This window comes from Kitasatospora aureofaciens, from assembly GCF_019192735.1.
Classification (GTDB): domain Bacteria; phylum Actinomycetota; class Actinomycetes; order Streptomycetales; family Streptomycetaceae; genus Kitasatospora; species Kitasatospora aureofaciens_A.
In genome coordinates, this window is record NZ_JAHTKP010000053.1 from 1 (window position 1) to 53,850 (window position 53,850).

The 53,850-nt window shown below is 72.1% G+C and carries 43 protein-coding genes; 17 read left to right on the forward strand and 26 right to left on the reverse strand.

From position 1 onward, the window contains the following. Positions 1–418, forward strand: a 418-nt coding sequence (locus tag KV557_RS32545) for a DDE-type integrase/transposase/recombinase (protein WP_218205155.1), incomplete at its 5' end; no start/stop codon positions are given. A gap of 227 nt (positions 419–645) precedes the next feature. Here KV557_RS32545 and KV557_RS44595 read toward each other — a convergent pair. From KV557_RS44595 to KV557_RS32580, 7 genes are all read right to left on the reverse strand, one after another. Then, a complete protein-coding gene (locus KV557_RS44595; protein ID WP_218205193.1) occupies positions 646–2,781 on the reverse strand; it encodes a serine/threonine-protein kinase in 2,136 nt (711 codons plus the stop codon). A gap of 228 nt (positions 2,782–3,009) precedes the next feature. After that, positions 3,010–4,236, reverse strand: coding sequence for a cytochrome P450 (locus KV557_RS32555; protein WP_218205156.1), 1,227 nt, complete (start codon positions 4,234–4,236; stop codon positions 3,010–3,012). 129 nt (positions 4,237–4,365) lie between these two features. After that, the gene (locus tag KV557_RS32560) at positions 4,366–5,610 is read right to left on the reverse strand and encodes a cytochrome P450 family protein (protein WP_218205157.1); all 1,245 of its coding nucleotides are present in this window, start codon (positions 5,608–5,610) and stop codon (positions 4,366–4,368) included. After that, positions 5,607–8,759 (reverse strand): amino acid adenylation domain-containing protein, encoded by a 3,153-nt coding sequence (locus KV557_RS44215; RefSeq protein WP_218205158.1) that lies wholly within the window; start codon positions 8,757–8,759, stop codon positions 5,607–5,609. The genes KV557_RS32560 and KV557_RS44215 overlap by 4 nt, the downstream gene beginning before the upstream one ends. A 116-nt stretch (positions 8,760–8,875) precedes the next feature. Continuing rightward, complete coding sequence (locus KV557_RS32570) at positions 8,876–9,355, reverse strand: pyridoxamine 5'-phosphate oxidase family protein (protein WP_218205159.1); 480 nt, start codon at positions 9,353–9,355, stop codon at positions 8,876–8,878. A 226-nt stretch (positions 9,356–9,581) separates the two neighbouring features. Further along, entirely contained in the window at positions 9,582–10,058 is a 477-nt protein-coding gene (locus KV557_RS32575) for a flavodoxin family protein (RefSeq protein ID WP_218205160.1), read from the reverse strand. A 148-nt stretch (positions 10,059–10,206) separates the two neighbouring features. After that, a complete protein-coding gene (locus KV557_RS32580; protein ID WP_218205161.1) occupies positions 10,207–10,776 on the reverse strand; it encodes a TetR/AcrR family transcriptional regulator in 570 nt (189 codons plus the stop codon). 82 nt (positions 10,777–10,858) lie between these two features. Between KV557_RS32580 and KV557_RS32585 the strand changes: the two genes are divergently transcribed. Further along, a complete protein-coding gene (locus KV557_RS32585; protein ID WP_218205162.1) occupies positions 10,859–11,347 on the forward strand; it encodes an FBP domain-containing protein in 489 nt (162 codons plus the stop codon). A gap of 14 nt (positions 11,348–11,361) precedes the next feature. Here KV557_RS32585 and KV557_RS32590 read toward each other — a convergent pair whose 3' ends face one another. The 5 genes from KV557_RS32590 to KV557_RS32610 all read right to left on the reverse strand — a co-directional run bounded on the left by KV557_RS32590 (position 11,362) and on the right by KV557_RS32610 (position 16,717). After that, on the reverse strand, positions 11,362–11,619 hold the full coding sequence (locus tag KV557_RS32590) for a hypothetical protein (protein ID WP_218205163.1): 258 nt from the start codon (positions 11,617–11,619) through the stop codon (positions 11,362–11,364). A 130-nt stretch (positions 11,620–11,749) separates the two neighbouring features. Beyond that, entirely contained in the window at positions 11,750–12,610 is an 861-nt protein-coding gene (locus KV557_RS32595) for a menaquinone biosynthetic enzyme MqnA/MqnD family protein (RefSeq protein ID WP_218205164.1), read from the reverse strand. Between the two features lie 99 nt (positions 12,611–12,709). Continuing rightward, complete coding sequence (locus KV557_RS32600; RefSeq protein ID WP_218205165.1) at positions 12,710–13,873, reverse strand: acyl-CoA dehydrogenase family protein; 1,164 nt, start codon at positions 13,871–13,873, stop codon at positions 12,710–12,712. Next, positions 13,866–15,482 carry an HAL/PAL/TAL family ammonia-lyase gene (locus KV557_RS32605; RefSeq protein ID WP_256178297.1) on the reverse strand — a complete coding sequence of 539 codons (1,617 nt, stop codon included), beginning with the start codon at positions 15,480–15,482 and terminating at the stop codon, positions 13,866–13,868. The genes KV557_RS32600 and KV557_RS32605 overlap by 8 nt, the downstream gene beginning before the upstream one ends. Before the next feature lie 155 nt (positions 15,483–15,637). After that, entirely contained in the window at positions 15,638–16,717 is a 1,080-nt protein-coding gene (locus tag KV557_RS32610) for a methyltransferase (protein WP_218205167.1), read from the reverse strand. Positions 16,718–17,082: 365 nt separating this feature from the next. On the opposite strand from KV557_RS32610, the gene KV557_RS32615 reads away from it, so the two are divergent. From KV557_RS32615 to KV557_RS32625, 3 genes are all read left to right on the forward strand, one after another. Continuing rightward, entirely contained in the window at positions 17,083–18,279 is a 1,197-nt protein-coding gene (locus KV557_RS32615) for a CapA family protein (RefSeq protein WP_218205168.1), read from the forward strand. 283 nt (positions 18,280–18,562) lie between these two features. Further along, complete coding sequence (locus KV557_RS32620) at positions 18,563–19,978, forward strand: family 2B encapsulin nanocompartment shell protein (protein WP_218205169.1); 1,416 nt, start codon at positions 18,563–18,565, stop codon at positions 19,976–19,978. Next, positions 19,965–21,491, forward strand: a complete 1,527-nt coding sequence (locus tag KV557_RS32625) for a SufS family cysteine desulfurase (RefSeq protein WP_256178298.1) — start codon at positions 19,965–19,967, stop codon at positions 21,489–21,491. Before KV557_RS32620 ends, KV557_RS32625 begins: the two co-directional genes overlap by 14 nt. A gap of 73 nt (positions 21,492–21,564) precedes the next feature. On the opposite strand, the gene KV557_RS32630 is transcribed toward KV557_RS32625, so the two are convergent. Then, positions 21,565–21,951, reverse strand: a complete 387-nt coding sequence (locus KV557_RS32630; RefSeq protein WP_218205170.1) for a winged helix-turn-helix transcriptional regulator — start codon at positions 21,949–21,951, stop codon at positions 21,565–21,567. Between the two features lie 102 nt (positions 21,952–22,053). Between KV557_RS32630 and KV557_RS32635 the strand changes: the two genes are divergently transcribed. The 4 genes from KV557_RS32635 to KV557_RS32650 all read left to right on the forward strand — a co-directional run bounded on the left by KV557_RS32635 (position 22,054) and on the right by KV557_RS32650 (position 25,808). Beyond that, a complete protein-coding gene (locus tag KV557_RS32635) occupies positions 22,054–22,677 on the forward strand; it encodes an NAD(P)-dependent oxidoreductase (protein ID WP_218205171.1) in 624 nt (207 codons plus the stop codon). Positions 22,678–22,794: 117 nt separating this feature from the next. After that, a complete protein-coding gene (locus KV557_RS44600) occupies positions 22,795–24,417 on the forward strand; it encodes a universal stress protein (RefSeq protein ID WP_218205172.1) in 1,623 nt (540 codons plus the stop codon). 253 nt (positions 24,418–24,670) lie between these two features. Continuing rightward, positions 24,671–25,213, forward strand: a complete 543-nt coding sequence (locus KV557_RS32645) for a DUF6882 domain-containing protein (protein WP_218205173.1) — start codon at positions 24,671–24,673, stop codon at positions 25,211–25,213. A 112-nt stretch (positions 25,214–25,325) separates the two neighbouring features. Next, complete coding sequence (locus KV557_RS32650) at positions 25,326–25,808, forward strand: hypothetical protein (protein WP_256178299.1); 483 nt, start codon at positions 25,326–25,328, stop codon at positions 25,806–25,808. Positions 25,809–26,248: 440 nt separating this feature from the next. Here KV557_RS32650 and KV557_RS32655 read toward each other — a convergent pair whose 3' ends face one another. Continuing rightward, the gene (locus KV557_RS32655) at positions 26,249–27,154 is read right to left on the reverse strand and encodes a LysR family transcriptional regulator (RefSeq protein ID WP_218205174.1); all 906 of its coding nucleotides are present in this window, start codon (positions 27,152–27,154) and stop codon (positions 26,249–26,251) included. A 191-nt stretch (positions 27,155–27,345) separates the two neighbouring features. Between KV557_RS32655 and KV557_RS32660 the strand changes: the two genes are divergently transcribed. The 3 genes from KV557_RS32660 (at position 27,346) to KV557_RS32670 (ending at position 31,031) form a co-directional block, all read left to right on the forward strand. Continuing rightward, on the forward strand, positions 27,346–28,257 hold the full coding sequence (locus tag KV557_RS32660; RefSeq protein ID WP_218205175.1) for an SDR family oxidoreductase: 912 nt from the start codon (positions 27,346–27,348) through the stop codon (positions 28,255–28,257). Positions 28,258–28,523: 266 nt separating this feature from the next. Further along, positions 28,524–30,014 carry an asparagine synthetase B family protein gene (locus KV557_RS32665; protein WP_218205176.1) on the forward strand — a complete coding sequence of 497 codons (1,491 nt, stop codon included), beginning with the start codon at positions 28,524–28,526 and terminating at the stop codon, positions 30,012–30,014. Positions 30,015–30,098: 84 nt separating this feature from the next. Continuing rightward, the gene (locus tag KV557_RS32670; RefSeq protein WP_218205177.1) at positions 30,099–31,031 is read left to right on the forward strand and encodes a TauD/TfdA family dioxygenase; all 933 of its coding nucleotides are present in this window, start codon (positions 30,099–30,101) and stop codon (positions 31,029–31,031) included. Between the two features lie 223 nt (positions 31,032–31,254). On the opposite strand, the gene KV557_RS32675 is transcribed toward KV557_RS32670, so the two are convergent. The 8 genes from KV557_RS32675 to KV557_RS32710 all read right to left on the reverse strand — a co-directional run bounded on the left by KV557_RS32675 (position 31,255) and on the right by KV557_RS32710 (position 41,782). Beyond that, positions 31,255–32,379: a glycosyltransferase gene (locus tag KV557_RS32675; RefSeq protein ID WP_218205178.1), complete on the reverse strand. Its 1,125-nt coding sequence runs from the start codon at positions 32,377–32,379 to the stop codon at positions 31,255–31,257. Next, positions 32,376–33,125, reverse strand: coding sequence for a 5'/3'-nucleotidase SurE (gene surE, locus KV557_RS32680; protein WP_218205179.1), 750 nt, complete (start codon positions 33,123–33,125; stop codon positions 32,376–32,378). The genes KV557_RS32675 and surE overlap by 4 nt, the downstream gene beginning before the upstream one ends. A 1-nt stretch (position 33,126) precedes the next feature. Continuing rightward, positions 33,127–34,179, reverse strand: coding sequence for a GTP 3',8-cyclase MoaA (gene moaA / locus KV557_RS32685; protein ID WP_218205180.1), 1,053 nt, complete (start codon positions 34,177–34,179; stop codon positions 33,127–33,129). Beyond that, entirely contained in the window at positions 34,176–35,363 is a 1,188-nt protein-coding gene (locus KV557_RS32690) for a deoxynucleoside kinase (RefSeq protein ID WP_218205181.1), read from the reverse strand. Before KV557_RS32690 ends, moaA begins: the two co-directional genes overlap by 4 nt. Continuing rightward, complete coding sequence (locus KV557_RS32695) at positions 35,363–37,894, reverse strand: MBL fold metallo-hydrolase (protein WP_218205182.1); 2,532 nt, start codon at positions 37,892–37,894, stop codon at positions 35,363–35,365. The genes KV557_RS32690 and KV557_RS32695 overlap by 1 nt, the downstream gene beginning before the upstream one ends. A 64-nt stretch (positions 37,895–37,958) precedes the next feature. After that, complete coding sequence (locus tag KV557_RS32700; RefSeq protein WP_218205183.1) at positions 37,959–38,534, reverse strand: non-canonical purine NTP pyrophosphatase; 576 nt, start codon at positions 38,532–38,534, stop codon at positions 37,959–37,961. A gap of 69 nt (positions 38,535–38,603) precedes the next feature. After that, positions 38,604–39,392, reverse strand: a complete 789-nt coding sequence (locus tag KV557_RS32705) for an SDR family NAD(P)-dependent oxidoreductase (RefSeq protein WP_218205184.1) — start codon at positions 39,390–39,392, stop codon at positions 38,604–38,606. A 287-nt stretch (positions 39,393–39,679) separates the two neighbouring features. Beyond that, complete coding sequence (locus KV557_RS32710) at positions 39,680–41,782, reverse strand: DUF2264 domain-containing protein (RefSeq protein ID WP_218205185.1); 2,103 nt, start codon at positions 41,780–41,782, stop codon at positions 39,680–39,682. Between the two features lie 234 nt (positions 41,783–42,016). Between KV557_RS32710 and KV557_RS32715 the strand changes: the two genes are divergently transcribed. Both KV557_RS32715 and KV557_RS32720 read left to right on the forward strand, forming a co-directional pair. Beyond that, positions 42,017–43,621: a serine/threonine-protein kinase gene (locus KV557_RS32715; protein ID WP_218205186.1), complete on the forward strand. Its 1,605-nt coding sequence runs from the start codon at positions 42,017–42,019 to the stop codon at positions 43,619–43,621. Positions 43,622–43,792: 171 nt separating this feature from the next. Next, the gene (locus tag KV557_RS32720) at positions 43,793–44,596 is read left to right on the forward strand and encodes a hypothetical protein (RefSeq protein WP_218205187.1); all 804 of its coding nucleotides are present in this window, start codon (positions 43,793–43,795) and stop codon (positions 44,594–44,596) included. A gap of 85 nt (positions 44,597–44,681) precedes the next feature. On the opposite strand, the gene KV557_RS32725 is transcribed toward KV557_RS32720, so the two are convergent. From KV557_RS32725 to KV557_RS32730, 3 genes are all read right to left on the reverse strand, one after another. Beyond that, positions 44,682–47,672 carry a helix-turn-helix transcriptional regulator gene (locus KV557_RS32725; protein WP_218205188.1) on the reverse strand — a complete coding sequence of 997 codons (2,991 nt, stop codon included), beginning with the start codon at positions 47,670–47,672 and terminating at the stop codon, positions 44,682–44,684. Between the two features lie 123 nt (positions 47,673–47,795). After that, positions 47,796–47,918 carry a hypothetical protein gene (locus KV557_RS43360; protein WP_256178300.1) on the reverse strand — a complete coding sequence of 41 codons (123 nt, stop codon included), beginning with the start codon at positions 47,916–47,918 and terminating at the stop codon, positions 47,796–47,798. Between the two features lie 237 nt (positions 47,919–48,155). Next, complete coding sequence (locus tag KV557_RS32730) at positions 48,156–48,389, reverse strand: hypothetical protein (protein ID WP_218205189.1); 234 nt, start codon at positions 48,387–48,389, stop codon at positions 48,156–48,158. 416 nt (positions 48,390–48,805) lie between these two features. Here KV557_RS32730 and KV557_RS32735 point away from each other — a divergent pair, with 416 nt between their 5' ends. Both KV557_RS32735 and KV557_RS32740 read left to right on the forward strand, forming a co-directional pair. Beyond that, positions 48,806–49,201: a copper chaperone PCu(A)C gene (locus KV557_RS32735; RefSeq protein ID WP_218205190.1), complete on the forward strand. Its 396-nt coding sequence runs from the start codon at positions 48,806–48,808 to the stop codon at positions 49,199–49,201. A gap of 441 nt (positions 49,202–49,642) precedes the next feature. Further along, positions 49,643–51,877: a TniQ family protein gene (locus tag KV557_RS32740; RefSeq protein WP_218205191.1), complete on the forward strand. Its 2,235-nt coding sequence runs from the start codon at positions 49,643–49,645 to the stop codon at positions 51,875–51,877. A 4-nt stretch (positions 51,878–51,881) separates the two neighbouring features. Here the strand turns inward: KV557_RS32740 and KV557_RS32745 are convergent, their stop codons facing one another. After that, entirely contained in the window at positions 51,882–53,492 is a 1,611-nt protein-coding gene (locus KV557_RS32745) for a hypothetical protein (protein ID WP_218205192.1), read from the reverse strand. A 165-nt stretch (positions 53,493–53,657) separates the two neighbouring features. Here KV557_RS32745 and KV557_RS32750 point away from each other — a divergent pair. Next, the coding region (locus KV557_RS32750; protein WP_256178305.1) for a transposase at positions 53,658–53,850 on the forward strand (193 nt) is incomplete at its 3' end.

Here is a 53,850-nt window from a genome sequence, read left to right on the forward strand (position 1 = left end):
CGAGGTGATCGGGTACGCGATGGCTGACCACCACCGCGCCGAGTTGGTCACCGACGCCCTGAAGATGGCCGCCGGCCGTGGCGACCTGAAGCCCGGCTGCATCATGCACAGCGACCGCGGAAGCGAGTACACGAGTAGCGAATTCCGCAGGACGATAAGGAAGTTGAGCCTGCGGCAAAGCATGGGGCGAACCGGCATATGTTACGATAACGCCGCAGCCGAGAGCTTTTTCGGACTGCTGAAAGCGGAGATCGGCACCACCGTCTGGGAGAGCCACGAGGCGGCCCGCGCGGATGTCTTCCGCTTCATCGAAGTCGAGTACAACCGCACCAGGCTCCGCAAGCACCCCGAGTTCGGGTACCTCACCCCGCTCGAAACCCGAGCCAGGCTGCAGAACGACTTCACCCCCGCAGCGTAAGCATCCGCTGTCCAAGATCAGGGGGGAACTTCAGACGGCCCTGCAGAATCTGCCCGGCGACCTGTGGTCCTACGAACTGGAGCAGTCCAGTAAGGTCGCCAGGGGGGTCGTGCTGTGGAGCAAGAAGACCGCCAATGCCGACCAGGCGCGGGTGGACGCGACGAAGAAGTTCCTCGCCACGAATTCCTGAAGGATGTGACGAAGGGCCAGTTCGGTGACGACGAGCGCTACTTCAAGCCGGCGATCAGCCCCTTCATCACATCGCTGATGGTGGTGGCCACGGCGTCGTCCTGGAAGCCCGTGTCATGGGGCGCGTAGGAGTCCACGACCCGGTTGGTGTCCAGGGCAAACAGCCTGTAGTCCTTCTCGTTGAGAATGGTGTCGTCCTTCGTCGTCTGGAAGGCCTGCTCGCCGAGAGTGACGGGCGGCTTGGACACAGTGCCGGTGACACCTCCGTTCGCCTTGGCCGCATAGGCCTGCTTGGCCTGCTCCGGACTCTTGTAGGTCGTGACAGAGAAGAAGACATAAGTGCCGGCCCTGCCGCCGCCGGCGAACCACAGGCTGCAGGTCTGGTAGGTCGCTTCGTCCGCAGAGCCCGCAAGGAGATACTCCTCTTTCCCCTCCGGGGCGCGCTTCTCCTTTCCGAAGAGCTGCTCCAGCTTGCCTGTGTCGACGTTTTTGCACTCGGCGGGCACCGGGCCGGAGGGGCTCCCGGTGGCGATCGGGGTGGCCGCCGGGAAGGCCGTCGGCTTGAGAGCGCTGCCAAACGACTCCTGCCGGGTCAGCTCGGCGGTCGCGGTTCTCCCGCTCCGGTCGTCCCAGCTCATCTGCAGTGTGCCGTCGTTGTTGAGCGTGATGGTCACCGTGTCGGTGTCGAGGTACTTCTTGCAACCCGGGCCCTGCGAGTCCGGACCGCCGACCAATTTGCCGGTCAGGACCAGCTTCTGGTCCGTCACCTCCTGGCGCTTGTACGCCGACAGGCATGACCCGCTTCCGCCGGGAACCGCCGCGCCGCGGAGGTCGATCTCCGTTTCGATCGAGTCGCTGTCCCCGTTGCTGCTGTTCTCGTCGTGGATGCTCAGTGCGGCAGCGCCGCTCAGCCCGGAGTTGTCCTGGAGTTGGCCACCCCACGCGCCGATGAAGCTCTTGGGAATGGGAGGGGTGCTGGGAGTGCTCCCCGCGGCAGCAGTGTGCCCGGGGTCGGAATGCAGCATCACGGCCGCCGTGACCGCCAGTGCGGCCACCACCACGACCGCGACCCCGGCAAGCAGCGGCGCCTTGCCGCGGTTACCGGCGTTCGCCTCCCGGCGGCCGTCCGGCGCCGAGGCCCGTAGCGCCATCGTCGCATCCGGCACCGGCGCCACGGGGGCCTGTAGGGGCGGTTGCGACGGCATGGTGGGAGTGGGGGTGGTCGCGGACGGCTGCGGCGGCGTCGTGGCGTCTGGTACGACCGGCTCCGGCGCCGCATCCAGGTTGAGCAGCTCCACCGTCCGCCGGCTGATCTGCGCCATCAGCGGCGCGGCGAGCCAGCCGGCGCCGACCAGTTCCGCGGCCCCGCGCGGTGCGAGCCGTGCCGCGACCTCCTGCGGGGTCGGCCGGGCGGCCGGGTCCTTGGCCAGGCAGGCCTCGGCCGCCGCCCGCAACTCGCCCTGCAGGTGGCCCAGTTCCGGCTCGCCGTGCGCCACCTTGTACAGCAGGGCGGCCGCGCTCTCCGCGCTGAACGGCCCCTGGCCGGTGGCCGCGAACGCCAGCACCGTGCCGAGCTGGAACACGTCCGATGCCGGACCCAGTGGCCGGTCCTGCACCTGCTCCGGCGACATGTACCCCGGCGAGCCCACCACGACCCCCGTGCTGGTGAGCGACGAGGTCGCCAGGCTGTCCATCGCCCGTGCGATCCCGAAGTCGATCAGCACCGGACCGTCCGGCGACAGCATCACGTTCGACGGCTTGAGGTCACGGTGGATCAGCCCCAGCCCGTGGATGGCGTTCAACGCCTCCGCGAGCCCGGCCACCAGTGCCCGTATCCCGTGCTCGGACAGCGGCCCGAACTCCGCCACCGCCTCGGCCAGCGAGGGCCCCGCGACGTATCCGGTGGCCACCCACGGCTCGGGCGACTCGGTGTCCGAGTCGAGCACCGGCGCGGTCCACGCGCCCCCGACCCGCCGCGCCGCGGCCACCTCGCGCCGGAAGCGGGCCCGGAACTCGGCGTCCGCCGCCAGCTCCGGCCGCACGACCTTCACCGCGACGGTCCGACCCCCGGCCGTCCGGCCGAGGTAGACGCAGCCCATCCCACCGGCGCCGAGCCGCCCGAGCAGCCGGTAGGACCCGACGACCGACGGATCCTCGGCCAGCAACGGCTGCATCGCCACACCACTCCCCCGCTTGGCCCGGCACACTCCGCCGTGGCACCCCGAATGCCGCCCAGAGCTTAGCGGCATCCTGCGGGAGCGGTTCCGACGCCGCCGGCGATCACCCGAGGTCACCGCCGGGCCGGCCCCTCCACTACAGGCGTAGTTCAAGGCCGATGTGCGGGGACGTGAACATGGAGGCATGGGAAGTCGGACCGGCCGACTTCCCATGCCCCCATGGATTTACCAGGTCACCGGGATGGCGGCCGGGGTGATCGCCATGCGGTTGGGGTGCCAGGGGATCTCGGCGATCGGGGCCGCGAGGCGGAGGGTGGGGATGTGGGCGAGCAGGACGCGGAAGGCGGTGTCGGAGTGCCGGCGGACCAGATGGGCGCCGGGGCAGTGGTGGCGGCCGTGGCCGAAGCGAAGGTGGGGGTTGGGGGAACGGGTGGGGTCGAAGTCCTCGGCGTCGGCGAAGGCGACGGGGTCGAAGTTGGCCGCGTCCAGGGAGAGCAGGATGAGGTCGCCCGCCTTGACGGACGCGGGGCCCAGCTCCGTGTCCTGGGTGACGAAACGCGGGATCGCGTTGCCGAGGACGACGCTGCACCGCAGCAGCTCCTCGACGTACTGCGGCATCGTCTCCGGACGGGCGCGGAGTGCGGCGAAGTCCTCGGGGCGCTGGAGCAGGTTCAGCGCGGCGACCCCCAGGAAGCTCGCGAAGTCCTCGTAGCCGCTGACGAACAGGACGGCGACGATGTTGGACAGCTGCTCGTCGGTCAGCCCCTGGCCGGAGGCGTTGAGGTCGGCGAGGCGGTCGGCGAGGCCGCGCGGCCGGCCGGGTGTGCGCGCGGCCATGAACGCGGCCATGTAGGCGCGGATCTCCTCCCAGTTGGTGGCCAGCTCCTCGTCGGAGTAGGTCACCATGGTGAGGTCCTTGTCGGCGCGCTCGGCGAGCCACTCACGGTCCCCGAAGGGCAGGCCGAGCAGTCGGCACATGCACTGCGCAGCGACCCACTCGGCGAAGTGCCGGTGCAGGTCGCCGGGGGTGCCTTCGGCGAGCATCGCGTCCAGGCCGGCGCGGGTGACCTCGGCGACCCAGTCGGCGGGCAGTTCGGGCTGGTTGCGGCCGAGCGCGGCGAGCACCTCGTCCCGCAGCCCGGCCTGCTGGAGGTGGTTCATGGCGTCCAGCAGTTCGGGCGCGAGGATCGGGGCGTCCTGGGTGGGACTGTCCGACTCACCGAGCACGGAGCGCGCGAAGGCGCGGTCCCGCAGGATGTCGCGCGCCAGCTCGTAGCCGGTGACCAGCCATGCCTCGCCGCCGGAGTTGGTCCTGACCCGGGCGACCGGGCAACGGCCCTGCAGGTCAGCCAGCTCGGGGGCGAGGCGGTCGCCCTTGGTGCTGAACGGGTAGTGCGGGAGGGGCAGTTCGTGCGGGGTGTGGTCGGTGGCGGGTGCCTGGGGTGCGCTCATGCGCCCACCTCGCTTCGCTCGGCAGGGGCATTCGCCCATGCGCAGATTTCGATGACTCGCTCGCTTCGCTCGCTCATGTGGTAGTCAAGGGCCTTTCAGGATCGGACGGACAAGGGTCTGCGTGCGTGGTCACCACCGCACCGGCAGGCGGGCCGGTGCGCGCAGCGGAGTGGACTCGTCCCAGGGCAGCATCTCGGCCGGCTCGGCGAGTTCGATGTCGGGCAGCCGTTCCAGCAGCACCTCGATCACGGTGGCGAGTTGCAGCCGGCTCAGATGGGCGCCGGTGCACGCGTGCGGGCCGTGGCCGAAGGCGACGTGCGGGTTGGGCGTGCGGGTCAGGTCGAGCCGGTCGGGGTCGGTGAACGCCTCGAGGTCGTGGTTGGCGGAGGCGGGCACCGGGACGACGGCGTCGCCGGCCCGGATGTGTTGGCCGTGGAGGGTGAGGTCCTCGCGGGCGACGAGGATGTTGATCGCGTTCATGAGGGGGACGTACCGCAGCAGTTCGTCCACCGCGCTGCCGATCCGCCCGGGCTCGTCGCGGAGCATCCGCAGCTGGTCGGGGTGGGTGAGGAGGGCGAGCAGGGCGTTGCCGGTGTGCTGCATGTTGGTCTTGTAACCGGCCATGAGCATGGTGACGACGAAGCTGACGACGTCGTCCCTGGTCAGCCCGCCGCCCGGGCGGCGGCTCTCGGCGAGGAGCAGCCGGATGCAGTCGTCGCCTTCGCCTTCGCCATCGCCTTCCTGCTCCTTGCGGGTGATCAGCGTCGACGCGTAGTCCTGCAGCGCGTACAGGGCCTCCAGCACCTGTTCCATCGTCAGCCCGGCGGCGCCGAGCAGCGTGAGGGTGTGCGGGAGATAGAGGTCCCGGTCCTCGTACGGCAGGCCGACGGTCTCGCACAGCACCCGCAACGGCAGCGGCTCGACGTAGGCGGCGACCAGGTCGGCCGTCCGGCCGGGGGACGCGGCCACCATCGCGTCGATCAACTCCTCCGCCATGGCCCGGATCCGGGGCCGCATGAACTCCAGCCGCCCCCGGCCGAACAACGGCAGGACGGCGCGGCGCACGCGCTCGTGGTGCTCCCCGGTCATCTCCAGGAACGTCGGCAGGCACGGCGGCGGCGCGTCGGCGTCTTCGGTGGGCGGCCACGCGGAGAGCAGGGGCCGTACGAGCCGGGGGTCGGCGAAGGCGGCGCGCACGTCCTGGTAGCGGCTGAGCAGCCAGGCGGTCTCGCCGTTGGGCAACTGCGCTTTGACGACGGGCTGTTCGGCGCGCAGCCGGGCGTAGGCGCAGGGGGGTCCGGCGGTGCCGGGTGCCGCTTCGGGCACGGGGATGACGGTGTCGGCGATCGCGGCGTGGGTGTCGAGATTGGTCATGCAATGCGCTCCTGGTGAGAGGCGACGGCTCCGGCCGTGGGCCGCGGGATGTAGCCGGAGGCGAAGAAGTACTCCAGGTACCGGTCCAGCAGGGCGGAGTCGACCGGCGGGCAGTGCAGCCCGCTGTCGGCCATGGCGGCCTCGGCGTTGCGCCGGCCGAGCACCGGGAAGGTGTCCTTGAAGTACATCTCCTTGACGGACATGTCGGCCGTACGGCTGCGGTCCACACACAGCGAGACGAAGGGGGCGGTGGCGCTGGTCGGGTTCGCGGCGACGTGCCGCACCAGCTCGCCGACCCACTGCGGGTACGGCAGCGTCCGCACCGCGCAGCCCGCAGCGCGCATGCGGCCGACAACGTCCGACAGCATCGCCGGGCGGGGGTTGGTGAGGTGGTAGGCCCGGCCGTCGGCCTTCTGCCGGGTGGCGATGTGGACCACGGCCGCGGCGAGGTGGTCGACCGGCACGAAGTCCATCGGCAGGGCGATGTCGGGGGCCAGCCCGGTCTCGGCGATCGTCTTGAAGAGCGAGCAGATGGCCGTCTCGGTGTTGCCCACCCCGCGCACCTGGTCGCCGGTCACCTCGTACGGGCGGTACACGGCCACCGGCAGGCCCTGCGCCGCCGCCCGGCGCAGCACCCCCTCGGCGACCCACTTGCTCTCGGCGTAACCCATGGTGAGCCCGTCGGCGTGGGCCGGCGGCACGTCCTCGTCCACGTCGCGTATCCCGGCCGCCCCGAAGCCGGCGACGACGGCGACGGTGGAGACGAAGTGCACCGGAACGCGGCGGGGCGCCGCGATGCGGATGACCTCCCGGGTGCCGTCCACGTTGGGCGCCCGCAACTGCTCGTAGGGGTAGAGGAAGTTGACCTGGGCGCCGTTGTGCACGATCAGGTCCAGCCGGCCGGCCAGCGCGGCACGGTGTCCGTCCGGCATGCCGAGGCCGGGCTCGGAGAGGTCCGCGGGGAAGCACTCCACCCGCCGCCAGTCGGCCTCGCCCACGCGCAGCCCGTAGCGGGCGAGGGCGGTGCGTACCCGCTGTTCGGCGTGGGGGCGGCTCGCCGCCCGTACGGGGCAGTGGATGCGGGCGGCGGTGTCGCGCAGCAGCTGGTCCAGGAGGAAGGCGCCGACGAAGCCGGAGGCTCCGGTGAGCAGGATGTCCCGCGGGTCCTGCGGGCGCGGCGCCGGGCCTTCGGCGGGCGGGAGGTCGAAGCCGAGTTCGGTCTCGCGGGTGAAGTCGACGGCGGTCCCGGTGGCAGTGCTGGTGGCGGCGGTCGTGCCGGAGCCGTCGCGAGCGGCGCGTACGGCGTCGGTGAAGCCCTGGAGGGTGGGTGCGGCGAGCAGGGCCCTGATGAGGGTGGAACCCAGCGCCGCGTCCAGGCCGAGCGCGGCCAGGGTACGGGTGACCGCCTCGGAGGCGAGCAGCGAGTCGCCGCCGAGGTGGAAGAAGTCGTCCTCGGGCGCGGGGCGCACGCGCAGCACCTGCCGCCACACCTCGGCGAGGAGGCCGAGCAGGCTCTCGGGCTGCTGCTCGTTCGCCTCGTGCTGGACTGTGGCTTCCCGGGCGACGCCGGCGATGGCCTTCAGCCGCACGCGGTCGACCTTGCCACCGCTGGTCACCGGGAAGCGGTCCAGGGCGACGAGGGTGGGAACGGCCTGCGCGGGCAGCCACTGGGTGCAGTACGCACGCAGGTCGGGCAACGGCAGAGGGCGCCCGGGCGCGGCGGGAGTGACGTAAGCGGTCAGCGCCTCCGGACCGGCCTCGACCACGGCCTCGCCGACCTCCGGGTGGGCGCGCAACCGGGCCTCCACCTCGTCGAGTTCGACGCGCGCACCGCGCAGCTTCACCTGACGGTCCAGCCGCCCGCGGTACTCCAGCAGTCCGTCGTCGGTCCAGCGGGCCTGGTCGCCGGTCCGGTAGAGCAGGCCGCCGGGCTCGACCTCGGGCAGCCGGACGAACCGCTCGGCGGTCAGCCGCGGATCTCCGAGGTAGCCGAGCGCCAACCCGTCCCCGCCGACGAACAGTTCGCCCTCCTCACCGGGCGGCGCGGGCGTGCCGTCGGGGAGCAGGACGTGGCAGGTGGTGGCCCCGAACGGGCGGCCGATGGGGACGGACGCGGCGTCCTCGGGCAGCGGGCGCACGATGTGGGCGGTGGAGACGACCGAATTCTCGGTCGGACCGTAGAAGTTGACCACCGTGGTGGCGGGGCAGGCCGCGAGGACGGCGCTCGCGAGCCGCGGGTCCATCGCCTCGCCACCGGCCGAGACGAACCGCAGCCCGGCCATGGCCTGCGGACGGGTCCGGGCGAGGAGGTGAAAGACGCCCGTGGTCAGGTAGGCGACCGTGACGGCCCGGGTGTGGAACAGCTGCTCCAGGGCGGCCGGTGAGAGCAGTTGCTCCCGGTCGGCGATGACCAGGCAGGCGCCCGTGAGGAGGGCTCCCCAGATCTCGATGGTCGAGGCGTCCGAGGAGAGGCCGTAACCGTGCAGTATCCGGTCGTCGGGCCCGGGCGGGGGCAGCTCGCGGTCGGACAGGACGAGACGGGCCACGCCCCGGTGCGGGATCGCCACCGGCTTCGGGCGCCCGGTCGTGCCGGAGGTGAAGGCCACGTAGGCGCAGTCGGACGCGGATAAGCGGGCGGCGGGGACGGTTGCGGGGGCGGATGCGGTGGACGGCGCCGCATCCGTGGGCGCGTCCTCGTCGACCCCGATACTCATGTGCAGCCCGCGCACCCGGCGTGCGGCGTTCGGCAGGGTGACGGCGGCGCGGAGCCCGGCGTCCTCGGCCATGGCCCGCAGCCGGGCCGGGGGGAGGTCGTCATCGAGCGGTACGTACGCGCAGCCGGCCTTGAGTATGCCCAGCAGCGCGACCAGCGCCTCCAGCGACCGGCTGCCGCAGACGCCGACCGGCTCGCCCGGAACGACGCCGGAGGCGAGCAGGCGCTCCGCCAAGGCCGTTGAACGGCAGTCGAGTTGGCCATAGGTGAGGCTGCGTTCGCCGTGCCGCGCGGCGAGTGCGTGCGGCCGGGCGGCCGCCTGCCGGGCGAACAGGTCCGGGAGGCGGAGGTCCCGTGGATAGGACGGGAGACGGCCGCCTGTCGGCGGGCCGGCGGGCCGGGGGTGCAGGCGCGGCGAAACGTGGGTGTCGGTCATCGGATCCTTCCGAGTTGGGTTGACGTCGCCGAATGACGTCGCCAGACGTCGTCTTCGGATAACGCCCTTGGCTCATCGCGGCGGATGGCCGGGACGAGCCGACGGTGGGCAGGCGCTCAGGCGGCGCCGTCGGCCCCGGGCTCGGCGAAGTCGGCGGCGAAGGCTGCGAAGTCGGCGGTGCGCCAGCGCTGCGGCGACAGCCGGAAGAGGACGTCGTCCTTGAGCTGAGCGGCGGTGGCGGCGAGATAGGCGCGGGCCTCGTCCGGGTCCAGGTAGCGATGGGCCAGGTTTTCGCGGACGGCGGGCGGCACCGGGTCCTCGACCGCGACGACTGGCCCCTCGACGCTCACATAGCGGTAGGGCCGCCGCTCGTCCTGCACGCAGAGGCTGAACCGGCCTGCGGCGCGCAGCAGTTGGCCCTTGACCGTCTCCCGGCCGGTCTGGACCACGATCTCTCCCCCGGCCTCGTAGCCGTACCAGACCGGCACGACCAGGGGCGCCCGGTCGCCGCCCCTCGGATCGACGACACCCAGGACGCCGACGCGCCGGTCGGCGAGGAACTGCTCGCGGTCGTGTCGCGACATGGTGGGTAACACGCGTAAGGACTCCTTGCCTTCGACGGGCAGTGCAGTGCTGCCGCGATTGCATCGGTCGACCGAGTTCGCGGACGATGCATCACTTTCCGCCGGGACACGTCAAAAACCACTCGTTCGAGTGACGTTGACGTCAACGCAACTGGAGTCCGATAGCCCATCGGGAGGTCATTCGCCTGCCTACATTCGGACAATCTCCGGCAGGGAGTGAAGGCCGCACCAGGGACGGTCAGGACGCCGCGCCGGTGCGGGCTCGCAGCCCTTCGGCGAACGTGCGCGCCGCGTCCAGATCGGGGGCGCCGGGCCGTCCCTTGTTGATGCCGCCGACGAGCCTGAACGGAAGCCAGGTGTCGAACCCGCGGCACGAAAAGGTGTCGCCCGCCTCGAAGCCCTTCCCTCCGAGGAGCCGCACGAGGGGGCGGGTGAATGGCCGGAACCGCAGCTCGGGCAGCCCGCTCGTGGCGAACACGAACGCCTTGCGCCGCTGCTCCCCGGCCGGGAGCGACCGGACGAACTGGAGCAGCCGGGGGTGGAAGTTCCCCGTGAAGATCCCCGAGCCGAATCCCACGAGGTCGCAGCCGGAGAGCTCCGCCGTATCGACCTGTTCGGGCTCGACAACCGGGGCCTCCAGGACCTGGCCCATGACGTCGGCGATCCTCCTGGTGTTGCCGTGGGACACCGAGGTGCACACGATGACGGCCTTCACGAGAATGCTCCAATCGCTTCAAACCCGCAGCGGTGCGGAAACGGCCGCACCCGACAGGTAGACAGGACGCCGCCGAAGGATGTGACATCCCGATGCGAAGGATTCCCTGAGTGTGCGTGCGCGATCAGGACGCGGCCGCCCAACCCCCTCAGGCGGCAGGCCAGTTGCGCAACAGAGCGTCGAGGGCGTCGAGGATCCGCGACCAGGTGTCCTCCGTGTCGCGCGCGGTGTGCTGGAAGCTCCCGGCTCGCTCCAGCGTGACGTAGCCGTGGAAGGTGCTGCCCAGCAGCCGCACGGCGTCGGTCTCGTCAGGTTCCGCGAGGTCGTACCCGCGCAGGATCGCCCGCGTCATCCGGGAGTGCCGGCCCGCGGCACTCGCCCGGATCGTCTCCGCGTCGAGCTCGAGCTGTCCGGCGGCGTAGCGGCCGGGGTGCTCGCGGGCGTAGTCGCGGTAGGCGTTGGCGAAGGCCGTGAGGGCGTCCTTGCCCGCGCGCCCGGCGAGGGCGGCGGCGACCCGGTCGGCGAGTTCCGCCAGGGCGAGCAGCGCGATGCGGGTCTTCAGGTCCCGGGAGTTCTTGACGTGCGAGTACAGGCTCGCGTCCTTGACGCCGAAGCGCCGCGCGAGCGCCGAGACCGTCACCTTGTCGAAGCCGACCTCGTCGGCCAGCTCCGCGCCCGCCAGCGTGAGGCGTTCCGCGGTCAGTCCTACGCGCGCCATGCTGCTCCCATCGTCCAGCTCTCTCTTACCTGGGGCAATAATACATTTGCCTAATGCCCCTAGGTAACTTACGTTGCTTCCTATGAAGCCGCTGACCGAGCAAGAGATCCGCAACGCGTTCGTGAACTGCACCAAGGGCGAGGCCTCGCGCCTCAACGTCCCCCGCGACCTGGCCGAGCAGCCGTGGGACGACCTCGACTTCCTCGGCTGGCGCGACCACCAGGCTCCCGACCGCGCCTACCTCGTCACCGAGCTCGACGGCCGCCGGGTGGCCGTCGCCCTGCGCTCCTCCGCCGCCGCCTCCTCCTGGCAGGCCCGGCGCAGCATGTGCTCGCTCTGCGTGACCACCCACACGGGCGGCGTCTCGCTGCTGGTAGCCCCGCTCGCCGGGAAGGCCGGCAAGCAGGGCAACTCCGTGGGCGCGTACATGTGCAGCGACCTGTCCTGCTCGCTGTACGTGCGCGGCAAGAAGGACATCGGCACCAAGCTGCACGAGTCACTGACCGTGGAGGAGAAGGTCCAGCGCACGGTGGCGAACCTGGCCGCCTTCATCGCCAAGGTCACGGCGTGACCGCAGGCGGCCCGTCACCGTGGGACCTCGCCCCCACCCTGTGCCGGCTCCTCGAACCGCCCGCCGGCTGCCACCGCACCGGCGGGCGGCGTCCGCAGCTCGATGTGCCCGTGGCGAAGGTGGTTGCGGTGCCCGTCGGTGAACTCCAGCCGGAGGCTGCGGTCGGGCCGCACGTCCACGACGACGGCGCTCTCGACCGCACCGTAGGAGGAGTCGCGGTAGACCCACACGTGGTCGCCGATGCGGAACTCCGCCGTCTCCGAGATGATCACCGGACTCACCTTCCCCCTCCCCTCGCTCGGATGCCTTCCCGCTGACGTAATACGGCCCGGCAGCCCCGGGAGACTCAATCCCGGTGTCGAAATCCCGGTGTCGAACTACGCGCCGAGCACCTCCACCCGCCTACGCGCCGAGCACCTCCACCCGTGTGTCCGCGGGGAATCCGGCGATCGGGCCCGCCTGCCGGGCGAACTCGGTGATGGCGGCGAACTGGTCCTCCGCCAGCCGGAAGTCAAGCGTCTTGAAGTAGCGCTCCAGCGATGCCGCGTCGAACGGCTCCCAGCAAGCGGCCTGCTCGGCGATCCCGGGAAGGTGCCCCAGGGAGAGGTCGCGGGCGGCGAGCAGGGAGCGGTGCACCTGGCGGACCAGCTCGGGCCGGTGGGCCAGGTAGTCGCGGCGGACGGCCCAGACCGCGAAGACGAAGGGCAGCCCGGTCCAGTCCTTCCACATCTGCCCGAGGTCGTGGACGTGCAGGCCCAGCTGCTCGGCCTGGTGCAGCGACGCCGTCAGCGCCACGTCCCCGATGACCACGGCGGCGTCCGCCTCCCGCATCATCGCTTCCAGGTCGGGCGGCCGGACCTCGTACCGCGGCCTGACCCGGTACTGCTCGGCGAGCAGCAGCCTGGCCAGGCACACCGACGTCCGGGAGGTGGAGCCGAGCGCCACCCGTGCGCCGTCCAGCTGGTCCAGCGGCAGCCGGGAGACGATCGAGCAGGACATCACCGGGCCGTCGCAGCCCACCGCCAGCCCGGGCAGCACCACCAGTTCGTCGGCGTTGCGCAGGAACTCGACCAGGCTGATCGCCGAGATGTCCAGGTCGCCCAGGACCAGCCCGTCGTTCAGTTCGTCGGGAGTCCTTCTGGTCAGTTCGAGATCGAGCAGGGCACCGGTCCGGGCCAGCCCCCAGTACACGGGCAGTGAGTTGAGGAACCGGATGTGTCCGACCCGGGGACGGCCGACGGCGGAATTTGGTGTTGTGTCCACATCCGGAGAGTAGCCCTGCACTACACGGACAGCAGCGAGGGGGCCACTCGTTCGAGTGGGCCCCCTCGCCGGCCTCCTGCCAGTGGTACTGATGTCCGGTCAGATGAACGGGGTGTCGGGCGACCCGCCCAGCAGGAGCTCTCCCGACCAGTCGAGGATCAGGTCCTGCCCGACCACGTGCTGGCAGATCGTGGTCAGATCGCGCAGCCGCCGGTCGAGCGGGGTGCGGTGGCTGTAGATCGAGTCCCCGCCGACCAGGTCGTACAGGTCGTTCGCGATGTCGCGCGCGGCCCGGAAGGCGTTGTACCTGGCCAGGGCCGCCAGCGCGCGCTCCTTGGGCTGCACCGGCTCGTTCGCCACCAGCCTGGCCCAGATGTCCTCGACCGAGGAGTAGACGAGGGTACGGGCGGCGGCGAGGTTCAGCTCGCAGCGGGCCATCACGCGCCGCGCGCGCGGCGAGTCCCGCCAGCCGGTACCGCTCGCCCGGTCCACCCGCTGCTCGGCGATCTCGTGGACGAAGTCCAGCACCCCCCGCGCGGCGCCCAGCGGGACACCGGCCATCTTCCGCAGGATCGCGTCCGGGTGGCGGTTGATCGGACGGTCGGCCCACGGCTCGTCGAAGACGAACGTGTGCTCCTCGGGGACGAAGACGCCCTCGGCCCGGTAGTCGCAACTCCCGCTGCCGGACAGCCCGGTGGTGTACCAGTTGTCGATGATCTCCACCTGGTCGCGCGGCAGGAGCACCACCCGCCAGACGGGGCGGCCGCGCTCGTCCTTGACCTGCTCGCCGTCGCGGAACACCAGACAGCCGCCCGCGATCACGTCGGCGTGAGTGCACCCGCTGCCGAAGCGCCAGGTGCCCTCCAGACGGTAGCCCCCCTCGACGACGTGCGCCCGGGCGCCCGGACGGACCTGGCCGGCGGTGATCAGGTCCAGCTCCGGATACAGCCCGCGGGCGGCGTCGGGCTGCAGGTAGCCGGCGTAGATGCCCGAGTCCATCCCGATCATGACGCACCAGCCGACCGACGTATCGGCCCGGGACGCCTCCTCGATGATCGCGATCTGTTCCATCGAGGTGAGATCGCTGCCGCCCCACTCGGCGGGCATCGCGGCCCGGAACACTCCGGCGGTGCGCAGCGACTCGACCAGGTCCTCGGGCAGCCGGCGCAGCTGCTCGATCTCCTCCGAGCGCTTGGCGATCAGCGGGGAGAGCCTGCGGACCTCGCCCAGGATCTCCTCGTAGCCGAGGATGCGGTCAGGCATCGGCCAGCTCCTTGCGCTCTTCCTCGGACCGGGCGGCGTCGACGAGTTCACCGGAGCGGATCAGCCGCAGGACCGCCTGGATGTCCGCGTCCATGCGGCGGTCGGTGTCGACGAAGGGGGCGACCGTGCGGACGAGGTCGTGGACGGCGCGGCTGCGCGTGGCGAGCTGCCCGGCGCCGCGGATCTCGACGGCCTGGCAGGCGGCGAGGAGATGGATGGCCACGACTTCCTGGACGAGGTCGACGATCGTGCGCGCGTCCCGCGCGGCGATCGGGGACATGCTCACCTTGTCCTGGTTGTGGGCCTCGGTGGAGCGGGAGAAGACGCTGACCGGGTTGGTGTTCTTGAGGGCCTCCGCAGTGATGGCGGAGCAGGCCAGCTGCATGCCCTTGAAGCCGTGGTGCAGGCCGGCGGCCCACTCGTCGGCCTGCACGGGGGCGATCAGGTTGGGCGTCAGGCCGTTGTTGAACTTCTCGTCGACGAGGAGTTCGAGCTGACGGTCGAGGAGGTCGGCGACGTTGGCAACGGCGACCTTGAGGGCGTCCATCGCCTGGACCACGTGGCCGCCGTAGAAGTTGCCGCCGCTGTGGACGGTGCCGCCGGCGACGTCGAACAGCGGGTTGTCGTTGGAGGAGTTGATCTCGATCTCGATCCAGCGGCGGGCCCAGTCGATGGTGTCCCGCAGGACGCCGATGACGTGGGGGGCGCAGCGGATGGAGTAGCGGTCCTGGATGGTGCGGGTCAGGCGCTGGTAGCCGCGGTCCTCCAGGGCGTCGCTGAGACCGAGGACCTGGCTGTGTTCGAGGGCGAGGCCGGAGTCAGCCAGGATCTCGGCGACCCGGCGGGCACTGGTGATCTGCCCGGGGTGCGGCTTCTCCTCGTGGATGAAGGCGTTGAAGTGGCTGCGGTTGCCGTTCAGGCCCTCGCTGGCCAGGGCGGTGCAGGTCTCGGCGAGGACGGCGAGTTCCTCGGCGCGGGCGATGGCGAGGGCGGCGTAGGCGGAGGAGAAGGAGGTGCCGTTGATGAGGGCGAGGCCGTCCTTGGCCTCGGGCACGATCGGGTCGAGGCCGAGTTCGGCGAGGACGTCGGCGGCGGGGCGGACGCTGCCCTGGTAGAGCAGTTCGCCCTCGCCGATGAGGGGCGCGGCGACGTAGCACATGGGGACGAGGTCGCCGCTGGCGCCGACGGACCCGCGCTCCGGAATGACCGGGAGGGCGTCGTGCCGCAGGAGGTCGAGGAGGCGGTCGACGATGGCGGGGTTGACGGCGGAGTTGCCGCGGGCCAGGCAGTTGGCCCGGATCAGCAGGGTGGCGCGGGCGACCTCGGCCGTGGCGGCAGGGCCGGTGCCGTTGAGGTGGTAGCGGATCATGTTGCGCTGGAGCTCGGCCGCCTTGGCCGGGGAGATCTGGTTGTTGGCGCTGTCCCCGAACCCGGTGGTGACGCCGTAGATGGGCTGCTGGGTGGCGATCAGGTCGAGCTTGAGGCTGCGGGACTCCCTCAGGCGCTCGGCGGCGGCCTCGGACAGCCCGACCTGCCCCTCGCCCCGCGATATCTGTACGACCTGGGCGATCGTCAGGCTGCGTCCGTCGAGCACGGCACGTTCCGTCATCGGTGATGTCTCTTTCGTGATCATGAGGGTTTTGTGATCATGAGGATCTGTGAAGGGCGCGGAGATGGCGCGCGCGGAGAAGGGCGCGCAGACAAGAGCGCGCGGAGACCGGGCTGTTTGCGGCCTGTCTGCGGCCTACTTGACAGCCCTGCGGCCTACTTGACGGCGACGAGCATGCCCTCGGGTCCGGCCAGGTGCTCGGCCCGGATGTCCCGGAACCCGGCCTCGGTGAGCCAGTCCCGGCCGGCGGCGGCAGTGAAGTCGAAGCCGCCGGGAGTCTCGATGAGCATGTTGAGGCTCTGCAGCAGACCGAAGGTGTTCACCCTGCGGTCGTCGTCGATCAGCGCCTCCAGGACGACGACCGCACCGCCGTCGGGAAGCGCGTCGTAGGCCTTGCGCAGCAGCGTCAGCTTGGTGTCCGTGTCCCAGTCGTGGAGGATGTGCGCGAACACCAGCACGTCGGCCGTCGGGAGCGGGTCGACGAAGAAGTCCAGCGGCCGGAAGGCCAGCCGGTCCGACAGCCCGAGGTCCGCGACGTACTCCTCGAATCCGGCCCGCACGGCCGGAAGGTCGTGGCCGGTCCCGCGCAGGTGCGGATGGCGCAGCGCCACCTGGCCCAGCAGCGCGCCCTCGGAGCAGCCGAGGTCGGCCACCGTCCGGTACTGCTGCCAGGGGAACTTCTCCGCCAGTGCGCGGACCGCCTCCAGGGAGAGCGCGGACATCGCCCGCTGGAACGCCCGCAGCCGGGTCGGGTCGGCGTAGATGGCCGAGAACGGGTCGCCGCCGTTCCGGGCCTCGTTCTGCGGCTGACCGGTGCGCAGCGCCTCGGTCAGGTTGCCCCAGAACTGGTAGAGGCGGGTGCTGCGCATCTCCATGACGCCACCGAGATAGCCCGGCTTCGCCCGGTCGAGGACCTGGTCGGCCACCGGGGTGTTGGCATAACGGCCATCGCCGTCCCGGTCGAGCAGTCCGAGCGACACCAGTGCGTCGAGGAAGTCCGCGGCGGCGCGTGCGTGGAGGCCGAGCCTGGTGCGCAACTGTTCCTCGTTCAGCGGGCCCTTCGCCAGTTCGGTGAAGACGCCCAACTCGACCGCGCTCAGCATGGTCTTCGAGGCGCGGAAGGCAGAGCTCAGTTCCACCAGGTCCGCCACGGAGGAGATCCGTCGGCGCTGTTCCAGCCAGGTCGTGGGGAGATACGGGTGATCATGGCCGAGATCGACCGAGTCGGTGCTCATGCCTCTCACTTCGTTGATGATCGCTGTTTCATCAGCGAAGCTTCCCCGGCGGGCCCGAGCTGGTCCATGGACCTGTCAGGTAGCTGCCAGCTTTCGCGGCTGGACTTGCCGGTGGGCCCGGTGGCCGCCATCCTCCTCTACGGCGTAGTAGGCCATGGCGTCCTTCGCGCTCCTCGTTCGGCCCGGCGCGGGCGTTCCTGTTCATGGTGGGGCCGCGCGGCGGCAGGCAGGGCCGAATGCCCGCTGGCGCGTGTACGCGGTTGCCCCATCGGGTGACCTCGGGGTGTGGGTTCCCGGGTCGACCGGGTGGGCGCTCGCATAGTCGGAGGTCCTGTCGTGTCCGCCGATCGTGAGACGAGCCGATCATGTGCCGCCTGCCTCGCCGAGAGACCTTCGCCGCAGCCGTCGCGCTGCTCCTGACCGTCGCAGGCTGCGGTGCCCCGGCCGTGCAGCAGGCCGCACCATCGCCGTCACCATCGCCGTCGTCGCCGGTGAATGCGGGCTCCCCCACCGGGCCGCGGGCGTTCACGCTGGTCGCCACGGGGGACGTCCTGCCGCACACCGAGATCATCCAGCAGGCCAAGGAGGACGCCGGAGGGAGCGGGTACGACTTCGGCAAGATGCTCGCCGGCGTCAAGTCCGTCGTCAGCGCGGCGGATCTGGCCATCTGCCACATGGAGACGGTGTACGGCGCCGACGGCGGGCCCTTCACCGGCTACCCGTCGTTCAAGTCACCGCCGCAGGTCGCGCGGGCCCTCAAGGACGTCGGCTACGCAGCCTGCGACACGGCTTCCAACCACACACTGGACGACGGTCCCAACGGAATCCGGCGGACGCTCGACGCCATGGACGCCGTGGGGCTGAAGCACACGGGGTCCGCGCGCAGCGAGGACGAGGCCGCCAGGCCCGCGCTGCTCACGGCGGGCGGGGCGACCGTGGCCCAGCTCGCCTACACATACGGCACCAACGGCATCGCGCTGCCGAAGGGGCAGCCGTGGGCGGTCAATCTCATCGACCGGGACCGGATCCTCGCGGACGCGCGGGCCGCGCGGGCCGCCGGTGCGGACATCGTCGTGGTCAGCGTCCACTGGGGCACCGAGTGGCAGGACGAGCCGAACGCGCAGCAGCTCACGCTCGCCCGTGAGCTGGCCGCCGAGCAGGGTGAGGGCGGTCCGGCGGTCGACCTGATCCTCGGCACGCACGCCCACATCCCGCAGGCGTACGAGAAGATCAACGGCACGTGGACGGTCTACGGCATGGGCGACCAGCTCGCCGGACACATGTTCAACTACACCGGCGCGGAGGACCCGCGCGGCAACTGGAGCTCGATCGCCCGGTTCACCTTCTCCCCGCCGGCCCGGCCGGGGCAGCGGTGGACCGTCAGCAAGGCCGAGTTCGTCCCGCAGCTGACGGACCTCGGCCCGCCGTACCGGGTCCTCGACCTCGCCGAGGCGGTCCGCCGGAACCCCGATCGCGCCGACTTCGCGCGGGCGTTGGACCACATCCGCTCGGTCGTCCTCAGCCGCGGCGGCGCCTCCGCCGGCCTGACCATGGCCCCCTGAACGGCGCTCCACCCCCTCACGGCCTCCCCAAACACGGCCACGTCCAAGTTCGACTTTCGAACATCTCACGCCGACTTATGGATAGATTCCTCCATTCGAGTGAGTTTGCCGAGGGCCCACCCTCGATGGTCTGCACCGGAACCAATCACCCCTTTCAAACATGCTCACGCCCCCTCCGCACTGCCGCAACAATCGTCGCGGCGGGTCGGCAACAGCCGATCTCCCGTATCCCGCAGTGGACTTGACGTCCACTCAGTTCTCCCGACCAGAACAGGGACCAGCCATGACGACCGAGACCGTTCAGCAGAGTCAGCAGAGCCGGCAGAGTCTCAGCACCTCCGCCGCCAGGAACCTGGCCACCACCACCAAGACCGCGCCGCAGATGCTCGGGATCACCCCCCGCTACCTGCTGCGCGCCCTGCCCTGGGTCGACCTGGAGGCCGGTGTCTACCGCGTCAACCGCCGCCGGGGCTTCATCCTCGGCGACGGGCTGATCAGCACCTACGTCGACGGCGACGGCGCCTCCCGGGTGATCGCCGAGGACCTGCGCGAGCTGCCCTTCCTCAGCCAGGTGGACAGCCCGCTGCTCACCGCCCTCGCCAACGCCTTCGTCGAGCGCGAGGTGGCGCCCGGCGAGCTGATCGTCGACGCCGACGCCCCCGCCGAGCAGCTGCACATCATCGCGTTCGGCCGCGCCGAGAAGCGCGCCACCGAGGAGTACGGCTCGGACGCCCTGCTCGCCGTCCTCGGCGACGGCGACTTCTTCGACGCCACCGCCTGGGTCGCCGGCACCCCGATGCCCTACCGGGTCCAGGCCGTCAGCGCGTGTACCGTCCTCTCCCTCGACCGCCGCATGCTCGCCGAACTCGCCGACCGCGAACCGTCGTTGCGCTCCCATCTGGACGCCTTCAGCAACGACGGCCAGCCCGCCGACCGCGAGCACCCGATCGACCTCACCTCGGGCCACTCCGGCGAACCGTACCTGCCGGAGACCTTCGTGGACTACGAGGAGGCCCCCCGCGAGTACGAGCTCAGCGTCGCGCAGACCGTCCTCAAGGTGCACACCCGGGTCTCGGACGTCTACAACTCCTCGATCGACCAGGTCCAGGCGCAGCTGCGGCTGACCACCGAGGCGCTGCGCGAGCGCCAGGAGTGGGAGATGCTCAACCACCCCGAGTACGGGCTGCTCAACAACGTCGTGCCGAGCCAGCGCGTGCGCACCCGCAAGGGCGCGCCGACCCCGGACGACATGGACGAGCTGCTCGCCCGGGTCTGGAAGCAGCCGGCGTTCTTCCTCGCCCACCCGAGGGCGATCGCCGCGTTCGGGCGCGAGTGCACCCGGCGCGGGGTGCCGCCGCAGATCGTGGACCTCTTCGGCAGCCCGTTCCTGACCTGGCGCGGCGTCCCGCTCCTGCCCTCCGACAAGCTCGACCTGAAGGGCTCGGCCAGTTCGGCGCCCGGCACCACCAACATCCTGCTGATGCGGGTCGGCGAGGACCGTCAGGGCGTGGTGGGCCTGCGCCCGTCGAAGGTCCCGGACGAGGTGGAGCCGGGCCTCTCGGTGCGGGCGATGGGCGTCGACCGGCAGGCCATCACCTCGTACCTGGTGACCAGCTACTTCTCGGCCGCCGCGCTGGTGGACGACGCGATCGCCGTGCTCCAGAACGTCGAGGTGTCGAACTACCATGACTACTCCTGACGGATTCGGGCGCAGCACCGGGGTCGCCGGGGTGAGTCAACCGCCGGTCAGCACCGGCTACTTGGCGGGTTCGGCACCGATGGCGGGTTCGGCACCGATGATGGGTTCGGTACCGAGCCAGGTGCCGCTGCCCGAGGCCCTCGCCCACGCGGCGGGCGGTCCCCGGTACTGGCTGCCGCAGCAGCCGGACCAGGCGGCCCGGACCTCGCCCTCCGCTGCGTCCTCCACCCGGCCCTCCGCGCCGCCGGCCGCTCCGCCCTCCGCGCCGCCGAACGGGTTCGACGTCGAGGCCGTCCGGCGGGACTTCCCCCAGCTGCACCGGGAAGTGAACGGCCACCCGCTGGTCTGGCTCGACAACGGGGCCACCACCCTCAAGCCGCGCCAGGTGGTCGAGGCGGTCGCCGAGCACTACTCGATGGGCACCTCCAACGTCCACCGCGGCGCGCACACCCTCGCCAAGCAGGCCACCCAGGTCTACGAGGAGGGCCGCGAGGAGGCCGCCAAGCTGCTCGGCACGCAGGACACCGGCGAGATCGTCTTCGTCCGGGGCACCACCGAGGCCGTCAACCTGGTGGCGCAGTCCTGGGGCCGCGCCAACCTGGGCCTGGGTGACGAGATCCTGGTCTCGGCCGCCGAGCACCACTCCAACCTGGTGCCCTGGCAGCTGATCGCCAAGGAACGCCGCGCGCGGATCAGGCCGATCCCGCTGCTCCCCGACGGGCAGCTGGACCAGGACGCCTACCGGGACCTGCTCGGCTCGCGGACGAAGCTCGTCGCGCTCACCCACGCCTCGAACGTGCTGGGGACGGTCCCGCCGGTGGCCGAGATGACCGCGCTGGCGCACCGGTACGGCGCCAAGGTCCTGGTGGACGGCGCGCAGGCGGTGAGCCACTTCCCGGTGGACGTCACCGAGTTGGACGCCGACTTCTACGCCTTCTCGGGGCACAAGATCTTCGCCCCGACCGGCATCGGCGTGCTCTTCGGCAAGCGCGAGCTGCTGGAGGCCATGCCCCCGTGGCAGGGCGGCGGCAACATGATCGACTCGGTGAGTTTCGAGGAGACCTCCTACGCGCCGGTGCCGCACCGGCTGGAGGCGGGCACCGGCCACATCGCCGGGGTCGCCGGCCTGCGGGCGGCCCTGCGGTACCTCGCCGGGCTGGACCGTCCGGCCGCCACCGCGTACGAGGAGCAGCTCACCGCGTACGCCATGGACGCGCTGGCGACCGTTCCCGGGCTGAGCCTGATCGGCGACGCGCCGGGAAAGATCGGGGTGCTGACCTTCCTTCTCGCCGGCACCGACCCGATCGCCCTCGCCGGGGCGCTCGACCAGCAGGGCATCGCGGTGCGCGCCGGACACCACTGCGCGCAGCCGGCGCTCGCCGCCTTCGGCCTCCAGAGCGCGGTACGGGCCTCACTGGCCCTGTACAACACCGTGCAGGACGTCGACGCCCTGGTGGCCGCCCTCCAGGGCATCCAGGGCATCCAGGGCACCCAGGCGGCCTCGGCAGCGTAGGTCCCTGCGTCACCGTCAGCGGGCGGGCACTCGTCACGGGTGCCCGCTCGCTCGTCCGTGCAGGATGGTCACGTCATCCCGCGCGGTCGAGGCGGGTGGAGTCGTCGTACGACTCGCGGGCGTTGAGCAGTTCGTCCCAGTGCTCCTCCGCCCAGGCGCAGGCGGCCGCCAGAGGTTCGAGCATGCTCCGGCCCAGCGGGGTCAGCTCGTACTCGACATGCGGAGCGGCCTCGGCGTAGACGGTGCGCTTGACCAGGCCGTCCCGCTCCAGCGACCGCAGTGACTGCGTGAGGACCTTGGGGGTGACGCGGCCCAGCGGCACGCGCAACTCGGAGAACCGGCGCGGTCCGTGCTCAAGGCAGCGAACGACGAGCGCCGCCCACTTGTCACCGAACCGGATCGGATTGAGCGAGGACGGGCACAGTTCGTCGAACATGTCGGCGGGCAGCGGTTCCCTCATGGCCTCACGATAGCCGGTATCCCGGTGGTAACTGCGGCCCCCGATACCGTCGGTGAACCGGCCGGGGGCAAAGGCTCCGGCCCTGGTGAGAGGCGATTCCTCATGAACATCGTGATCTTCGGCGCGGGTGGCCGGGTCGGACGGCAGGCCGTCGCCGAGGCACGCCGGCGCGGGCACCGCGTCACCGCCGTGGTGCGTGACCCCGCGGGCCACGGCAAGTTGGACGACGTGCGGGTGGCGGGCGGCGATGTCACGGATGCGGCGAGCATCGCGCATGCGGCCGCCGGACACGATGCAGCCATCAGTGCCGCCGTGAACCTGTCCGTGCCACCGCACGAGTTCTTCACCGCGTCGTCCCGCGCCCTGACCGCCGGCCTGGCGAAGGCGGGCGTGCACCGGCTGGTGGTGGCCGGCCTCGCGTCGATCCTGCCCGGAGCGTCCGGCGCTCCGCTGATGGACGAGCCCGGCTACCCGAACGAGTACCGCTCCTTCTATCTCGGCCACGCGGCAGGCCTCGACGAGCTTCGAACCTCCGGCCTCGACTGGGCATACGTGGCCCCCGCAGGCGACTTCGACCACGACGGCACGAGCACCGGCCGGTACCAGGTCGCCGATCACGGCGACCCGGCCAGCCGGATCACCCACGCGGACTTCGCGATCGCGCTGCTCGACGAGATCGAGTCCCCCCGCCACCACAGCACCACTGTCAGCGTCCGGGAAGCCTGATGCCCGACGTCCGTGCCTCGACCCCGGCCACGATGGTCGGGCCGGTCTCGGGGCGAGTGATACGACCTCGCGGGTCATCACCTCTTCAACGTCGTCGCGGCCTTCCTCGGAGTCACCGTGGCCCGGGCGACCGGCGCGAACGCGAGTGAACTGGCGCAGGCCGGTTGGTTCATCGCCCTGCATCTGTGGTTCCTGCCGGTCTACCTACTGCTGATCGCGTCGACTCCCCTGCTGCTCGCCGCGCACCAACGGTGGGGTCTCCGTGTGCCCGCCGCGATGGCGGTCGCCGCGGCGGCAGTGGATCTGGCGGTTGTCAGCTCGCATCTGCCACTGGTCGGCTTCGCCAACTACCCGCTCGTGTGGGGCTCCATGCACCAGTGGGGATTCGCCTGGCACGACGGCAGCCTCACCCGGGGCCGACGCCCGCTCCGGATGGCCATGGCGAGTGCTGTTCTCCTCGCGGGTCTGCTGTTTTGGGGCCCGTTCCCGGTGGACATGGTCGGCACCGGCCGCCCCGTCGGCAACACCACTCCGCCGTCGATCGCTCTGCTCGCCTTCGCCGCCGCCCAGTGCAGCCTCCTCCTGGCGGCCGAGCCCGCCGGGCGGCGTCTGCTCGCCTCCGCGAAGCGGCAAGGCCGGCTCGCCCGCCTCAACCAGGCGGTGATGACGGTGTACCTGTGGCATCCCGTCCCGGTGGTCGTCGTCGCCGCCACGCTCTACCCCGCCGAAGTCGCGCCCCAGCCGTCCATCGGCACCTGGCAGTGGTGGGCCCTGCGCCCGGTCTGGTGCGCCGTCCTGAGCGTGCTGCTCATCCCGCTGACCATGGCCGCGCAACGGGCGCAGCGACCGCCGCACGGTCCGGCCGCCGGGCCGGGACCCGGTGGTCGGTGGTCACCCGTCGTACTCGCCCTGGGTCTGGCCGCGATCCTGCCCGCCCTCGCCCGGCTGGCCATCGACGGTTTCGCCCCGGCCGGGCACCCGGCCGGTCCGGTTCTGGCCCTGTACGTCTGCGGGTTCCTGCTGGTGCAGCTCGCCGGCCGACGACGCCCCGCTCTCCCCCGCCGATTCGACGGAGCGCGAGTTCATGACCGGCGCGAGCTCATGACAGGGACGGACGTGCCACGGCGACACAGCCGGAGGATCCTGAAAGACATCGGACCGACCGGCGACCGCGCCCTCCCGGGACTCGGCCCGACCTACCGGGTCGGGCTGCCCGTCGCCGGTCGCACACCGTCGGAGGTCACCATGGGCAACGCTTCCACTCCCGGTTCCACCGGCCCGGTGGTGGTCGGTACGGACGGCTCGGAGCCCGCCCGCCGGGCCGTGCTCTTCGCCCTCCGCGAGGCACAGCTGCGCGGCGTCGGCGTGCGGGCCGTCTGCGCGTACGGCTCCGGCCACACCGGGCAGGCGGACCTGGGCACGCCCGCCTGGCCCCGCACGGTCGGCGAGCTGCCGACGCACCTGCACGACATCGTCGCCCGCGAGGTGACGGACTCCGTCGAGGAGCTGCGCCGACAGGTCGGCGAGCCGTTCGTCGAGGTCGAGGTCCACTGCGATCGCGGCCGGCCCGCGCATGTCCTGCTGGAGGCGAGCCAGGATGCGAGCCTGCTTGTGGTGGGCACCCGCGGCGCCGGCCTCTGGGGCCGGCTCGCGCTCGGCTCGACCAGCACCGAGGTCGTCCACCACGCCCATGTCCCCGTCGTCGTCGTACCGCCCGGGCCCGAGGCCACGACCCGGTGAACCGGCGCGCCGGGCCGCCCGGGACCGCCGACCGCCCGGGAGGAGCGCAGGCCATGACGGCCGTCGGCCCCGAAGCCGTGCCCGGACGGCCCTGTGCCGGCCCGCGCGGGCGGGAGAACACCGGCAGCTCGAAGGGCTGTCGGCAGCCCTGGGAGTCGACGATCACGGCATTCCCCAGTTCCTCGGTTGACGCACGGTGCCCGGGACGAGGTCGGTGCCGTCGGCCGGAAACGGCCCTGGCAGACTTCGCCGCATGGAATTGTTCAACCGAGCCGGCATGCCGGAAGGCGTCCTTCAGGGACCCGATCAGGAGGAGCTCAACACGCTGCTCCTGCAGGGCGAGGACATGATCGACCAGCTGGGCCGCGCGCACATGTCCTGGGGGCTCGGCTCGGCGGACCGGTGGGGACTCGACCAGCGAACCGGCGTCATCACCTGGACGTTCCCGGACAAAACCGCTTCGGCTCCGGCGCAGATCCTCGGCACCTACAGCCCCTCGTCGGCCTCGTGGCTGTGGGCATGGGCCAACGAAAGCATCCTGCCCGAGATGAGCCGCGAGGCCCGCGCCGTTCGCGACTGGGCCGAGGCCCACGGCCACGGTGCTCTCACGGAGCCGGAGGTCGAGGCCGACGAGCGGGCCGCGGCCACTCTGGTGGCTCTGGCCGTCCGAATCACGAGAGCCACGGGCTACTACGCGCCCGACGGCGGCAGGTCGTTCACGATCATCACGTTCGGGCCGGTCACCCTGACGGCCGAGGACGGCAGCACGTCGACCTTCGAGATCACTATCGAATAGCAGCCGTTGCCGCGGGCGATGGCCCGGTGCCCGGCCCCACGCGGCCGGGCACCCCCGGCGGGCGATCGCGGGTGATTCGTCGATCAGTACCCGAAGGAGAAAGGTCGGGACGGTGACCGTGGGCGACAGGATTTCGACTGACGACCCCGATGGGGATCCGGACGAGCACGTGCGTTTTGCGCGCTACCGCCGGGCATTCGATGACGTGGCCCCGGAAGACGCCGCGGGCCTCGTCACCCGCGTGCTCACCGATCCAGATACGGAGATGGCGAGCAGCGCGGTGTGCGCGTACCTCGACCGGCGGGCCACCGAGCTGCTCACGGACCCCGGCTACCCTGCCTGGTGTGTTGAGATGGCCGGGCCTGTGGCGGTGGCCGGCTTCGCGGCCCGGCGCCTTGGCGAGTGGACCCTGCTGCGGGCGATTGCCCTGGACGAATCGTGGGACGCCGAGCAGTTGCTCGGGGCGTCCAACTGGCTGCAGCTCCACACCGCCGAACAGTCGCAGACCAGGGCCGCCTTGACCGCCCTGGCCGAGGGCGGCCGCACCCGACGCATCCGCAACATCGCCAGGTCACGGCTGCCACGCTCCCGGTAGCCGGCTCCGATCGGCCGGACCAGCCGGCGCCTCTTCCGCACCATGATCGACACGCGGATCGCCGACCTGCACTTCGTCCTCGACCGGCGACCGGCTCCGGCGGGCGGCCGACCTGCCGCTGCCGCCCGGGCTCGCCGAGACGCTCGACCTGCGCCGCGTCGGCGTGTACGGGCACTCCGCGGGCGGCGGCGCCGTCACCGAGGTGCTGCACGAGAACCCCCTGGTCCGCGCCGGGATCAACCTGGAGGGCTACCTGGGCTACCCGCCCTCCGTACCCGGCGGCGCCGCCGAACCGTTCCCGGTCGCGGCAGCGGGGGTGGACCCTACGGGGAACTACGGGGACGGGGAACTACGGGGAACTACGGGGAACTACGGGCGGGACCGATTCAGCCCAACCAGCGGTTGCACCGCGCAAGTCCGTTTTCGTTGAGGGGTGTTGATCAGGCCCCCTCGGGGCCGCGGCCCGTCAGGTGGGCCTCGGCGGCCTTGTGGAAGGCCGCGACCAGGCGGCTGCGCTCGCCGGCGCGGGTCGCCAGCACGACGTGGCTCGGCTCGACGCCCTCCAGCGGGACGACGGTCAGGTCCGGCCGCAGGGCGTTCACGCCGGGACCGGCCGGGACGACGGCCACCGCCCGTCCGTCGGCGATGAGTTCGAGCTTGTCCTCGAACGCCGTGATGAGCGGACCATCGGGCGCCCGGCGGCCGTCGGGCCGGGGGTCGATGCGCCAGAACGCGTTCCACGCCGCGTCGGGCACCCGTGGCAGGGCCTCGTCGGCGATGTCGTCGAGGGTGACCGACTCCCGGCCGGCCAGGCGGTGACCGACCGGCACCACCAGCGCTCGCGGTTCGGCGTAGAGGACCGTGACGTGCAGGCCCTCGGTCGTGAGCGGCAGCCGGGTGACGACCGCGTCCACCCGGTGGTCGAACAGGGCCTCGCGGACGTCGTCCCAGGCCAGATGCAGGCTGGACACGTCGGCGTCCGGGCACTGCTCGCGCAGCTCGCGGACGGCGGGGGTGACGATCAGGTTGGTCGTGTAGCCGATGGTGATCCGGCTGGGTACGGCGGCGGCCCGGGTCTGCGCGGCGGCCTGGGCCGCCGAGCGCAGCAGGGCCTTGGCGCGCGGCAGGAAGACCTCACCGGCCTCGGTGAGCCGGCTGCCCTGCGGGGTGCGGTCGAGCAGCCGCGCGCCGAGCTGCTGTTCGAGGCGGCGGATCTGCCGGCTCAGGGACGGCTGCGCGACGCGGAGCTCGGCGGCGGCCCGGCCGAAGTTCCGGTGGTCGGCGACGACGGTGAAGTACCGCACCAGCCGCAGGTCGAGGTCCGGCGGCGGGGAGGAGTCGGACATGCTCCCAGGGTATCCCCCTGCCTTGACTTCGAAACGCCTCCTGATGCCTCTCATCTGCTGCCATGCCTGATCCGCATTGCGCATTCCGGAGGAGGTCTTGGACGCGGCGGACCCCTGCGCCCGAGGGTGGAATCACCGGCCCGGCGCTGTCCCGGGTCGGCCTCACCGCCCTGCCGAAGGAGTAGTGCATCATGCGTGTGTTCGTCACCGGAGCGACCGGGTTCATCGGAAGCGCCGTCGTCCGAGAGCTGTTCGCCGCCGGGCACCGGGTCGTCGGGCTCGCCCGCTCCGACCGGGCCGCCGCGTCGCTGGAGGCCGCCGGGGCCGAGGTGCACCGCGGTGCCCTCGACGACCTCGACAGTCTGCGCGCCGGCGCGGCCGGGTCGGACGGCGTCATCCACACCGCGTTCATCCACGACTTCTCGGACTTCCCGGGTGCCGCCCGGACCGACCGCCGCGCCGTCGAGGCGATGGGCGAGGCGCTCGCGGGATCGGGCCGCCCCCTCGTGATCTCCTCCGGGACCGGCGGCCTGGTCCCGGGCCGCCTCGGGACGGAGGAGGACGCGGGGAATCCCGACTCGCCGGCCGCAGTCCGTATCCCCTCGGAGGTGGCGGCACTGGCGCTGGCCGACCGCGGCGTGCGTTCCTCCGTCCTCCGGCTCCCGCCGTCCGTCCACGGCGAGGGCGACCACGGGTTCGTCCCGGCCCTCATCGGCATCGCCCGGACGACCGGCGTCTCCGCCTACCCGGGCGACGGCACCAACCGCTGGCCCGCCGTCCACCGGCTCGACGCCGCCCGCCTGTTCCGCCTCGCCCTGGAGCAGGCACCCGCCGGATGCCGGCTCCACGGCGTCGGCGAGGAGGGCGTACCCGTCCGCGACATCGCCACCGTCATCGGCCGCCACCTCGGTCTGCCGGTCACCTCCGTCCCCCGCGGCGCGGTGCAAGACCACTTCGGCTGGCTCGGCGGCATCTTCGCCCTTGATGTCCCCGCCTCCAGCGCCCTCACCCGCCAACGCTTGGGCTGGCAGCCCGTCCAGCCCGCCCTCATCCCGGACCTCGACCAGGGCCACTACTTCGAGCCGGCACTCACAGAGCACTGACTGCCAGTCACCAACCCGTGTGCTTCGGCGTGATGGAGGTGCGCCCGCAGCCGCCGCGGCTGTCCGGAACGGAGCGTTGTCCGCGGGCCGGGCGCCCGCCAGCATGGAAGGCGCGGTCGGTACTGCCGCGACCGACCGCGGACCCGACCGCGCTGGGAGGTCCCGTGCACCACGATGTGACCCGTTCGGATAAGCACGCATCGGAGAAGCACCCATCGGAGAACCACGCGCTCAGCCGCGGAGCCCTGTGGCTGAGCGTGCACCGGGTGGGCGGTGAGATCCGCGTCCGCGGGTGTCCCACCGTCGCGCTCGGCCACCCCCTGCCGCGCCCCGGCGGGGTGGAGGGCGTCTTCGCCCACTGGGCCTGGGACGGGACCGGGGTGACGGCCGGCACCGACCGTTACGGCATGCTGCCGCTGTTCTACTGGGCGGACGAGGAGCACCTCGTCCTGTCCCCCGAACTCGGCGACGTGCTCGCGCTCGGCGCGCCGCGCCACTGGGACGACGACGCGCTCGCGGTCTTCCTCCGGCTCGGCTACTTCGTCGGCGACGACACACCGTTCGCCGCCATCCGCGTCCTGCCGCCCGGCGGGGTGCTCACCTGGTCCCCCGGGACGCCTCCGCGCGGGCGCGCGCGACCGCCCGTCACGCCGCCGTCGCCGGGCATCACGCGCCCGCAGGCCGTCGACGCCTACATCGACCTGTTCCGGTCCGCCATCGCCGCCCGGCTCCCCTCCGCCCCATACGTCCTGCCGCTGAGCGGCGGCCGGGACTCCCGGCACATTCTGCTCGAACTTCTCCGGCAGCAGGCTCCGCCCCAACTCGCCGTCACCACCGGGAAGTTCACCCCGCACGACGCGGACGTCAGGGTCGCCGGCAGGCTCGCCGCAGCGGCCGGAGTGCCGCACCGGTACATCGACCGCGCCCGCTCGGACCTCCGCGCCGACCTGACGACCAACCGCCTCCAGCAGATGTGCACGACGGAGGGCGGCTGGGTCCTGCCCCTGGGGAGGTTCCTGCGCACACGCACCCCGCTGACCTACGACGGCCTGGCGGGCGACTCCCTGTCCCAGGACCCGCACGTTCACTTCCGACCGATCCACGACCGCCGCCGGCTGGGGACGGCCACCGGTCTGGCCGACTGGCTCATCGAGGCGACCGGGCTCGCTCCGCTGCTGCCGCACCTTCTCGATTCCACCCGACTGCGCCGGTGGAGCCACGAACGGGCGCTCACCCGACTGGCGGCGGAGACGGCGCGGCACCTGGACGCGGCGTTCCCCCTGCGGTCGTTCGTCTTCTGGAACCGCACCCGCCGGGCCATCGCCCTGCACCCGATCCGGGTGATCGGCGACGGCGGCGTGCCGGTGCACCTGCCCTACCTCGACCACGCGCTGTTCGATCTGCTGATGGCACTGCCGGAGCAAGTGCTCGGGGACAGCTGTCTACGCACCGAGGCCATCAGCCGCGCCTACCCCCGCTACACCCAACTCCCTTACGCGGAAGGGCCGATGCGGCACGGCCCACGCGTCGCCCTGGCCCGCACCCGCTACCTGGGCGACCTGCTGCGCCATGCCGCCGACCCGCGCCGGGCCTGGTGGCGCGGCCACGACGGCATGCTCCCGCACCTGCTGCGCGGCGCCGGTCGCGGCCCCCGGTTCCACGCCATCGACCGGATGGCACCCTACGCCGTCTACCTGATCCAGCTCGCGGAGCTGACCGCCGCTCCGGCCCCGACCGGCCCGCCGTCCAGCCGCTGACCGGGAGCCGCCGAGTTCCATTCGGACACAGCACGACACAGCACGACCCACCGCGTCCGCCGATTCCACCGAAGGGACCGGATCATGCTCGCAGACCCGCACCGAACCGCCCAGTGGCCACCGCGGCTCCGGACGGCGGCCGACACCGCCGCCGGCCTGGAACACCGCTTCGGCGCCCTGACCGGCGAGGACCTCACGCCCCCGGCCGCCCAGCGCGAGGCACTCGCCGAGGCACTCACGACCGTCCCCGGCCTCGGTGCCCTCCAGCGGGAGCTGGTCGCCGCGGTACGCGACCACGGCGCGGCGGTGCTCACCGGCGTACCGTGGCACGACGGTTCGCTGATCGCCCTGAGCGCCTGTCTCGGGGTGGTGACCGCCGAGGACAACGGCTCGCCGTGCCGGATGGTGTGGGACATCCGTGAGGACCCGCAGGCGCCCGAGGACCCGCATGCCCAGCAGCGGGACCGGTTCGACCTCCACACCGACTCCACCTTCTCCGCCCGCCCGCACGACACCGTCGGCATGGTGTGCGTCGAGCCCGCCGCGGACGGCAGCGGCCGGACCCTGCTGCTGACCGCCGACCGCCTCGTGCAGGCCCTGCGGGCGACCGGGCACGAGGGCGAGCTCGCCAGGCTCTGCCGACCGGACTTCCCGTTCGGCCCCGGCCACGTGGCGGGCACCCCGCCGCACCGCGCCGCGGTCCTCCGCATCCCGGACGGGCCTGCCCGGGTGCGCTACCGCTTCGACCTCCTGCACCGCGCGGTCGGCCACAGCAGCGCGCACAACCTGGCCGCCGCCGAGGTGCGCAGCGCGCTGGCGGCCCTCGCGGCCGTGGAAACCGTCCTGGCCGATCCGCGCCTGATCACCTCGCTGCTGCTGGGGCGCGGTGACTACCTGGTGCTGGACAACTCGCGGGTGCTGCACGGCCGGAGCGCCGTGACCGCGTCCACCGGCCGCCACCTGCGACGCCTCAAGCTGCGCGACCGCACGGCGGCGAACCCGACCTCCCGTTCCTGAGGGGGGAACCCGCGTACCTGACCTCGTCGCGCGGGCCCGCCGCGTGCCGCTGGTGCCTGGGCACCGTCGGGCGCCGCCGGCCGCACAGCCAGACGTCGCGCACCGGGTGGCGCGCGGCCCAGGACGCGCCGAGCGAGGAACTCGTCGACCCGCGCCTGCTCGCGGAGCGCGAGCAGGCGGTGGCCGCGAGCCGGTACGAGAAGCGGGTGCTCGGCAGCCGCGACTACGCGCCGTCCGACTGGCTGCGGCGGCGCCCCTCCTCCTGAGGGAGCACCAGGACCCGGGCCAGCGCGGCCGCCCCGCCGGGCTCGGGCAGGGCGGCCGGCGTCGGACGGCGGCCGCTCCGCAGGAGCAGGTACAGCGCCTGGGCGATCGCGCCCGGGTCCGGCTCGACGACCATCGCGTTCAGCCGGGCGGCGGCCGCCCGCAGGTGGACCCGCTGGTCGTCGAAGTCGCGCACGCCCGGGACGACGACGGCCGGTACGCCGGAACGGGCCAGCTCCTGCACGGTGTTGTAGCCGCCGTGGGTGATCGCGGCCGTCGCGTGCCGGTACACGTCGCAGTCCGGTCCGAGGTACGGGGTCACCCGCACCGGGCCGGGCAGGCCCGGCGGGACGGTCACCCGGCCCCGGAAGTTCGGGCCGGTGAGGACCAGGACGTCGGCGGGCCCGTCGTCGCGGAGCGGCCGGTGTGTCCGGGGCGTGTGAGTCTGGAGCCCGTACATCCGCAGCGCTTCGAGGGCGGCATCGAGGAAGGCGGGCGCGTCCGCGTGGCCGCCGCCGCCCGCCACCACCGCGATCCTCGGCTCCCCGGTACCCGGGGGCCAGGGCGAGCGGGTGTCCAGCAGGCGCCGCACCACGTGCGGGATCCCGGTCAGCCGCACCCCGTGGGCGGTCTCCTCCCGGCCGGGCTCGCCCAGCAGGCAGACCTGCCCGATCGCGGGAGTGTGGCGGGCGACCCAGGCGGCGGGGTCGGGCCGGTTGCGCTGAAAGCGGTGCACCAGGACCTGCCGGCAGCCGAGCCCGGCGGCCCGGTCGTACAACTCCCGCTGCACGGTGACGTCGTGCAGCACGACGTCCTCGGCAGTGAGCGCCTGCTCGACCAGCGCCCGCGCCAGCCGGTGGTCCACGCCCGGCCCGGTGCCGTACAGCGGCTCGCCGACCAGGCTGTCGGCGTCGGTGGGGATGACCACCTGGGCAAAGCCGTGGTCCTCGGTGAGCCGCTGATCGCGGTCGGTGAGCAGCAGGGAATCCCAACCGAGGGCGCGCAGTTCGGTGTGGACGGCGATCAGCCGGGACACGTGGCCGAGGCCGCGGCCCCAGGCGAAGGAGACGACCCGCCCGCTCATCGCCGGACACCGTTCGCGGGCAGCACCACGGCCGGGTCCGCCCGCACACCGCTCAGCGCGGTGACCGTCGCGTACCCGGCGGCGAGGGCGGCGACGTCGCCGGGCGGGTCGGTCGTGCAGGCTGTGTCGGCCGTGTCGGTTTCCTGATAGCCGATCTTGATCAGGTCCGGCCCGATGCGGACGGCCGACAGCCGGACGGCGGGTTCGTCGGCGAGGCCCACCGCCCGGACGCCGCGCAGCCGTTCCGGGGGCACGTTGGGCGCGTTGACGTTGAGGACCACCAGGGGGCGGGCGAGCGGCAGCACCTCGGCGAGGGCCAGCAGCGCGGTCTCCCAGTGCAGCACCGCCCCGAGGTCGATCGAGACGGCCACGCCGGGGAGGCCGAACCGCGCAGCGGTGAGCGCCGCGCCGACCGTGCCCGAGTGCAGGACCGAACTCCCCAGGTTGGCACCGGGGTTGATGCCGGACAGGACCAGATCGGGCGGCTCGCCCCAGAGCCCCTGGCAGGCGAGGGTGACGATCAGCGCGGGCGGGCCTGCGACGGTGTGCACCAGGGTCCCGTCGAACCGCCGGGTGCCGGTGCGGACCAGGCCGTCCGCGGGCACCGCTCGGCTGGTCCCGCTCCCGCTGGCCTCGCCCTCTGGTGCCACGGCCAGCACGTCCATGCCCCGGTCGGCGGCGAACGCGGCCAGCCGGTGCAGGCCCTCCGCCGCGGCCCCGTCGTCGTTGGTGACGAGGACCCGCACCTCAGCCGCCGATCATCGACATGCTGCGGGCGGGCCGGACGAAGTCCGGATGGTTGATCTTGTGGCCGGGCCACTTGTGCCACAGGGCCTCGCGGACCAGGCGTTCGAGCTCCGCGTCGTCCGCGCCCCGGCCACCGTCCGCGCCGGAGCGCAGCGCGGCGCGCAGGTCGCGCTCCTCCAGGGCGAAGAGGCAGACCCGGAACTGCCCTTCGGAGGTCACCCGCATCCGGTTGCAGCTCCCGCAGAACGGCCGGGTGACGGACGGGATGAACCCGATCGAGCCGGGTGCGCCGTCCGCGAACCGGAACACGCTGGCCGGCTGTGGGCCCTCGGCGGCGACCGGTTCGAGCGGGTACGCGGCCGCCACGGCCGCCATGGACTCGTCCGCCGGGACCACCTTGCCGCGTTCCCAGGACTGTTCGGCGTCCAGCGGCATGTACTCGATGAACCGGACGTCGTAGCCGTGCTCGCGGGCGAGCCGGGCGAAGTCGACCGCCTCGTCGTCGTTGGTGCCGCGGATCACCACACAGTTGATCTTGACCGGGTCGAAGCCCGCCGCCCGGGCGGCGGCCAGGCCCGCCCGCATCCGTTCGAGCGCGTCCCGCCTGGTCATCTCCCGGTACCGGTGGCGCAGCAGCGAGTCGCAGGACACCGTGACCCGGCGCAGCCCGGCGGCGTACAGCGGTTCGGCGAGCCGGTTCAGCAGCAGCCCGTTGGTGGTCATCGACACGTCGAGGTCCGGTCCGAGCGAGCAGATCCGCCGGACGATCTCCGGGAGCTCCCGCCGTACCGTGGGCTCACCTCCGGTGATCTTGAACTCGCGGACGCCGAGGCGGTGGAACAGCCGGGCCAGGCGGTCGATCTCGTCCACCGTCAGGATCTCGTCGCGGCCCAGCCACGGCAGGCCCTCCGCCGGCATGCAGTAGGTGCACCGGAGGTTGCACTTGTCGATGACGGAGATCCGCAGGTCGCCGGCGACACGGCCGAAGGTGTCGACAAGTGGTCCCTCGGTGGGAGCCGGGCCGGGGTTGCGCCAGTCGGCGGGTGCGCTCATGTGGCTGACTCCTCGGTAGCGGTAGCGGGATCGGTAGCGGGATCGGGTGCGTAGGCGAAGCCGTAGGCGTCAGGCAGGAGATGACGGAAGCGGCCGAGCACGTCCTGGGGGCTGAGCTCCGAGGCGTCCACGCGGTGCACGGGCACCCGCGCGGCCAGGTCCTCGGCGACGTCCTCGAAGCACTGGGCGACGAGGGCGACGTACCGGCTGGTGAAGGTGCGCTCCAGCTTGCGGTTGCGGCGGCGCATCCGGCGCATGAGCACCTCGGTGCGGGCCGTCAGGTGAACAACCGCGGTGGGCGGCGGCAGCATCGCGGTGACGAGGCGGTGGTAGCGGTAGTACGCCTCGTACTGGTGAGCGGACAGATCGCCGTTCAGGTAGAGCGCCTTGGCGTAGGCGAGCGAACTGTGCACGTCCTGGTCGAGGACGCCGGCCCGTCCGGTGCGCAGGTTCTGCAGGACGCGCAGCAGCAACGTCTCCAGCTGGCAGAGGAACGCCGCCGAGCCGTCGCCGAGGAGGTAGCGGGTGAGGTAGTTGTCCCGGCCCGGGCCCCGGGTGACGGGGACGATGTCCGGGACGTGCTCGATCCCGGTGTCCTGCGCCGCGAACCGGTTGAGCAGCGTGCTCTTGCCGACCGCCGGCGGTCCGAGGACGACCACGGCGGCCGGCGCCTCCGGCCGGTCGAGGAGCGGCACTTGACCGATCAGCCGGTGTGCGGCGCGTTCGATGACCGCCGGCGGTGGCCGGTCCTTCGAGAACCTGGCCAGTTCGGCGGCCAGGGCGCCGAGCCATCCGGTGCCGGGGGCGGTGGCGGTGCCTTCGGGTATGGCGGCGCCGAGCCGGTCCACCGCCACCCAGCGGTACCCGGGCGTGGCCGTCCGGCCGGCGGTCCGGTCGGGCGGCCGCCAGCCGAACACCCGCAGGTTGCGGGCCGGCGTACCGGCCCGGCGGTCGGGCGCGGCGTACAACTCGCCGAGGTGGACGAGCTGTTCGGCCGGGGCACGCAGTCCGGTGTCGCGCGCCAGGGCGGTCGCGGCCGCCTGGCGGTACGAGGCCCCGGGCCCGACGGTCGCCGACGGCGGCTCGGCGCGGGTCTCGGCGAGCAGGATCCGGCCACCGTCCAGGACGAGGCAGCAGGCGTCGGTACGGGCGGGCCGATGGCGTGACGGCGGGACGGTGAGCATCACACTCCCGGTCGATGGGGTACGCGGGACGCCGGGCCCCGCTGGGGGCGGTCGGCGGGGCGGCCTGGGTGGCGACCTGCGTGCAGGGCGACCAGGCAGACGTGCTCGGCGAAGGCGGCGGGGCTCAGCCCCTGGCAGAGCTCGGCGGTCTCCCGGGGCGCCAGCAGCCAGGAGAAGCGGGCCTCGCCGGTGAGCAGGGCGCACAGCGGATCCCCGGGGGCGGACAGCAGACGGAAGTCGGCGGTCGCGGGGGCGGTCGCCGAGACAGACCCGGCCGCGATCACAGCGGCAGGCGTGGGGGCGGTCGTCGAGGTGGGCCCGGGCGCGTCCAGCGGAGGCTCGGCCGCGTCCACGACCGAGCCGGTCAGCCAACGGCCGGGGGCCGCCTCCAGCCGCAGGGCGTGTGCCGCCCCCGCTGGAACCGTCCGCCGGGGTACGCCGAGCCACCACTCCCGCTCCGCGCCCGCCCACGGCGGCGGAGGCGCCGTCAGGCGGCCGTCCCAGCCCTGGCGCAGCAGGTCGGCGAGCAGCCGCTGCGGGGTGATCGGGAACAGCGCGGCGGCCCGCCAGCGGGGGACGGCCACGCCGGCCGGCAGCGTCCACAGCACCTGCCAGTCGCGGATCGGCGAGCGCCGGAGGTTGGCGAGCAGCGCCCGGTACGACTCGCCCGGGAAGCGCACCCCGCCGCCGAGCTGCGGCTGCGCCTCGGTGAGGCAGGTCAGCAGCAGCACGCCCCTCGCCGAGGCGCCCGGGTCGGGCTCGGGCCAGTCGGCGCGGCCGAGGATGCCGACGTACGTTGCTACGGCCGCGCCCTCGTGCCGGAGGGTGCCCGAGGCGGCGGCCGGGTCCTCGCCGGCGGCCAGGCGGGCGGCGATCCGGCGCCAGACGACCTCGGCGACCGGCGGCCCGTCGGGCGCGCGCAGCAGTGCCGAGGGGCTCCCCAGTCCGGCCCGGCACGGCGACGGCTCGCTCTGCGTCGACGGGCCAATCCAGATCCTCTCCTCCCCGGCTTTGACCAGGGCTTCCACCTCGTCAATCGGCGGCTCGTCGGGCGCGCCCAGCAACGTCGGGGGGCTCCCAGCTCCGGCCTGACGCGGCGACGGCCGGCTCTGCCCCGACAGGCCGGCCCCCGTCCCGTCGTCCCCGGCTCTGAGCAGGGCGTCCACCTCGGTGTCCAGCTCGGCCAGCGCAGAGCCGAGCCGGGCCCGCAGCAGCAGTGCGAACAGGCCGATGCCGGACAGCACGACCCGTCCCTCGGCGGGCACCGGATCGTGCCGGCTGGTGATCACGGTGAGCCCGGGTTCGGCCTCGGCGTCCAGCCCAGGGCGGATCTCGCGGAGCCTGCCGCCGTACTGCGCGGCCGAGTAGCCCAGCCGGGCGGCCAGCAGTTCGTCGAGGTCGTCGGCGCAGACCGCCAGCTCGACGTCGGGGCGGGCGTTGGGCGGCGCCGGGGTGAGGGCGCCGTCCGCGCCGAGCCGGACGAACCGCTCGGCCACGGCGCGGCCCTCGGCGCCGACCAGGACGAGGCGGTAGCAGGTGGCGCGCAGCCGGTCCGACGACGGCAGTCCGTCGAACCTGGTGCGCGGCGGACCGAGCAACCGGTCGAGACCGTCGTGCTCCACGGCCTCATCGGCCTCGTGACGCGACGCCAGGCCTTCGATCCACTCCCCCGGCGCATGCGACCGGTCCTGCGGCTCGCCGGTGGCCCGGACCCAGGCGGCGGCGCGGGCGACGACGCGGACCGAGCCATCCGCCCGCACCTCGATCCGGTCCCCGGGATCGGGACGCAGGACGGCCCGGTCCGCGTCGTCCGCGCGGATCAGCCGGTCGACGGCCTCGGGCGGGACGGGGAACTTGTGCCGGTTGAGCCACGCGGCCGCACCGAGCGCGTACTGCCCCTCCGGCAGCGGGACGACGTGGCGCGGCCCGGCCCGGGCCAGCAGGGCGGCCAGCGGGTCGGCCCAGTCGGGGTCCGGGCCGAGCGGCACCCCGTCGACGCTGCGCGTCTCCAGAATCGGCTGGCACGGGGCCAGGAGCAGGTCCGGCGGCCCGGCGGAGGCCACCAGCCGGTCCACCCAGTCGGGTCGGACGATGCTGTCGACCAGGTGCCAGACGAAGGTACGGCCGGTCTGCACGGCCAGGCCGTGTTCCGGCCCCTGGAAGATCGACGGTGTCCAGGTCAGGCGCAGGCCGGGGCGCGGGGCGAGCTCGAACCAGTCGTGCACGACGGTGGTCCGGGTAAATCCGAGCCGGTCCAGGACATGGGTGATGCGCGGATCGGCAGGGTGCAGCACGGGCACGCCGCGATCGAGCGCGTGCAGGGAGGCGGGGTCGAAGTGGTCGCGGTGCGAGTGCGAGATCCACACCGCATCCGGCCGGGGCAGCCTCGGCACGGCGATCCGGCGGGCGGGGGTGAAGCCGAGCAGGCCGGACCGGTAGGAGTCGCCCAACAGCGGGTCGCACAGCAGGCGGAAGCCGTTCGCGTCGATCAGCAGGGTCGCGTGCCCGCCCACGTCCAGCGTGACTGCCATCCGTTCCCCTCTCGCGCGGTCGGTCCCGGTCAGCCCCGGCCGGTCGTTCATCGGTCGGTCCCGGTCAGTCGTTCAGGCGGGCGAGCAGGTCGCGGAACGCCCGTCCGCGGCAGTAGTAGTGCGCCTTCTCCTCGGTGGACATCTCGGCCAGCGTGCGTCCGTCACCCTCGTCCGGTACGAACACCGCGTCGTAGCCGAAACCGGTGGTGCCGCGCGGCTCCCGGGTGACCGTGCCCCGGGCGACCCCGGTCCCCACCAGCCGGGTGCCGTCCGGATAGCCGAGCACGGCCACGGTCCGCACCCGGGCACCCCGCAACTGCTCTGCCACGCCCGCGAGTTCGCGCAGCAGCTTGGCAGTGTTGGCGGCCTCCCCGGCGCGCTCGCCTGCGTACCGGCCGGAGCGCAGTCCGGGCGCGCCGCCGAGGGCGTCGACCTCCAGGACGGTGTCGTCGGCGACCGCGGGCAGCCCGGTGGCGGCCACCACCGCGGCCGCCTTGGCGCAGGCGTTCTCCTCGACCGTGCTGCCGTCCTCCGGGGTGTCCGGGAGCCAGAGCGGGCGCGGGACGAGGTCCAGGGCGCCGCCGAGCAGCACGGTGATCTCGGCGGCGGGGTTGGCGGTGGCCAGCACGACGCGGAGCATGTCGAACTCCTTACGGGCGTTACGAGTTGACCTTTCCTCGGATCGATCTCGACCTTGCCTCGGATTGCGTCAGGTAGCGCTCTTGCGTCGTCCCGGGAGTACGCCGGGTTCGGATCGGATGTGCCCCATGGCCAGGTACCCGCCGTCGACCGGGAGGTCGGTACCGGTGACGAAGGTGGCGCCGGGCCCGCACAGGAACAGCACCGCCGCCGCGATCTCCTCCGGCTCGCCGACCCGGCGCAGGATGTGGTGATCGCCGAGCACCGGACCCCAGGCGGCCCGGTCGCCGCCGGTCATCCGGTCCAGCTCGGGCGTCCAGACCAGGCCTGGCGAGACGCTGTTGACCCGGATGCCGTGCTCGGCCAGGTCGAGGGCCTGGCACCGGGTGAGGGCGAGCAGGGCGCCCTTGGTGGCGTTGTACGTCCACTGCACGGGCTGTGCGATGTGTCCCGAAACCGAGGCGATGTTGACGATCGAGCCGCCGCCCGCGCCGCGCATCAGCGGAACGACGGCCGAGGTCATCAGTGCCGTGCCCTTGACGTTGGTTCCCAGACTGACGTCCCAGTCCTCGGCCGTGGCGTCCTCGCCCCGGGAGAGGAAGGTCGCGGCGCAGTTCACCAGCGCGCGGACCGGCAGGCCGACCGCTCCGGCGGCCTCGGCCGCGGCGAGGCAGTCGGTGGGCCGGGAGATGTCGCCGTGCACGGGGGTCGCGCCGGCCGCGAACTCGCCGGCCGAAAGCTCCTCAGCGGTGCGGCGCAGTGCGGGCGCGTCCCGGTCCACCAGTACGACATGGGCTCCCGCCGCGGCGAAGGCGTGCGCGGTGGCCCGCCCGATCCCGGACGCGGCTCCGGTGACCACGCACACCGTTCCCGCGGGTCCCGCGGGCGGCGCGCTCGGTGCGTACGGCCGGGGTGTCGACGCTGGAGCCACGGAAGTCCTCCTAGCCTGGTGCGCACGATCGCCCGGCGCCTACGACGCCTTCATACGACGCCGGTCGACGGGACGCGCCTCAACGGGACTCGCCTCAACGGGACTCGCCTCGACGGGACTTGCCTCGACGGGACTTGCCTCGACGGGACTTGCCGAACCGCCCCCGGAATCGTCACCGAGCCCCGCCCCGGGGACAACGGGGGAATCCGGACATCTCAGTCCCGGTCGACCGGAGCATGCCAGGGCAGGACCGGGCTGACCAGCAGTTTCCGTCCGTCCGGCCACGTCAGACAGACCTCCGCACCGTCCACGCGGACCGTCACGTCCGGCACTGTGGGCGCCCCCGGCGCGCCGGTGAGCAACACGGCGCTGACCACGACAATGACCTCTTCTGACGCTCCGTCAAATCCCTTTGCAGAAGCAGGCTGGAGCACGAGGAGGGGCACGGCGGAACAGTGGCCGAAGGCGTTCGCTCGCACGCTGCGGCGCACCTCCGCCGCCGCCCAGCCGTGCAGCCCGACCACCGCGCTGACCAACCCCGGCCCGTGCGCACCGGGTGCCGCCCGGACGGCCGCGCGCGGACCGGGCACCGCATCTGGCAGTTCCTCCGGCTCGTCCTCGGCCGCCAGCGCGTAGCCTCCCTCACGCACGCCCCAGCCGGGCGGCCGACACAGACCGTGCACCCTGATCTCCCAGGGCCCGGCCGGCACCGAGACGCTCACCACGGGCGGCGGCAGCGCGCCGGGTACGGGTTCGCCCGGAGGCAGCGGCCGGTGCCAGGAGGCGGCGTACCGGTCGGTCAGGGCGAGCGGGTGGATGCGCTCGCGGCGGGTGGCGGTGCCGTCCGGCAGGAGCAGCGCCAGGTGGTTGTCGATCCGCAGCGCGTCCGCCTGGCCGACGGTGTACTCCCCCGGACCGCTCCCCGCCCCGATCAGCGGCCCGGTGCGGGTCGAGTAGGCGAGCCTGGCGTAGTGCGGGTCGTCGCGCTCGACCGCGGGCGGGGCCGTCAGGTAGCAGGAGCCGTGGTTGAGCACCCGGACGATCCCGTCGGCCGCGGTCCGGTGGACCAGGAAGCCGGGGGCGGGCAGCGCGGCCGTCACATCGGCGCGCTCCCGCGCGAGCCGCTCCTCGGGCGCCGTCCACACCGGGTGGCCGGCCGGGAGCAGCAGCCCCAGGAACCCCATGGCCGCCGCGTACGGCGAGCCGGGCGAGCTGTAGACCTGGGCCACCACGTCCTGCTCCCCGTACCAGCCGAGCGGGAGCAGACCCCGCGGGTCGGGCGCGCCCCGCTCGGTGAAGTGCCGCAGCACGCCGGACGCCAGGCGGCGGGTCTGCCCGGCGGTGAGCGGCGTCGCGTCGTCCAACACCCCGAGCCAGAACGGGGCCAGGCAGGCGAAGCGGTAGCTCAGCGACCGCCCCTGGTGCAGCACGGCGCCGTCCGGCCCGAACAGCAGCCTGTACTGGGCGAGGAAACGGTTCAGCCGTTCGCGGTAGAGCGCCGCCCTCGCCCCTGCGCGTTCGCCGGCGATCCGTGCCCACAGCAGCGGGTAGAGGTGCAGCCCCCAGGCGTTGTAGTGGTCGAAGCGGCGGCCGGCGTCGTAGGCCGCCGCCGGGCCGACGGCGTACTCCCCCGGGCCGCCCGAGCGGTAGTCGTGGCGGATCTCCGGGCCGTCCAGGTACCAGCCGTCGCCCGTGTACCAGGGCTCGATCTGCTCCAGCCGGGACTCGATCTCGGCCCGGTCGTGCCCGGCACCGACCGAGGCGAGGAACTCGCCGACCACCGCCTGGAAGAGCACGTGGTTGTTCTCCCGGACCCCCCGGCCGACCGTCCCGCCGAGCCACCGCGCCACCTGCTCGCGCTGACCGGACGTCAGCCGGTCCCAGATCCACGGACGGGACTCGTGCAGGGCCACCGCGATCGACGCGGCCTCGACGATCTGCTGCGAGTAGTCGGTGACCGCCGGCCAGCACTCCGGCCCCCGGGGGTCCGTGCCGGCGAGCAGCCCGGCGGTGACCTGGCCCGCGAGCTCGTCGAGGTCGTCGAGCCCGCCGTGCGCCGGCTCGTCCCCGGCCGCCAGCCGGAGGGCGGCCAGCACCGCCGTCCGCGCGAACCCCTCCAGGCCATCGGTGTCGGCACCCGACCAACTGCCGCGCCCCGGCGGCGAGATCCGCGCCCCGAGCGGACTGCGGTAGGGCCGCAGGGACGCCAGCAGATGGTCCGCGACCGCGATCCAGTGCCGCCGGGTCCACCCGGTCACCGGCGCGCTGCCCCGGTCCTCGGGAGGCAACTTGAGCCCGGGTGTCGGTCGACCTCGCATACGGCGGCCTCCTCGTGTCGGCGGTGTCGGCGATCGTTCGCGCGCACGTGACCGAAAAGCAGGCAGACGCACCGATGCGGCCTGCGGGATGCTGCTGCCTGTTCGGTGCACGGTAAACGAGTTCTGCAGAGCGGGGGAACTCACCACTGGCACCGCTGGACCACCGCCGGCTGACCGGGATCAACCCGCGACCCCCTGCGGGCCCGGCCGCACCGGCGCCCTACGATGACCGCCATGAACACAGGGGGGCCGAACACCCAGCTCATCGATGGTCGCTTCGAACTCCTGGAGCGCCTCGGCGGCGGAGGCATGGGGCTGGTGTGGCGGGCGCGCGACATCGTGCTGCACCGCGAGGTCGCGCTGAAGGAGGTGCGTCCGCCCGACCCGGCGCTGCTCGACGGCGACCCGAAGGCCGCGCGGGTCATGCGCGAGCGGGTGCTTCGCGAGGCCCGTTCGCTGGCCCGGCTCAGCAACCCGCACGTGGTGACGATCTATCACATCGTGGACCTGCCCGAGTTCCCGCACCCCTGGCTGGTCATGGAGCTGGTAACCGGCGGCTCGCTGTACGACCGGCTGGCGCGGGGCCCGATGTCGCCGGCCGAGGCGGCCCGGCTCGGCCGAGGTGTGCTGTCCGCGCTCAGCGCCGCTCACGCGGCCGGAATCCAGCATCGCGATGTCAAGCCCGGAAACGTCCTGCTGCGCCCCGACGGCACACCGGTGCTCACCGACTTCGGCATCGCCGCACTGCGGGAATCGACCAGCCTGACCACCACGGGCGGGCTGATCGGCTCACCCGAGTACATCGCCCCCGAGCGGATCCGCGGCGAGGAGGGCAACCCGGCCTCGGACCTCTGGTCGTTGGGGATGATGCTCTACGTCGCCGTCGAGGGCCGGCACCCGCTGCGGCGCGCCACCAGCATCGCCACGCTCGCCGCCGTGCTCGACGAGCCGATCCCGCCGCCCGTGCGGTCCGGGCCGCTGGGCCCCGTGCTCTCCGCCCTGCTGGTCCGGGACACCGCGGCCCGGCCGGACGCCGAGCAACTCGACCGGCTGCTCGCCGCGGCCGAAGCAGGGGCGGAGCCGACGGCCGAGACCGTGCGGGCCTCGATGGACACCTCGATGGACACCGTGCGGTTGAACGCGCGAACCGCCGTGTCCCACCCCACGCGGATCGAGGACGCACGCCCTCTGGAGGACCTACACCCAATCCAGGACGCACACCCGCAGACGGTCCGGCCCCACCCGGTCCGCAGCCATTCCAGGCGCAACGCGATCCGGTCCAGCTGGCTCGCCGCCGCCGTACTGGCCGCCGCCATCGGGTGGACGGTGAACTACCGCTACTCGCAGGACAACCCGTCGAACTACCAGCCGGCCACCGCCTCCCCCGAGCACCCGGGCCTGATCACTCCGGCGGGCGCGCACACGGTGATCCAGGCGCTGAGCCCGAAGATGGGAGGCACGCAGGTCGTGGAGTTCTGGCTCGCCGCGGACAACGCGTACGGTCGAGCGCCCGTCCCGGGAAACCCGGGGCTCTACGACAAGTTCAGCTACCGGGACGGCAAGCCCTCCCGCGATCCGAACGGTGGCGGCACCATGTCCGCCAGGGACAAAGCCGTGGACCTCAACGCCGTCGACTGGGACAAGCTCCCCGGGCTCCTGCAGCAGGCCTACACCACCCTCGGCATCGCCCACCCGACCGACGAGTACGTCATCGTGCAGTACGACACCTTCAACCCGGGGCCCGCTGTGCTGGTCTACGTCAAGGACGCATACGGCAGCGCCTACCTGTCGGCGGACTTCCAGGGCAACGTGAAGAGGACCCAGGCACGCGCCCAGTAGGCGGTCCGGCCACGTCCGGCGAAGGTCAGGCAGTTCTGGAGAAGGTTAGGTAGTTCTACCGATGTCCCCGCGCGGGGCGTCCGGGAACATGGTTCCACGGCGTCGAGACGAGGCCTGCTCCGCTCTCCGCCGGGATTGGCACACCATCAACTTCTCTGAGGCAGTCGAATCATGAAGAAGACCACATTCGCCGGTTCGGTGAAGGTCGCCACCCTCGCCGGGCTCGTCTGCCTCGGCCTGACCACCGTGACGGCGTGTTCCGGCGGATCGGCCGACACCGCGAAGCCCGCCGCCGCCCCGCCGGGCTCCGCAGCTGCCCCTGGCTCCGCAGCCGCACCCGGCGCGCCCGGCTCGGCCGCACCGGCACAGGGAGCAGCGCACGGGGATGCCACCCGCTACCAGGCGTCCGGCTGGCTTCCCGCGAAGAGCCTGCCGCTGTACGGCACGTACCTGTGGGTGTCCGAGAACACCGACGACCCGAAGTCCACCGACGACGCCCTCAACTGGATGTACGCCTGCAGCGACGGCAGCAAGGAACCGACCGCCGCCCTGGAGATCTCGTCCTACCAGACCAAGCAGTACAAGACCGACCTCCAGGCCGACCCCAGGGCCGGCGCCTTCCAGTGGATGCTCTTCTTCAAGGACGAGGCCACCGCGAAGACCGCGCTGACCAAGATCGAGACCGACTACTCCTACTGCGCCGCCCGTCAGTCCGACGACTCCGGCCGGACCACGGTCGTCAAGACGGCCGCCGGCTCCGGGGGCATCAGCTGGCTCACCACCGCTCGGGACAAGAACGGCAAGCCGCACATCAGGTTCGCGGATGTCGGCGCCGACGCCCACGAGTACTTCGTCCAGTCGGGCAACGTCATCAGCCTGGTGCAGGCCCTGGGCGACACACCCGCCATCGACCCGGCGCCGGCCGACGACCAGGTGCTCAGCGCCATGGCCGCAGCCCTGGGGACGATGCACTGAGCCCGGTCACCGGCTCGCCCCCGGGCCGGTGACCGTCCCACCCCGCGGCCCGCACGCCGCGGGCCTGCGCCGCGCCCGTCCCGGGTCAGACCCGGCCGCCAACACCGCTGTGGGCCGCCAGCGTTGCCAGCCCGGCCCGGGACGAGACCCCCACCTTCTGGTAGATCCTGGCCAGATGGGCCTCGACGGTACGGGGACTGAGGCAGAGCCGGGCTGCCGCCGCCCGGCTGGTGAGCCCTTCGGCGACCAGGTGCACGATCTCCAGCTCACGAGTGGTCAAGGCAGCCAACCGGTCCGGAAGTTCACCCGAGCGCGCAAGTCCACCCACGCGCGCGAGGACGGCCGGGCGCCCGGCCTCGGCGAGGCCGACCAGCAGGCCGGCGCCGCCGTCCGACGCGAGCCGGTGGCCCCGCTGCCACATCGCGGCCGCCCGGAAGCCGTCGCCCGCGGCCTTCACGACAGGAGCGCCGAGCAGCAGGGCGTACGCCTCCCTGAGCACGGCCCCGGACTGTGCGCTCTGCTGCGCGGCCTCGGCGAACATGTCGGCGGCCGCCGCGGTCTCACCACGGCCTGCCGCGACCTGGGCCAGGCCGCACAGGGCGGCTGCCCGCTGAGCCGGCAGGCCGAGCCGCTCCGCCTCCTCCAGGGCGCGGCTCGCCCAGCCGGTCGCGGCGTCCAGATCCCCTGCAGCCAGGGCTTCCGCGGTGAGCAGCTCCAGGAAGTGAGGGCGGACGGAGGGCTGCAGCTCGCGCAGTTCACCCTCACCACCCGCGTGCAGCAGGGCCTGGCGCGCCCGCTGCGGGTCGCCGGCGCGCAGTGCCGCATGGCCGAGCACGCCCCAGGCTGTGAGGGCGTACCAGCTGGTGCTCACGCCCGCCGCGGCGACCGCCTCCTCGGCGACCGCCAGCGCACTCGGGTCGCCCGGTGGCCGGGCGTGCAGCAGCACCCGGGCCTTGGAGGCCAGCGAGAACGCCAGGAGTTCGCTGCTCCCGATGGACCGCGCGATGGTCTCGGACTCCTCGGTCAGCTCCAGCGCGGACGGCAGTCGGCAGGTCTGGAGGTGGATGTACGCCTGGCACAGCAACAGCAGCGGCAGCACGTAGCTCTGGCCGCTGCGCCGGGCGATGGCCGCCCCGCGGCCGGCGTGGCGCTCCGCGTCGGCGTAGCTCTCCAGGAAGACCTCGGCCCAGGCCAGCCCGCCCAACGGTTCGCAGAGCGCGGCGAGATCACCGTCGGTCAACGCGTCCACCAGGGCGCTCGCGGCCACGGCGAAACTCCGCGCCGCGCCCATCTCGCCCTCGTAGGCCTCGCCGATCGCGGCCACCGCAAGGCTGTACGCCTGTCCGGTCTCGTCACCGGCCGTCCGGGTGTGTTCTATCGTCCGGGCGACCTCCGCCCGTGCGTCCGAATAGGAGGCGGCGAACAGCGCGCAGGCACTGAGTTCCACTTCGAGCGCGACCGCCTCCTCGGGCGAGGGGACCGGCAGTCGGGCCAGTTCACGGCGGACCAGCGCCGCGGCCTCCCGATAGCTGCCCAAATGACGTTCCGTAAGACAGCACAGGGTGACCGCGGTGGACCGGACGGCGGCGTCCTGCGGCCCCAACTCGCCGATCAGCTCGTGCAGGAGGTCGCGGCTCTCGCGCAGTGCACCGCTGACGCCGAGCGCCCTGGCGCGCAACAGCTTGAGGTCACGTCGCTGCGTGGCGTACGGGGGCGTGTCGGGCAGCACCCGCAGCACCGTCCGCAGCCAGTGGGCCGCGCTCGCCGGAGCCGTCGCGACGCTCTGCTCGGCCGCTTCGATCAGCACCCCGACCGCCGCCGGATCCCAGCCGGCCAGCGACCGCTCCACATGGTGCGCCCGCTCGACGGCGGGTACGCCGGCCTCGGCCAGCGCCGCCGCCGCCCGGTGGTGGAGGGCGGTTCGCCGACCGACGTCGGTGTTCTCGTAGATCACCCTCCGGAGCACGGGGTGGCGCAGCGCCCAACGCCCGCCCGACCGGGGCCGGATCAGGTCACGGCGGATCAGCCGGCGGGTCTCCTGGCCGAGTTCCGCCTCCCCGTGCCCGGTGGTCAGGCGCAGCGTGCCGGGGGTCGCGTGGTCGCCGAGGACCGCGACCGCCTCGACGGTTCGCAGCTCGGCCGTACTCAGCGGCGTCAGCTCGTCGAGCAGCAGGGCGCCGAGCCCGGTCGGCGCGTCGCAGTACAGCTCCATCCGGTCGGCGAGCTGCGAGGCGGCGGGGCTGCGGGGCGGCCGGGCGGCGCGGTGTGCCTGGAGCAGGGTGAGGAAGTACAGCGGATTGCCCTCACTCGCGGCATAGAGCTCCGCCGCCCGGCCGGGCGGCACCTCGGGAGCGAGCTGCTCGATGCACTCGCGCCGGCCGAGCGGACCCAGCTCGATGCGCAGGACCGCTCCCGAGTCGACTCCGCGGGTGAGCGCGGCGGTCAGCGACGGCGGCGCCTGCCGGTCGCGGCGCGCCACGACCAGCACCACCGGGGCGCTGACGGGGTGTCGGACGAGGTGGTCGAGGAGTTCCAGTGAGGCGGGGTCGGCCCAGTGCAGGTCGTCCAGCACGACGACGAGCCCCGCTCGGCCGAGGTGCGTCAGCAGGTCGGCTGCCGCCCGGTAGAGCCCGAACCGGTCGAGCGGGCCGCCCGGCGTCGGGGGTGGGGGCTGGACCCCGGCGACCCCGGCGACCCCGCGCAGGATCGGCGCGGCCGTGTTGGCCAGCTCCGGGGCGCTCTGCAACGCCTGTGGGTCGAGGTCGGAGAACGCGTCCGTGAACGGCTGGAACGGGGCGTGTTGTTCGTACTCGGTCGCCCTGCCGCGCAGGACCGTCACCCCCCGGCTGCGGGCCCGCAGGCAGAACTCGTCCAGCAGTCGGCTCTTGCCGATACCGGGCCCCCCGGAGATGTCGACGACCGCCGGAGCGCCCCTGCCCAGCCGGTCGAGCACCGCATCGAGCTGCCCGACCTCGGCGGACCTGCTGACGAACGACGTTCTCCCGGATCGCCGCTCCGGCTCCTCGTGCGACCTGTCTTGCGGCTTGTCTTCCGACCTGTCTTCCCCAGCGGACATCGCGCCCCTCCCCCGACCAGCAATGCGCCACGATGATCATATGGTCGGACACTAACGTCTCGCGCATCGCGCGTAGATCCGACGATCCCGCCGGTCAGGAGGACGGGAGGTTGAAGACGGACCCTACCCCCAGCCCTCCTCCACCAGGGCGCAGCCGTCCGGGGTGATGCGGTGGGTCTGGCCGGAGCCGCCGACCACCCGGCAGTCGCTCTTGACCGGCGCCAAGCACGCCTGGCCGCAGCGCAAGCGGCGGCCGACCTTGCGGCGCCCGATGAGCGCCGCCTTCGCATCCGCGCTCCGCTCCTACCTGATCCCGGCGCTGCTCTACACGGCGCAGCACGTGGAGATCGTGCTGCAGCACGTCGGGATCATGCTGCGCCGGCGGTAGGCCCGGGGGCCGGCCCGCGCTGTCCGCTCGGGGGTTCGGACGGCGGGCCGGCCGTCTCCAGCGTGTGGATGCGCGGGTTGGCCGCGCACCCGCGGCTACGCCAGTGCGGCGATGCTGTTCGGCAGTTCCGTGCTGTTGGTGGCGGCGTCGGTGGCGGCCGGGCTGACGCCGTCGCCGAGCCCGGACCACTGCCGGCGGGTGACCTCCAGGCGCAGCGCGGAGCCGGGCCAGGGGCGGTCGAGGCAGAGCATGACGGCTCCGGTGCGGCGCAGGTGGGCGTCGATGCGGGCGGTGGTGCGGGGGGCGAGGCGGTCGGGTGGGCGGACCATGAGAACGGTGCACGCGCCGGCGAGGGCGGAGACGACCTCGCCGAAGTGCTGTTCGCCGACCTGGTCGGCGACGACGAGGCGTTCCAGCGGCAGGCCGAACGCGGCGGCGGCCAGCCCGAGGTTATGAGCAGTTGGGCTGTCTCATGTGCCTGCCTGTCTCAGCTGTCAGCCTTGATGGCAGGGGCGGGTCTCACTGCATATTCGACGCCCGGTGTCTCAGATTCCGTTACGAGTTTGTGAGCCATGCGGGCAGTGGGACAGATCGTTCGGAGCTGACACACGCCCCACCGCGGGACGGCGGGGCCTTGTCATTACCGAATCGGGTGATCTTCCGTCGACTACTTTGCGTGATCATCCAGCCGCAGAGTGTGCTTGCCGCAGGGGCCGATGCGCGGCCCAAGCAAGGAGCAAACCGCATGAAGATTCCGGTCAACACCGATATCACGGTCCGGGAGAAGTCCGCCTGGGTCCGCTGGCTTCCGAACGCCCTGCCGGCCGCCGGCTACATCACGCTGGACAACTCCTCCGACCAGCGCCTCGACATCACCAAGATCAAGAGCCCCGACTACAAGAACATCACGATCTACCAGACCGTCACCGACGCCGACGGCTCGAAGATGGTCAAGCTGGACAAGGTCACCCTGTCCGCCAAGGGCGGGTTCGCCTTCGTGCCGGGCCAGTACCACCTCATGCTGGAGAAGCCGACCCGCCTGATCACCCCCGGCGACAACGCCCGCGTCGTCTTCTTCCTCAGCGACGGCAAGGTCATCAAGGTCCGGATCCCCGTCCGCACCTCCCCCGAGCTGTACTGACCGCGCCCACGCCACCAGGAGACCCGGACATGACCACGTACCACCTCGACCTCGGTGACAACCAAGGCGAAGCACTCGACTCCGTCACCAAGCTCACCATCGTCGACACCGCAGTCGACATCAACACCTATGTCGCCGGCGACTACAAGGCCCCTGTGCCGCTGTGGGGCAAAGTGATCCTCACGCGTGGCGACGTCCGCAACCCGGCCACCACCGCCTGGGTCGAGGACGTCGAGAACACCGACACCCACCAGGACGTCGTCCTCATCGCCGGCGACCCCGCCGACCCCACCTCCCGCCGCGTCCGCCTCATCGATGCCTGGGCCAGCACCACCTACCACCGGGACGAGGACGACGACCCCGACGCCTTCGCCATCAGCTTCACCGACATCACCGTCGAGAGGTACCCGCGCGATCATTGTGGACCCCGACCTGCGGCAAGTGCGCCGGCACCACTTGTGGGGCCGCGCGAACGGGTCACGCTTCTGCCCGTCGTGCCTCACGGACTCTTGTGGCCGCTGGCAGCTGTCCTGGCGGCTTGGCTGGTCGTTCGCCTGCACCGTCCACAACTGCCTGCTGGCCGACGTCTGCTGGCAGTGCCAGCGCCACCAGCGGCGGCACCTCATGCCCTCCGGCACCATCCCCATCCCCGGGCAGTGCACCAACCCCGGAGGAACCGTCGGACGCTCGGCCACACGCTGCGGCGCCGACCTCACACAGACCCCCGTCCTACCGCTGCCCGACGGCTATCCGGTGCTGAGGACCCAGCACCTCATCATCGAAGCCATCACCGCCGGAACCACCGGCACCGCGCTCCATCCGAACGCTCCCGTCGCCGACTTCCTCTCCGACATCCGCAGCCTGAGCAAACTCATCCTCACCCACCCCGACCACAACGAGCCCGGCAAGCACCTTCCTGCGGACATCGCCGACACCTTCGACCGCGCACGCGATCTCCCGCACAGCAGAGCCTCGCCCTCCACTTCCCGAGTGCGTCCCGGCTTCGCGGCACCCGCCCGCGCCGAGATCACCGCCGCGGTGACCACCATCGCCGCCCGGGCTCTGACTCTCGACAGCACCGACCAGGCAGCAGACGCCCTGGCCTGGCTCTTCGTCCCCAAGACCGGCGCGGCGGCCGGAAAGGCGACCACCACCGTGGGCCACGGAGCCAGCGAACTCCTCCTGGACCTGCAGCACACCGCCATGCACCGCCCCACCACCAGCACCGGACACACCCGCAGCACAAGCCCGGACCGCACCCGCCGAATCCCGGGACTGCTCTGGCCGACCTGGACCGTCGCACTCGCCCCACCCCACCGCCACCCTCTCCGGACCTTCCAGAACCTCCAGCACGCCCTGTCCGTCCTGCTGGCCCTGATCGGCCCAGGCGGCTCCGTCCACGAAGCCAGCCGCCGACTCGGCGCCTGCTACCCGCCCGACGACACCGCCCGGCTCCTGCACCGGCTCCAGACCCATCCGAACTGGCAGGCCGCCGAAACCGCGCTGAGCGACCTCGCCCAGCACCTGGACCGCGTCGGCTCTCCCATCGACTACCAGCGCAGACGCCAGCTCGACTACCGCGACCTCCTTCCCGTCCCACAGTGGCAGGCCCTCGCCCGCCGGGCCCTACACCTTCCCGGCAACAGCCACCGCCCTCTCACAGCCCGCCGCTGGCTGTTCGAACGGATCAGCGGCCTGCCGGCCACCCACGCCCCCACCGCCTACGCCCTGACCGAGCACTTCCACCGCAACCAGATCTCCGACTTCACCACCGTCCTCAGCCCGCAACTCCTTGCCGAGCTCGACGCCCACGCCATCGAGTTCCTGAACCAGCAGGGGATCCACGACGAACCCGCTACCTGGTGTCCGCCCACTACCGGGCTGACCGGACCGAACCTGCCCGGCACAGACCTGGGTCGCTGCCGGGCCGAGGAGATCCACCACCTGTTGCGGAACGACAGGCTTCGCCCACGGGACATCGCTGCCAGGCTCGACGTCAGCATCGACGCGGTGCGCTGCACCCTCACCGACCAGCCGGCACCTTTGGCCTCTCATCAGCTGCGATGGAACGGCCGTCTGGTGCCAATGCTGTCGCAGCAGCTCACCGCCCAGGAACTGCAACGCCTGTACCACGACGAACGCCTCAGTGTCGCGGCCCTCAGCAGACGCTTCGGCGTTTCCAGACGGTCCGTTTCCGCCCTTCTGGACCACCACGGCATCCAACGCCGATCACAACCGCCGCGGCCCATCGACCTGGCCTGGCTTCGTCACGAGTACGTTGTCCGCCGCCGCACGCTCGCCGACCTGGCCGACGAACTCGGCATCTCGGCCCGCTACCTCGGTCGGAGGGCCAGAGAGATGGGAATCCCCACGCGGACCTGGGTCGGCACCCCTCCCATCAGGAACCGACGGTTCGAGCTTCACCACCTTCGTGCCGCACAGGTCATGCTCGGCGTCGGCAACTACAGCGTCCGCAAGATCGCCGAAGAACTCGGCTTCAGCACCCGTACCGTCCACCGGCACCTCCACGCGGCAGGAGCGATCCACCACGGCTTGGAGACCATGGACAGGGCGAAATCACCCGCGATGGGAGAGCGACGAAGCCCCGCACTCACCGGGCCGACGGACGCTCCTGCAGCGACATCGCCAAGGAAACGGGGTTCTCCATCGGGATGATCAGTTACCCATCCCGGCGCCACAGCATGCCCAGCCAACGGCCCAACGGCGACAGCGACCTCTCGGGGAGCTGGTCTATCGTCATGTAGGGAAGACCCCCGGGGTCGGCCGGCTCTGCCTTGCCCATCGGATCGAATCGGCGAAAGCCTGTCTCGCCTGTCGTCCTCAGCGGCGGCGACATAAACACGCCGGAGAGGCGGCCGCACTTCCACGCCACTTGGAGGCGCCAGGTAACGTCCCACGACTCGGTCCGCGCCACCAGCGTGAACAGCCCTTTCTCGCCACGCGGCAGTGTTCCGAGCGACCGGACGTCGAGATCGGAGCCGTCAACTGTCCGCACATTCGGCGGCTCCTCGTCGAGGTCGACCTCAAAGTGCACATCCAACGGACCCGGCCGGCAAAGCATCGAGTCGGCGATCGTCATCGGATTCCGGGCCTCAACCACAGTCCGCAGACCGACGATGGCGACCTCGCTGTGCTCCGGCGCCTCGATGACCACTTCTACGGCGTGCGTGCGGGCCGGAATGACCTCCGGTGCCGACCCAATCTGGGCGCCCGGGGCGTTCGTCAACGCGGATGCGAACCTCGACGTCATCTTGCACGTGACCGGTGATGTCTCGGACGCTGTCCACTCTGCGACGGGCAGGCGTATCGGGCCACCGAACGTATGAATGGCTCCGATGGGAGCGATCACGTCTCGATCCCCCAGTCCACCACTCTTCAACCCGCGCTGGGTCTGTACCACCAGGGGCATTCGCTCATCGGCCTTCTGGTACTCCGGCGATCCCGGCGAAGCCAGCTCCAGAACCAGACAGCTCAACTCATGGGCCCGGTCATACTCGGCCGACCGACGTGAGTCCCCGTACCGGACCCAGTAACAGTCCGCCAGGTCGTTCATCACCCCTGGCAGGGACGGATGCGAGGCGGGAATCCGCTCCAGACAACATTCGCCGAACTCGATCGCCTCGTCGAAGTGGCTCAAGTCCTGGTCCCGCGAGTACTCCCAGTGAATGATCCAGATGATCACGCTTGCCACAGCACCCAGCCGCTCGTCCGCACGGCCCTCCTGCTCCTCCAGAGCGCGAAGCTGGCCGAGCCGCTCGATCGCCTCACACCGCAGGGCATCGTCCGGAGCCTCGTAGTGGACTTGAAGCAGACCCAGGGCAAGTTCGGCGAGGTCACCGACGGAAGCAGCGCCAGCCTGGTCGGCGAGCCTCCGCCAGTAGATGATCCCTTTTCGAATCAGTTCGGGATTCCTCTGCCGCGAGCCGAGTGTGTGCCAGCCGTCGGCTGCGGCCCGCAGCACGACCGCCGCTGCCGGGCCTTCGTCGTACCAGACCACAGCCTGTTCAGCGGTCTCCGCCATGGCGAGGATGTCCGGTTCAGCCTGGGTGATTTGCGCCTTCCAGCTCAAAGCGACCGACAGCTCCCGAAGGACGATGGCCTGCTCGCCAAGGCGGGCGAGGAGCTGCCGGTTCAGGGCGATGAACCAGTCTGCATCTTCAACTATGGCGGGATCCAGAACGCTGTGCACCGTCCGGAGGACCAGGTCTGTGCGTTCTCGGATCACCTCGCCTCCGTCGGCGGACCTGGACCGAAGGAACGCTTCGATCATCAGGCAGTAGGCGTCGGCAAGAGCCTCGCGGCTACCGACCCGCTCATGGATGGCGAGGTCGAACCCGGCAATCTCCGACAGACATCTAGTAGGGCTTTGTTAGGTACCCCGGTTGATCACTGCCGAGTAGAGTGTGATCTTCTGTCAGGTGTGACACCTGAGGAGATGGAGGCGGTTTGCCCGCGTCTGGAAGCGTTCGCGGCGGAGATGCTGGGGTCGTTGGCGCGGCGAGACCAGCGAGCCAAGGGCGAGCTGTACCTGCGCGGGTTGATGCTGGACGGCAAGCGCAAGTCGATGCAGCCGATGGCCGAGCGCCTGGGTGTGGATCACCAGCAGCTGCAGCAGTTCATTGCCTCGT

Bases quoted from the DNA above. Each gene is read 5' to 3' on its own strand.
- KV557_RS32635 (WP_218205171.1), top strand. From the start codon at position 22,054: ATGAACATCGTGATCTTCGGCGCGGGTGGCCGGGTCGGACGGCAGGCC.
- KV557_RS32690 (WP_218205181.1), bottom strand. From the start codon at position 35,363: ATGCTCACCGTCCCGCCGTCACGCCATCGGCCCGCCCGTACCGACGCC.
- KV557_RS32555 (WP_218205156.1), bottom strand. From the start codon at position 4,236: ATGAGCGCACCCCAGGCACCCGCCACCGACCACACCCCGCACGAACTG.
- KV557_RS32615 (WP_218205168.1), top strand. From the start codon at position 17,083: ATGTGCCGCCTGCCTCGCCGAGAGACCTTCGCCGCAGCCGTCGCGCTG.
- moaA (WP_218205180.1), bottom strand. From the start codon at position 34,179: ATGAGCGCACCCGCCGACTGGCGCAACCCCGGCCCGGCTCCCACCGAG.
- KV557_RS32735 (WP_218205190.1), top strand. From the start codon at position 48,806: ATGAAGATTCCGGTCAACACCGATATCACGGTCCGGGAGAAGTCCGCC.
- KV557_RS44595 (WP_218205193.1), bottom strand. From the start codon at position 2,781: ATGCAGCCGTTGCTGGCCGAGGATCCGTCGGTCGTCGGGTCCTACCGG.
- KV557_RS32580 (WP_218205161.1), bottom strand. From the start codon at position 10,776: ATGGCGCGCGTAGGACTGACCGCGGAACGCCTCACGCTGGCGGGCGCG.
- KV557_RS32710 (WP_218205185.1), bottom strand. From the start codon at position 41,782: ATGCGAGGTCGACCGACACCCGGGCTCAAGTTGCCTCCCGAGGACCGG.
- KV557_RS32745 (WP_218205192.1), bottom strand. From the start codon at position 53,492: ATGATCGAAGCGTTCCTTCGGTCCAGGTCCGCCGACGGAGGCGAGGTG.
- KV557_RS44215 (WP_218205158.1), bottom strand. From the start codon at position 8,759: ATGACCGACACCCACGTTTCGCCGCGCCTGCACCCCCGGCCCGCCGGC.
- KV557_RS32660 (WP_218205175.1), top strand. From the start codon at position 27,346: ATGCGTGTGTTCGTCACCGGAGCGACCGGGTTCATCGGAAGCGCCGTC.
- KV557_RS32630 (WP_218205170.1), bottom strand. From the start codon at position 21,951: ATGAGGGAACCGCTGCCCGCCGACATGTTCGACGAACTGTGCCCGTCC.
- KV557_RS32560 (WP_218205157.1), bottom strand. From the start codon at position 5,610: ATGACCAATCTCGACACCCACGCCGCGATCGCCGACACCGTCATCCCC.
- KV557_RS32670 (WP_218205177.1), top strand. From the start codon at position 30,099: ATGCTCGCAGACCCGCACCGAACCGCCCAGTGGCCACCGCGGCTCCGG.
- KV557_RS32625 (WP_256178298.1), top strand. From the start codon at position 19,965: ATGACTACTCCTGACGGATTCGGGCGCAGCACCGGGGTCGCCGGGGTG.
- KV557_RS32700 (WP_218205183.1), bottom strand. From the start codon at position 38,534: ATGCTCCGCGTCGTGCTGGCCACCGCCAACCCCGCCGCCGAGATCACC.
- KV557_RS32655 (WP_218205174.1), bottom strand. From the start codon at position 27,154: ATGTCCGACTCCTCCCCGCCGCCGGACCTCGACCTGCGGCTGGTGCGG.
- KV557_RS32585 (WP_218205162.1), top strand. From the start codon at position 10,859: ATGAAGCCGCTGACCGAGCAAGAGATCCGCAACGCGTTCGTGAACTGC.
- KV557_RS32695 (WP_218205182.1), bottom strand. From the start codon at position 37,894: ATGGCAGTCACGCTGGACGTGGGCGGGCACGCGACCCTGCTGATCGAC.
- KV557_RS32620 (WP_218205169.1), top strand. From the start codon at position 18,563: ATGACGACCGAGACCGTTCAGCAGAGTCAGCAGAGCCGGCAGAGTCTC.
- KV557_RS32600 (WP_218205165.1), bottom strand. From the start codon at position 13,873: ATGCCTGACCGCATCCTCGGCTACGAGGAGATCCTGGGCGAGGTCCGC.
- KV557_RS32645 (WP_218205173.1), top strand. From the start codon at position 24,671: ATGGAATTGTTCAACCGAGCCGGCATGCCGGAAGGCGTCCTTCAGGGA.
- KV557_RS32730 (WP_218205189.1), bottom strand. From the start codon at position 48,389: ATGGTCCGCCCACCCGACCGCCTCGCCCCCCGCACCACCGCCCGCATC.
- KV557_RS32720 (WP_218205187.1), top strand. From the start codon at position 43,793: ATGAAGAAGACCACATTCGCCGGTTCGGTGAAGGTCGCCACCCTCGCC.
- KV557_RS32675 (WP_218205178.1), bottom strand. From the start codon at position 32,379: ATGAGCGGGCGGGTCGTCTCCTTCGCCTGGGGCCGCGGCCTCGGCCAC.
- KV557_RS32605 (WP_256178297.1), bottom strand. From the start codon at position 15,482: ATGACGGAACGTGCCGTGCTCGACGGACGCAGCCTGACGATCGCCCAG.
- KV557_RS32725 (WP_218205188.1), bottom strand. From the start codon at position 47,672: ATGTCCGCTGGGGAAGACAGGTCGGAAGACAAGCCGCAAGACAGGTCG.
- KV557_RS32715 (WP_218205186.1), top strand. From the start codon at position 42,017: ATGAACACAGGGGGGCCGAACACCCAGCTCATCGATGGTCGCTTCGAA.
- KV557_RS32610 (WP_218205167.1), bottom strand. From the start codon at position 16,717: ATGAGCACCGACTCGGTCGATCTCGGCCATGATCACCCGTATCTCCCC.